Genomic DNA, 55,449 nt, shown 5'->3' with positions numbered 1-55,449 from the left:
TTTGGAGATCGGGGACTGGCCAGCTTCAGCTACGAGCCCATCGTCTCCGAACTGAGTGCAGGTGAAGCCTATCGGCTCCTGTCACTCTTCGGGGCACAGCGCGCAATTGTGCACATCCCGGGATTGCGGCAGGAGTCGGAAGCGGATCATGTGGTCGTGCAGTCGGCCAATCCAAACCCGGTATTCGAAGATTATCCGGGCTACGCCTGTTCAGGGCGTGCGACCTGTTCAACCTCCATGAGCAGCATCTGCATGTCGAGTTGCTGATCGCATGATTGGTCGCATGCTGCTTTGGTGTTTGCTGCTGCCCACAAGTACGTGGGCAGCAACTCCAGTAGACGCTCAACTGCGTGAAATGGACCGGGAGATGTTGGCCGCTGGCGCTTCAGACCGAGTCGAGAAGCTGGTGGATGGCTATTCGTCATGGGAGTCTTCCAGACCATCAGGGGATGGTTGCGGCAGTTTTAGCGATCTGGACCTTGAGGCCGCGTTCCGCGCCAGCTTCTACATCTCAATGTACGTTGGAGACGAGAAATGGCTTGGCAAGGTCCGATGCATTCATGCGGAACTGGGGCGGAGAGGTATTGCCACAGAGACAACGCACCGGAAAATGCACGCGGTTCTGGTGCAGGTTCGACATTTTGCTGAGGCCAATGAGCTGCGTGAGATGGCGTCATTGCGTGTAGATGAACTTCCCGAGATAGAGCGGAACGCGCCTGGCCAGCAGGGCGTTCTCCACCCTCTTGCGAGTGGAAAGCTGGAATGGCGGGGGTGGACGTACAGGGAGGGATTGGAGGTGGTCGCCTATGTCAGTCCGGCATGCGCTCCCTCGCGACGCGCGATGCACGTGATCATGAACGAACCAGAATGGACATGGATTCGATCCAGCGTGCGCTTTGTCGTGCGTCGATCTCCTGCATGGCCGCAGCCGGGTGTCAGCGAGTGGAACAGAAGCAATCCCTCTCATCCCATGTTGCTCCAAGCGGGGCCCGCGGGCTGGAAAGAACTGGATGTCCATGAAACTCCGGTATTCCATGTTTTCAGGAATGGGCTGCGCCTGCGCACCCTGACAGGATGGGCAGAGGCCAGTGCTCACCTGATGAGCCTGAAGGAGAGTTTCTGACCGCGAAGGCCCTCCGCTCTTCCCCGTCACACCCGCCAGGCCGGCGCGATGCCAGCCTGCAGGTGCTCGAACAGCGCGCGGATCTTGGCGGTGAAGTCGCGACGGTCGCTGACGCAGAAATAGACTTCCATCGGCTCCGGTCGCCACGCGGTATCGGCGCCGAACACCGCCTGCAGGCGGCCATCGCGCAGGTACGGCTCGGCCACGAACGCAGCCAGCCGGGTGATGCCGGCACCGGCCGCCGCCAGCGTCGCCAACGCGTCGATGTCATCGCAGACCATGCTCGGCGGCAGCGCGGTGCCCACGCGCTGGCCATCCTTCAGCAGGCCCCAGCGCAGCGGCCGGCCGTCGGTGGGAAAGCGGTGCAGCAGACCGCGATGGCCGCTCAGGTCGGAGGGTAGCTGCGGCGTGCCATGTGCCTTCAGATAGGCCGGTGAGGCACAGAACACGAAGGGCACGCGCGCCAGTTGCCGCGCGACCACGCCGTCCTCCAGCTGCGCACCGATGCGGATGCTGGCATCCACCGCCTCCGGACCATGCTGCACGGCGCGGTCGGTCAGCCGCAGCTCCAGCTGCAGTTGCGGGTAGCGCTGCTGCAGCGAAGGCAGCAACGGCGCAAGCACGTGGCGACCGAACGCGCTGCTGCTGGCGATGCGCAGCGGTCCGGCCGGTTCGATGTCACCGGAGGTGACCATCGCCTGCGCGCGTGCCAGGTCGGCTTCGATGTGGCGCACCTGCGCCAGGTACAGCGCGCCGGCCTCGCTGAGGGCCAGCTGGCGCGTACTTCGGTTCAGCAACCGTACGCCCAGATGCGCCTCCAGCCGGTTGATGTTCTGGCCGACTGCGGTGGCGCTGATGCCAAGGATGCGGGCCGCAGCGGCAATGCTGCCGGTCTCTGCGGTGCGGGTGAAGCTGCGGATCAGTTGCAACAGGTTCATGACCGACCAGCTTGCCATGGAGAAACCTAAGTATCGCTTGGGACTGAACCAAGCAGGTCGGTTGCATCGGTGACCATCGATCCGGCAGGCATGTCGCTGCCCTACACTCGGAAGATGCGCCCCGATTCCATCCTCACCCTGTCCTGCCCCGACCGTACCGGCATCGTCTACCGCGTGTCCGGCCTGTTGTTCGACCACGGCTGCAACATCCTCGACGCCCAGCAGTTCGGCGACGAGGAAAGCGGCCGCTTCTTCCTGCGCGTGCACTTCGACCGCGATGCCAGCCTGCCGTTGGAGACCGTACACGCCGCCATGGCTACGCTCGCCGCCGGCTTCGGCATGGACTGGCAACTGCACGATGGCCGACGCCGCGCACGATTGCTGGTGCTGGTCAGCAAGCAGGGGCACTGCCTCAACGACCTGCTGTTCCGCGCCCACAGCGGCCAGCTGAAGGTCGACATCGCGGCGGTGGCGTCCAACCATGCCGACTTCGCAGCGCTGGCCGCGTCCTACCAGGTGCCGTTCCATCACCTGCCGGTGACCGCCGATACGCGTGCGGTGCAGGAGCAGCAGATCATCGACCTGGTCGAACGCGAGCGCATCGACCTGGTAGTGCTGGCGCGCTACATGCAGATCCTGTCACCCACGCTGTGCCGCGCCCTGGCCGGTCGTGCGATCAACATCCACCACAGCTTCCTGCCCAGCTTCAAGGGTGCGCAGCCGTACCACCAGGCGCACGCGCGCGGCGTCAAGATCATCGGCGCCACCGCGCACTACGTCACCGAGGATCTGGACGAAGGCCCGATCATCGAACAGGACGTGGCCCGCGTGGACCACGCGATGGCACCGCGCGAACTGGTGCGGCTGGGCAGCGATACCGAATCGCTGGTGCTGGCACGCGCCGTGCGCCGGCATGTGGAGCACCGCATCCTGCTCAACGGGCACCGCACGGTGGTGTTCAGGTAGATCCGACAAGAATGCCTGCACATGCGGGCTCCGGTAGTGCCGGCCGCTGGCCGGCAGCCACGGAACCTGTGCAGATGCCGGCCAGCGGCCGGCACTACCGTCGGTCCCTTCCGGGTCGAAACTACAGAATCGCGATCCCCGCCTTGCCCAGCGCCTCGCGCACCATCGCGTCGTTGGCTTCGGTCACCGGCTTGGTCAGCTCCCACAGGAATTTCACCCGGAAGCCGGACTTCACCGCGTCCTGCGCGCTCCACAGCACGCAGTAGTCGCGGGCCAGGCCGCACACGTGCACCTCGCGGATGCCACGCTCGTGCAGCCAACCGGCCAGGCCGGTGGCGGGACGAGTACCGTCGGGCCCGTGGTTCTCGCGGAAGGCACTGTACGAATCCACTTGCTGGCGGGTGCCCTTGCGCAGGATAAGGTCGGCCACGGTCCAGTCCACATCCGGGTGCAAGGCGGCACCCGCGCTGCCCTGCACGCAGTGGTCCGGCCACAGGGTCTGCGGCTGCGCGTGCAGCAGGATGGTTTCGAACGGGCGCTGGCCGGGATGCTGGCTGGCAAACGAGGCATGGTCGGCCGGGTGCCAGTCCTGTGTCGCCACCACGGTGCCGTAGCGGCGCTGCGCCAGCAGATCAGCAATCGGTGCCACCAGCGCATCGCCCTGATCGCAGGCCAGCGCACCGCCGGGCATGAAGTCCGGCTGCAGGTCGATCACCAGCAGGGCGACATCGGCGGGCAGGGCGGTCATGGCAGTTCCGGTACAACAGAAGGGGCGACCAGCGTGGCCGCCCCATGCCCACACGTCAATCGCCCTGCGGCGTCTCAGCGTCCTGCCCGTAGTACAGCAGGCCGATCTTGATCCGTTCGCGGCCGTTCTCGCGGCGGTGGCGGTTGGCATCGCGCAGCGAGTACACGCAGCCGCAGTATTCCTGCTGGTAGAACTGCTCGCGCTTGCTGATCTCTACCATGCGGCTGGCGCCGCCGCCCTTGCGCCAGTTGTAATCCCAGTACTGCAGGCCTTCATAGCGGGATGCAGCGCGGATGCCACAGTCGTTGATCTGCGTCATGTTCTTCCAGCGCGAAATGCCCAGCGACGAACTGATGGTGTCGTAGCCGTGCTCGTGCGCATACAGCGCGGTGCGCTCGAAACGCATGTCGAAGCACATCGTGCAGCGGATACCACGCTCGGGCTCGTTCTCCATGCCGCGTGCACGACTGAACCAGTTGTCCGTGTCGTAGTCGCAGTCGATGAATGGAATGTTGTGCTGTTCGGCGAAGCGGATGTTTTCCTGCTTTCGCAGTTCGTATTCCTTCACCGGATGGATGTTGGGGTTGTAGAAGAAGATCGCGTAGTCGATCCCGGAGGCGGTGATCGCCTCCATTACTTCGCCCGAACAGGGCGCGCAGCACGAATGCAGCAGCAGGCGCTTGCCGTCGGCGGGCAGGGTCAGGGTGGGGCGTTGGAGCTCGGTCATCGTCAGGTACCGCATGGACCGCCGGCAACGGCGGTGGCCCATGCATCAGCGCGTGGGTGAACAGGTCTGGCCGGATACCGTGAAAAGGACGCGCGCGGCGGCATCGCCTGCACGCGCAGGACGACGACGGCCCCGGCAACCTCCCCGCGGAGATTCCAGGTCGAGTCAGGGGACGGTCGTGTCCCCTGGCCGGGGCCGGTATTCGGGCTGATGGACACGGGCCGCAGCCCACCTACTACCTGCCGCTTCCCAGGCGCGAGCCCAGTGCTGTTGGCAGGATTCGTTTCCATTCACCGCTGCGGGGCAGCTCCGGAATGGGCGCGCAAGGCGCCTTCACCGGATTCCCGTTTAAATCCCTGCCGCCATCAACGCCACGGCAGGGATACCTTCGGCATGCCCACGGTGGACGCGTTGGCGGCAATGGTCAAGGCCCAATGAAAGTGCAGGGCTGTGGCTCGTTTCTCAGGCTGTGAGAGCGCCTCTTGCCATACTGGGCACCGACAGACGGGAGGTGGCTCGTGGCGGCGAAGTACTGCGATCTGGTCATGAAAGGTGGCATCACCAGCGGCATCGTGTACCCCAATGCGGTACTGGCGCTGGCCCGCGAATATCGCTTCAAGAGCATCGGCGGCACCTCGGCCGGCGCCATCGCCGCGGCGGTGGCAGCGGCAGCGGCGTGCGGTGATCGTCGGCAGCAGGCGGGTGAACACCTGTCCGGCGACGCAGGCTACAGCGGGTTATCGGCGGTGTCGGCGCAGCTGTCGCGGCGCGGCTTCATCTACAGCCTGTTCCAGCCAGCGCGAGGCGCTCGTGCGGCGTATCGGCTGCTGGTGGTGCTGACCGGTAATGCCCGCCTGCCGCACAAGCTGCTGTGCCTGGCCGTTGCCGTGTTCGAGATCGCGCCACTGGAGGTGTTGGTGTCGCTGGCGCTGCTGTTGGGCCTGGGCTGGTGGGGCGGTGGCTGGAGCGGCGTGGCCGCCACGCTGCTGCCGTCGCTGCTGTGCGCTTATGGTGCCGGCGTGGCCGGCGCCGCGCTGCGGGTGGCGCGGGTGGCGCGGCGCAATCTGCTGGGCCTGTGCAGCGGCCTCGGCCGCGACGCGCGCAATCCGGCATTGACCGAGTGGCTGCACGAGTGCCTGCAGCAGTTGTCAGGCAAGCCGCTGGATGCACCGCTCACCTTCGCCGACCTGCACGATGCGCCGCGCTATGCCGGTGAGCCGGACAGCCCGCATGCGATCAGCCTGCAGATGATCACCACCTGCGTGTCGCATAACGAACCGCGCACGCTGCCGTTGGGTGGGGCGCAGTTCTGGTTCCTGCGCGAGGAGTTCGAACAGCTGTTTCCGGCCAGTGTGGTGCAGTGGATGGTCGACCGTGCCGGCCCACCGCGCGAGGTTGAAGGCCGCAACTACTACCATCTGCCGCAGGGCGCGTCGCTGCCGGTACTGGTGGCCACGCGCATGAGCCTCAGCTTCCCGCTGCTGATCAGCGCGGTGCCGCTGCATGAGCCCTCGCGTCGCGAACGTCGCTGCGAGCCGACGTCGACGGCTGCAGATGAGGGCGGGCAGAACGTGGCCGACAGCATGGAAGGGCTGACCAGTGCCGGGCAGACCTGCGGCCCGGTGATCACCGCGTTCCGGATCTGCTGGTTCTCCGATGGTGGCATCAGCAGCAACTTCCCGATCCACCTGTTCGATGCCGCGTTGCCGCGCTGGCCGACCTTCGCCATCAATCTGGTCTACCCGCAGCATGCCGAAGAGATGAGCCACGGCAGCAGTGGCCGCCAGGCGCTGGAACACGCCGTGTTCCTGCCCACCGAGAACCGCCACGGTTGGCAGCGGACCTACCAGTCGATCGCCACACCGCTGGCCGCTGCGGAGCTGGGCCGTTTCCTGTTCGCGGTGGTGGCGACCATGCAGAACTGGCGCGACCTGCTGCAGGCGCGTGCACCGGGCTACCGCGACCGCATCGTGCACGTCAGCCTGCAGGGCGACGAGGGCGGCATGAACCTGGACATGCCGCAGGAGGTGCTGACCCGCATCGCCGACAAGGGCAGCCTGGCCGGTGCACGGTTCTGTTCGTTCTCGTTCGAGAACCACTACTGGATCCGCTGGCGCAACCTGGCCTCGGCCTACCAGCGCTACACGCTGGAAGTGGCGCGTACCGATGACCCGGCGCAGCAGGTACTGGCCTACCGTGCAGCGTACGCGATGGTTGCCAGCGGCCAGCCGACGCCGCCGTCGTACAAGCTGGGCTCGGAAGACAAGCGGCTGGCCTCGCAGCAGCTGTGGGGATTGATGGTCGAGCAGGGACGCAGCTGGTACGACCTGGGCCCGGACCTCACCGATGGCGCGCCGCGCCCGCTGCCGCAGATGAAAGTGACGCCGATCTATTGATCAACGCCGCAGCCGATTGAACTGCTCTGGTGGGTGCCGACCTTGGTCGGCACGATCTGACCCCGCGGTGCGTCACCGCCACGGCGCCACCACCGCATCACCCTGCAACGGCGCATACAACGGCAACGTCAGTTCCTGCTTCACCCAGCCCGGATTGAGCGCACGCAGTCCTGCCAGATATTCGCGCGCCAGCGCGGTATCGCCCTGCCGCATCGCCAGGCGTGCTGCGCGCGCCCAGGTGCGGTCCCAACCGTGCGCCAGCGACAACGACGTTGCCAGCGCCGCGCGCGCACCTGCCACATCACCCTTCTCCCACCGCTCCTCGGCGCGGATGATCGCCTCGTTGGACAGGCGCATGTCGTACAGCTCGCGCAGCCTCGCTACCGCACGCGGGTCGGCGTCCACGCGCAGATCGGTGTCCTGCCAGTCGCCGCCGGGCGTGCGCACCAGCAGCGCCGCCGACCACTGCCCGCTGCGCTGCCCCCCCGCTGCCTGACCGGCTTCCAGCGCCGCCAACAAGCGTGCGGCCAGCGGCCCACGTGAGGCGGCGAAGACGCGTTGCATCGATGCCAGCACCTCTGGCCCGGCCAGGCCATTGCCCTGCACGCTCAGCATGCCCTCACCCTGCGCACCGGCCCAACCCGCCTGCTGCGCGGTGGCGCCGGTGTACTGCGCATTGCCGCCGCGCGCGCTGACCAGTCCCACCTGGCGCTCGGCAAGCGTGGTGCCATCGAAGTTGCCGTCTTCATCCAACAGCTGCTTCAGCACCTGCGCAGGCGTGCGGCCTTCGGCCAACAGCTCAAGGCCTTTGGAGCCATAGGTCGGGTTGGTCTCGAACTGGCTGGCGACCGCGCCCACCTTCGCCTGTGCCCACGGCACACCCACACCCCCGACCGCCAGGTTGTGCGTAGCCACCGCCACACCGCAGTCGCCGGCCTCATTGCAGGCCGCAATGGAAAAGGTCGCCCACGCCGGCGCAGCGACGGCGGCGAGCAGCAGGACCAGGCAAGAGCGCAGCAAGGACATTGGGTGTCTCCAGGATGGGCATTGCAATGGGATGCAGCCTACGCACGAAAGGTTTAGTAGATCCACGCCATGCGTGGATCTACCGTGTCGACCAAGGTCGACACCCACCAGGGCAATACGTCGTTCCGACAGGTAGCAGGAAACTGTCGAAGGCGGGGTGGTGTCGGATTGCGGGGTGTCCGCGGCATGGATGCCGCGGCCAAGCCCGCAGGGACGGGTTCACGGCGTCCCCGCAATCCGACACCGCCCCGCCTTCGCACGGAATGCCAGCTTTTGCTGTTGCCGTTGCTTCGGCCTCTGCAGGTGCAGGGCGCAGCCCTGCCGAACCAACCCTACCGCCCAGGCAACTGCGCGAACGCGCGCTGCATGCAGTCCTCGCGCGGGCACACCCGGCACCCCGGGCCAATCGACACCGAATTACCCGGGCTCTGCACGTCCAGCCCCAGTGAATACACCAGCCGATCCGCATGCTGCAGGTCACACCCCAGTGCCACCGCGAAGGTCTTGCGTGGCTGGCCGTGTCCCACCGGGCCGCTGCTCACCTGCCGTGCCAGCCAGAAATGGCGGCGGCCATCGGGCATGCGCGCGGTCTGGGTGAGGATGCGTCCGGGCTGGTTGAAGGCCTCGTAGACGATCCACAACGGGCACGAACCACCCACCTGCGAGAAGTGGAAATCGGTGGCCGAGTGGCGCTTGGACACGTTGCCGGCGCGGTCCACGCGGATGAAGAAGAACGGCAGCCCCGGCGCACTGCGGCGTGCCAGCGTACTCAACCGATGGCAGACCGCCTCGAATCCCACGCCGAACTGATGCGCCAGCAGCTCGATGTCATAGCTGCTGGCCTCGGCCGCACGCAGGAAGCGCATGTACGGCATCACCAGCGCGCCGGCGAAATAGTTGGAAAGACCGATCCGTGCCTGCGCGATGCGCGCGTCGTCGGTGAAGCCGGCCCGCGCCACCACCGCATCGATCTGCGGCAGGTAACCGTGCAGCGCCAGCTCGGCGGCCATCTGGAATGCCTGCTGGCCAGGCTCCAGATAATCGGGCAGCCACAGCCGCCGCGCACCGGCATCGTACTGGCGCTTCTCGCGCCCGGCCTGCAGCGCGGCCACTTCCACCAGCACCCCGTGGCGGTCGGCCAGCAGCTGGCGCAGCCGTGGCGCCACGTGTCCCGGCGCCAGCCCCCATTCGGCGAACAGCTGCTCGGCCAGTTCGTCCAGCTCGGGAATGTGGTTGTGCATGCGGTTGAAGAACTCGCGCACCTGGTCACCCGCCGGCAACGTGCTGCCCGCACCCGGCTCGCCCAATTGGAACTCCAGCGCGGCGGCATGCTCGCGCAATGCCAGGTGGCGGCGATGCAGGTCCAGCAGGGCGCGGCTGACCTGCGGCAGGTTGCCTGCCAGCGCGCGCAGCTCGGTAGCACTGACGTCGGCCAGGCCCAGATCCCGCAGGGTTTCGCCCAGCGCTTCCTGCAGCGCGGCGGGCTCATCGTCGTCGAACAGGGAGGAAACATCGCCCAACACCTCGCCCAGCTTCTTCTGCACGGCCGGGGTCAGTGGGCGCTTGTTGCGCTCGATCTGGTTCAGGTAGCTGGCCGACAGCCCCAGCGCCTGCGCCAGGGCTGCCTGGCTGTAGCCCCGCTGTTCGCGCAGCCGCAGCAGGCGAAGGCCGAGTTGCCGCTGGATGGCTGAATAATTCACAGAATTAACATGAATCGTCTGGCGTGTTGGCCAGATTAAGCGGATTCAGCCCGGAAATCGAGGTGGGTGCTGTGAATAATGCCAAGCATCTTTCGCACCCCGTGGGATTGTCGTCATGACTGTTGCAGCGCCCCGTATCCGCATGCTGATCGATGGCCAGTTCGTTGAATCGGCTACTTCCCACTGGCAGGACGTGATCAATCCGGCCACCCAGGACGTGCTGGCCAAGGTGCCGTTCGCCACCACCGGCGAAGTGGACGCCGCCGTCGCCGCCGCCAAGGAAGCCTTCAAGACCTGGCGCAAGACCCCGATCGGCACCCGCGCGCGCATCTTCCTGAAGTACCAGCAGTTGATCCGCGAGAACATGAGCGAGCTGGCGCACATCCTTACCGCCGAGCAGGGCAAGACCCTGCCCGACGCCGAAGGCGATGTGTTCCGCGGCCTGGAAGTGGTCGAGCACGCTGCCGCCATCGGCAACCTGCAGCTGGGCGAGCTGGCCAACAACGTGGCCACCGGCGTCGACACCTACTCGATCATGCAGCCGCTGGGCGTGTGCGCCGGCATCACCCCGTTCAACTTCCCGGCGATGATCCCGCTGTGGATGTTCCCGATGGCGATCGCCACCGGCAACACCTTCATCCTCAAGCCGTCCGAGCAGGACCCGATGGTCACCATGCGCCTGGTCGAGCTGGCGCTGGAAGCCGGCATTCCGAAGGGCGTGCTGAACGTCGTCCACGGCGGCGAGGAAGTGGTCAACGCGATCTGCGACCACCCGGACATCAAGGCGGTGTCGTTCGTCGGTTCCACCCGCGTCGGCACCCACGTCTACAACCGTGCCTCGCTGGCCGGCAAGCGCGTGCAGTGCATGATGGGCGCCAAGAACCACGCCGTGGTGCTGCCGGATGCCAACAAGGAACAGACCCTCAACGCGATGGTCGGCGCGGCCTTCGGTGCGGCAGGCCAGCGCTGCATGGCCGCCTCCACCCTGGTGCTGGTCGGTGAAGCGCGCGGTTGGGTGCAGGATCTGGTCGAAAAGGCCAAGACCCTGAAGGTCAGCGGTGGCACGGTCGCCGGCACCGACGTCGGCCCGGTCATTTCCTGCAGCGCCCGTGATCGCGTCGAAGGCCTGATCGCTTCGGGCGTGGAGCAGGGTGCCAAGCTGGTGCTCGATGGCCGCAAGCCGCAGGTCGATGGTTTCGAGAAGGGCAACTTCGTCGGCCCGACCATCTTTGCCGGTGTTACCACCGACATGCGCATCTACCAGGAAGAAATCTTCGGGCCGGTGCTGGTCATCCTCGAAGCGGAAACGCTGGAAGAGGCCATCGCGATGGTCAACAGCAACCCGAACGGCAACGGCACCGCACTGTTTACCCAGTCCGGCGCGGCTGCGCGCAAGTTCCAGGAAGACATCGACGTTGGCCAGGTCGGCATCAACGTGCCGATCCCGGTGCCGGTGCCGCTGTTCTCCTTCACCGGTTCGCGTGCTTCCAAGCTGGGCGATCTGGGCCCGTACGGCAAGCAGGTGGTGCTGTTCTACACCCAGACCAAGACGGTCACCGCGCGCTGGTTCGATGACGAGACGCTCAGCCATGGCGTCAACACCACGATCAGCCTGAAGTAACGGCAGGAGCAGCCATGAGCCACTCGATGACGACGGAACTGGAAGAAGCGCAGCAGGCGTACCGCGAGGCGGCGCGCGACTTCGCACAGGCCGAACTGGCACCGCACGCCGCGCGATGGGATGCGGAGGGCATCTTCCCGCGCGAGGCGATCGCCAAGGCCGGTGAACTGGGCTTCTGCGGTCTGTACATGGACCCGGAAGTGGGCGGTAGCGGCCTGAGCCGACTGGACGCCGCCGTCGTCATCGAGGAGCTCGCCAACGTCGATCCGTCGACCGCGGCGTACATCAGCATCCACAACATGGCGTCGTGGATGGTGTCCAAGTGGGGCCAGCCGGCGCTGCGCGATGCGTGGGGAACCGATCTGTCCTCGGGCAGCAAGCTGGCCTCGTACTGCCTGACCGAACCGGGCGCAGGTTCGGATGCAGCCTCGCTGAAGACCACCGCCGTACGCGACGGTGACTTCTATGTGCTGAACGGATCCAAGGCCTTCATTTCCGGCGCCGGTGCCACCGAACTGCTGGTGGTGATGGCGCGTACCGGTGGTGCCGGTGCTGGCGGTGTCAGCGCCATTGCGGTGCCGGCGGACCTGCCGGGCATCAGCTTCGGCCGCAAGGAAGAGAAGATGGGCTGGAACAGCCAGCCCACCCGCGGCATCACCTTCGAAAACGTCCGCGTACCGGTCAGCCACCTTCTGGGAGAGGAAGGCGGGGGCTTCAAGCTGGCGATGAAGGGGCTGGACGGCGGCCGCATCAACATCGCCGCCTGCTCGCTGGGTGCCGCGCAGGGCGCGCTGGATGCCGCGCGCCGCTACATGGGCGAGCGCCGCCAGTTCGGCAAGGCGCTGGCTGATTTCCAGGCGCTGCAGTTCAAGCTGGCCGACATGGCCATCGAACTGGTGGCCGCCCGGCAGATGGTGCATTCGGCTGCGCGCAAGCTCGACGCCGGTGCCAGCGATGCCAATGTGTGGTGTGCGATGGCCAAGCGCTTCGCCACCGATGCCGGTTTCAACGTCTGCAATGAAGCGCTGCAGATCCACGGCGGCTACGGCTACATCCGCGAATACCCGATCGAACGCCTGCTGCGCGATTCGCGTGTGCACCAGATCCTGGAAGGCACCAACGAGATCATGCGGGTGATCGTTGCCCGTCACCTGCTCAACACCGAAGAGGAACTGCGATGAAGGATTGGCGTACCCAGGAACACGTGGGCCTGAAGGTCGAGGCCGATGGCCACACCGCCGTCGTCACCCTGCACAACCCGCCGGCGCATACCTGGACCGTGCACAGCCTTTCGGCGCTGCGCGACCTGGTGGGCGCGCTCAACGCAGACCGCGACATCTACGCGCTGGTGATCACCGGTGATGGCGAGAAGTTCTTCTCCGCGGGTGCCGACCTCAACCAGTTCGCTTCCGGCGACAAGGCTGCCGCACGCGAAGCGGCACGCCGCTTCGGCGAAGCCTTCGAGGCGCTGTCCGGTTTCCGTGGCGTGTCGATCGCCGCGATCAACGGCTATGCCATGGGCGGCGGCCTGGAATGCGCGCTGGCCTGTGACCTGCGGATCATCGAAGACCATGCCCAGGTCGCGCTGCCGGAGGCCACCGTCGGCCTGCTGCCGTGCGCCGGTGGCACCCAGAACCTGCCGCGCCTGGTCGGCGAGGGCTGGGCCAAGCGCATGATCCTGCTGGGCGAGCGCATCAACGCCGAGACCGCACTGCGCATTGGCCTGGCCGAAGAAAAGGTCGGCAAGGGCGAAGCCAAGGCGCTGGCACTGGAATGGGCGAAGAAGGCCGGCAAGCAGAGCCCGACCAGCATTGCCGCCTGCAAGACGTTGGTGCAGTCCACGCGCACCGGCACCCATGCGTCGGCGCTGGTGGCCGAGCGCGAGGCCTTCGTCGATCTGTTCGACACCGCCGACCAGGTCGAGGGCGTGAGTGCCTTCCTTGAAAAGCGCGCCGCGCAGTGGAAAAACGCATGACAACCGACACCGTTGCCGAACAAGCACCGGTCCTGTTCGAAGAGCGCGTGGCCAGCAATGGCACGCGCATCGGCATCGCCACGCTCAACGCACCGCGCACGCTCAATGGCTTCTCGCTGCCGATGGCACACCTGCTGCTGAAGCAGTTGAATGCCTGGGCCGACGACGATGCCATCGCCATGGTGGTGCTGCAGGGCGCCGGTGAGAAGGCGTTCTGCGCCGGCGGTGACCTGCACAGCCTGTACCAGAGCATGCGTGCCTACCGCGACGCCGGCCAAAGCGATATCCGCGGGAACGACTACGCCGCCGAGTTCTTCGACGTCGAGTACCGCGTCGACTACCTGATCCATACCTACGCCAAGCCGATCCTGTGCTGGGGCCACGGCATCGTGATGGGCGGCGGCATCGGCCTGATGTCCGGCGCCAGCCACCGCGTGGTCAGCGAACGCTCCAAGCTGGCCTTCCCGGAAATCACCGTCGGCCTGTTCCCCGATGTCGGTGGCAGCTGGCTGCTGCCGCGCGTACCAGGCAAGGGCGGCCTGTTCCTGGCGCTGACCGGCGCGCTGTTGAACTCGGGCGATGCGATCTACGCCGGCCTGGCCGATGTGCATGTGGCCGAAGAACGCCGCAGCGCGGTGTTCGATGCGCTGCTGCAGGTCGCGTGGTCCCGCGATGCCGCACACAACCACGAACGGCTCAGCCATCTGCTGCAGTCGCATGCCAGTGACGCCGCCACCGGCCCGCTGCTGGCCAATGCGGCGCAGGTTGATGCGTTGTGCGAAGGTGATGACCTGCAGGCCATCATTGCGCGCATTGCCGGCCTGCAGACCGACGATGCCTGGTTGCAGGCCGCACAGAAGACCCTCGCCGCCGGTGCACCCGGCTCGGCACGGCTGTCGTACGAGCTGCAGCGACGCAGTGCCGGCCAGGACCTGGCCGCGATCTACCGCCTGGAGTACATCGTCGCCCTGCATTGCGCCGCCCACGGTGATTTCGCCGAAGGCATCCGCGCGCTGCTGATCGACAAGGACCGCAATCCGCAGTGGAACCCGGCCACCCTGGCCGAGGCCACCGGCGCGTGGGCCGACACCTTCTTCGCTTCCCCCTGGGCCGATGCCGCGCATCCGCTGGCCGACCTGGGCACTCCCCTTGTTGAAAGGAGCCTTGCATGAGCCGCATTGCATTCATCGGGTTGGGCAACATGGGTGGCCCGATGGCCGCCAACCTGGTCAAGAACGGCCACACCGTGCGCGTGTTCGATCTGGTCCCGGCCGCGGTGCAGGCCGCCGTCGATGCCGGTGCCAGCGCGGTCGCGTCGGCGCGCGAAACCCTGGCCGATGCCGAGGTGGTGATTTCGATGCTGCCGGCCAGTCGCCACGTCGAAGGCGTGTACCTGGGCGACGACGGCATCCTCGCCGCGATCCCGGCCGGTGCGCTGGTCATCGACTGCAGCACGATCGCCCCGGCCAGCGCCCGCAAGGTATCCGAAGCCGCCGCCGCACGTGGCCTGCAGATGATCGACGCGCCGGTGTCCGGCGGTACCGCCGGTGCGCAGGCCGGCACCCTGACCTTCATCGTCGGTGGCGAAGAGGACGCGCTGGAGCGCGCCCGTCCGGTGCTGCAGGCGATGGGCAAGAACATCTTCCACGTGGGCGCCAGTGGTGCCGGCCAGGTCGCCAAGCTGTGCAACAACATGGCGCTGGGCGTGATCATGGCGGTGACCGGTGAAGCCATCGCACTGGGCGTGGCACACGGGCTGGACCCGAAGGTGCTGTCGCAGATGATGGCCGTCAGCACCGGCCGCAGCTGGGCCACTGAAGTGTGCAACCCGTGGCCGGGTGTGCTGGAAAACGCCCCGGCGTCGCGTGGTTACAGCGGTGGTTTCGGCAGCGACCTGATGCTCAAGGACATGGGCCTGGCGGTGGAGGCGGCGATGAGTGTCGGCGCCTCGATCCCGCTGGGAGAAGTGGCCCGCAACCTGTACTCGATGAACCACCAGGCCGGCCGCGGCAAACTGGATTTCTCCAGCGTCGTGCAGCTCATTACGAGCGAGAAGTAAGCGAATGCGTCCCCGGCCGCGCGCCGGGGCCCACCCGAGGTGGGATGGGCGGATGCTCGGTTTCGACCGGCATCCGCCCATTTTTTTGGGGTCGGATCCCTTTCGCAACGCGAAAGGGCTCTGACCCCCGAATACTCCGCGATGGGGTCAGAGCCCTTTGCCGGTGGCAAAGGGCTCTGACCCTGGCCGCATCAGGCAACGATCAGCGTCACGTCGATGTTGCCGCGGGTGGCGTTGGAGTACGGGCACACGATGTGTGCCTTCTGCACCAGCTCTTCCACCTGCTCGCGCGGCACGCCCGGCACATTGATGGTCAGCTCGGCTTCGATGCCGAAGCCGGTCGGGATCTGGCCGATGCCGACCTTGCCGGTCACGGTGGTGTCGGCCGGCAGCGCGACCTTGGCCTGGCCGGCGACGAACTTCAGCGCGCCCAGGAAGCAGGCCGAATAGCCAGCGGCGAACAGCTGCTCCGGGTTGGTGCCCGGGCCACCGGCGCCGCCCAGCTCGCGCGGGGTCGACAGCTGGATGTCCAGCACGTTGTCGGAGGAGACGGAACGGCCTTCACGGCCGCCGGTGGAGGTGGCCTGGGCGGTGTACAGAACCTTTTCGATGGACATCGGGATGCTCCTGGTCGGTGGGTGGGTGTTGCGTTGGAGCCTACTTTGCCCGGTTTCCGCGTACGTTGGGTTGCAATGCGTCCGGAAAACTTGATTCATCGTCCTGCCGGCCTAGATCGTCCACTCGCGGTCGGTGGTGAACATGATGGTCAGCCAGCGGTCCGGCGAGGCCTCGCCCAGTGCATCGCCGATCTCGTCGCGCAGCTGGTCCCATTCCACCAGCGGCCGCGGCGGGTCGTTTTCCGGCACCACGAAGAACAGCTCGATCTGCTCGCCACGCCCCACCTGGGCCACGTAACTGCGGTGCTCGACGAAGCCGTGCTTGGCCACGATCGCGCGTGCCACTGCATCCACATGGGCCTGCAGTTCCGGCGGGGTGACCAGCAGGATGCCGGCCAGCGCCCGGCGCACGGTGCCGAGCGGAGCGATCATCACCAGCACGCAGACGAAGGCGAGGATGGCCGGATCGATGTAGGGCCCGATCCAAACCCACGAGGTGCCCTGTACCAGTACACCACCGAGGAAGGCCAGCAGGTAGCAGGCCGACATGCTGGCCGCGATCACCCAGTTCTTCGCGTCCAATGCGATGAACTCCGAGCCGATGCGGCGGTTGGCGCGCAGGATGAACCAGGCCAGCGCGCCTTCGCCCACGATCGACAGCCCGGCGAAGGCAATGGCCGGGCCGAGCGCGATATGGCGTCCACCGGACATCAACGCATCGACCGCATTGACCAGGGCATACAGCGCGGCGCCGATCATCAACGTGCCGCTCACCCCCAGCACGATCGGCTCCAGGTGCCAGAAGCCCATGGTGAAGCGCTGGTTGAGCCGCGATTGCAGTGCGTCGGTCTGGGTGGACAGCGCGATCAGCCGCGCCACCAGCAGCGACAGCCAGGTCATCACCACGTCGATCAGGCCGTAGATGCCGTCGAAGATGATCAGCGAGGAATTGGCCAGCAGGCCGAACACCACCGCCGCCGCGGCCAGCAGCAGCGAGGCGGCGATCGACAGGCGCAGCACGCCCTGTTCGGTGGCGGGGTCGAAGAAGTGCGGGCGGTTGGCGGCCATGCTGTGATTGTAGAGCGGAGCCATGCTCTGCTGCGTTTCGCTGCCTTCGCCGGCCATCCGCGCTACCCCCGTGGGGCCGCTTCCCGTAGACTGCGCCCCTCCCACGCACCCACACCTCCCAGCAGTGATCACGCCACCCTGACCCCTGCCGCCCTCGGTTGACCGTCGCCTCTTCTGGCGCGCGCAACGTCGATGGTCCGGCCGTGCCCCCGGCACCGGCTCAGGAACCCGTGTATCCCACTGCAGCGCCTTGCGGCCACGCCCGCATACGCGCGGAGTTTTCCCATGCAAACGTCCTACCCCCTGCGCCAGCAATGGCTCGGCAACATCCGTGGCGATCTGCTGTCCGGTATCGTCGTCGCCCTGGCCCTGATTCCCGAGGCGATCGCCTTTTCGCTCATCGCCGGCGTCGACCCCAAGGTCGGCCTGTATGCGGCGTTCTCCATTGCCGTCATCACTGCCATTGCTGGCGGCCGACCCGGCATGATCTCCGCCGCCACCGGTGCGATGGCGCTGGTGATGGTCGACCTGGTCAAGGACCATGGCCTGCAGTACCTGTTCGCCGCCAGCATCCTGGCCGGCCTGCTGCAGGTGTTGGCCGGTGTGTTCAAGCTCGGCTCGCTGATGCGCTTCGTCTCGCGCTCGGTCATCACCGGATTCGTCAACGCGCTGGCGATCCTGATCTTCCTGGCACAGATGCCCGAGCTGATCGGACGCGGCCCTACGGTCTACGTGCTGTGCGCCGCCGCGCTGGCGATCATCTACCTGCTGCCACGCGTTACCCGCGCGGTGCCGTCGCCGCTGGTGGCCATTGTGGTGCTGACCGCCGTGGTGATCGGCTTCGGCGTGGACGTACGCAGCGTCGGCGACATGGGCCAGCTGCCCGACAGCCTGCCGCATTTCCTCATCCCCGATGTGCCGCTCACCTGGGAGACGCTGCGCATTCTGCTGCCGGTGTCGGCCACGCTGGCGGTGGTCGGACTGCTCGAATCGATGATGACCCTGCAGATCGTCGAGGACATCACCGAAACGCCCAGCGAGCGCAACCGCGAATGCGTCGGCCAGGGCGTGGCGAATACGGTCACCGGCTTCCTCGGTGGCATGGCCGGCTGCGCGATGATCGGCCAGTCGGTGATCAACGTGACCTCCGGTGGACGTGGCCGCCTGTCCTGCCTGGTGGCAGGCGTGTTCCTGCTGGTGCTGGTGGTGTACGGCAGCGACCTGGTGCGGCAGATCCCGATGGCCGCGCTGGTGGCGGTAATGATCATGGTCAGCATCGGCACCTTCAGCTGGCGCTCGCTGCGCGACCTGCGCACGCATCCGCGTAGTTCGTCAGCAGTGATGCTGCTGACCGTGGTGGTCACCGTTGCCACCCACGACCTGGCCAAGGGCGTGCTCAGCGGTGTGCTGCTGTCGGCAGTGCTCTTCGCGCGCAAGGTTGGCCGCATGCTGGATGTGCAGCGCAACGATGCCGGTGACATGCAGGTCTACCGCGTGCGTGGGCAGGTGTTCTTTGCCTCAGCGGGGCAGCTGGGTGCGGCGTTCGATTACCAGCACGTGGCGCCGCAGGTGCAGATTGATCTGCGCGATGCCCACCTGTGGGATCTGACTGCCGTGGCCGCGCTGGAGCGGGCGCAGGAAAAGCTGGCCGCGCACGGTGCGGAGGTGACAGTGGTGGGGCTCAATGCGGCCAGCCAGACCCTCGTCGAACAGGTGGGTGGCAAAGGCACTGCTGGCAGCGCGCATTGACGCTATCGGCTCTCGTGGAGCAACTGCAACGCCATGGCTGCTGTTGGGGTTGCTGCATCTTCAGCCTGTGAACCCCACATCGGGTGGAAGAATCGCCGTGATCGTGATTCGTTGTGATCCTCACGACGGAATACTTCTGCCGGAATGGATTCGCTCTTCAACAACGCCACCACGCTGCTGACCTTTCTGCTGCCGGGCTTTCTGGCAGCCTGGGTGTTCTACGGGCTGACTTCACACCCCAAGCCACCGCAGTTCGAAAGGACCGTGGAAGCGCTGGTGTTCACCTTCGTAGTACAGGCGCTGGTCAAGTTCACCGAACTGATGCTCCTGCTGGCTGGTCGCTGCTTTGTGCTGGGCACCTGGACCGAGTCCAGCAGCCTGCTCTGGGGTTTTGTCCTCGCTGGACTGCTGGGGGCAGGATTGGCCCTCGCTGCGAACAAGGACTTTTTCCACGCGGGGCTCCGCCGCGCAGGCTTCACCACGCGTACGTCCCACCCGAGCGAGTGATACTGCGTGCTGGGTACGCGTCCTGCCTTCGTGGTGCTGCAACTGAAGGATGGCCGTCGATTGACCGGCTACCCCAAGGAGTGGCCGATCAGCCCCGCTGCGGGACAGTTCTACATGCAGATGCCGGCCTGGCTGGTGGATGCGGATCCACCCGATGAAGGTGCCGATCCAGCAGCGCATCTCGTGGGCAGCCCCGCCGTGGTCGAGCTTCCGCAGCTCGATGGCATACTGATTCACGCAGTGGATGTGCAGTGGGTCGAGATTCTCCAGGAGACAGACAATGGCTAAGTTGAGGAAGGGTTCCAACCCACCACTGGACCAGCTGGTCGTATCCATGGAGAACGCGAACCCCAAGCTCCCCGAGGGCAGGAAGCGTCCGCCGCCGCCGCCCGGCCCGCCCCGGCCGCCAGCCGGAACCGCGCCCAACCGGCGCTCGCAACGCGGCTGACCGCGCGCATTCAGCCACGCGGTGTAAACTATTGATCTCACTGGCAATGCCAGTCTCCACGATCAACGCTCCGATGACGTCCGCCACCGCCCGTTACGCCGATTCCCTGCGCCTGTCCGTCGCCCCGATGATGGACTGGACGGATCGCCATTGCCGCGTGTTCCACCGCGTGCTGGCTCCGGGCGTACGCCTGTACACGGAAATGGTGCACGCCAACGCGGTCATCCACGGCGATCGCGAGCGCCTGCTCGGCTTCGACCGCAGCGAACAGCCGCTGGCGCTGCAGCTGGGCGGCAGTGATCCGGCGCTGCTGGCGCAGGCCGCGCGTATCGCCGCCGAGTCGGGCTACGACGAGGTCAACCTCAACTGCGGCTGCCCGTCTGATCGCGTGCAGGCCGGCCGTTTCGGTGCCTGCCTGATGCGCGAGCCGGTACTGGTGGCCGAATGCGTGGCGGCCATGGTCGATGCGGTTGATATCCCGGTGACGGTGAAGTGCCGCCTGGGCGTGGACGAGGACAACGACTACGACGTGTTCGCCGCCTTCGTCGACCGCCAGGTTGCCGCCGGTGCGGCGATGGTGGTGGTGCATGCGCGCAACGCGTGGCTGAAGGGCCTGTCGCCGAAGGAGAACCGCGAGGTTCCGCCGCTGAAGTACGACTGGGCCTACCGCCTGAAGCAGGAGCGCCCGGCACTGCCGGTGGTGATCAACGGCGGCCTGGCCAGCCTCGAGGCGGTGCAGGCGCAGGCCGCGCACGTCGATGGCGTGATGCTGGGCCGCGCGGCCTATCACGATCCCTATCTGCTGCATCAGCTGGAGGCGCTGCATACCGGCGCCCCGCTGCAGGCCCGTGCCGACCTGCTGCGCGCGCTGCGGCCCTACGTGGAAGCGCGACTGGGCGAAGGCCTGGCGCTGAAGCACATCACCCGCCACGTACTTGGCCTGTTCCATGGCCAGCCCGGTGGCCGCGCGTTCCGCCAGGTGCTGAGTGAGGGCGCACACCGCCCGGGCGCCGATTGGCGGCTGATCGAGCAGGCGCTGGCGGTCACCGAACGTGCATCTGATCGCGCCGTAGCGTGACCGCAATCACATTCCTGACTTGACAAGGGGCGGCGATTCGTTCCGAATGTTCACTTAGCTGAACGACTTGGAGTTGAAGCCGGAAAAGTTCAGACCGGATTCACTGCGCCAAACCAAGAATTTGCAAAAGATTTGTAAAGCGCCGGGTCCCGAACCGGCACCCGGATTTACGACTTTTGAACGAATCGCCGTGCTCGGCTAGGATCGCACTGATGTCTTCCGCTCCCTTCCATCGCCGCATTGCCCTGGCCACCTGCGTGGTGCTGGCGGCTGCGCCGCTGTCTTCGGCGCTGGCGCAACAGCCGCCGCGCGGCGACCAGGGGCGGGCGGAGATGATGGAGCGGGGCGAGCGCGGTGGCCGTGGCGACGAGCGTTCGTTGTCCGATGCCGTGCGCCGCGTGCAGCGCACCACCGGCGGGCACATCCTCGGCGCCGAGCGCGTGCCGTTCGATGGTCGTGATATCAACCGGGTGAAGTACATGGACGATCGGGGCCGGGTCCGCTACATGGACGACCCCGCGCCGTCGCGTTCACAGCCGCGCACGCCGCGGTCGGATATGTCATCACTACGCGGCGATAACCCCTGAACAGGGATAGTCGTCGCTATCAACCCGTACCCCACAGGCCTCCGGGCCACACCCAGGACACTAGGGAGAGTTCATGCGTATCCTTCTGGTCGAAGACGAAGCCCCGCTGCGTGAGACCCTGGCAGCCCGGCTCAAGCGCGAAGGCTTTGCCGTCGATGCTGCGCAGGACGGCGAGGAAGGCCTCTACATGGGGCGCGAAGTCCCGTTCGATGTCGGCATCATCGACCTCGGCCTGCCCAAGATGTCGGGCATGGAGCTGATCAAGGCCCTGCGTGACGAAGGCAAGAAGTTCCCAGTGCTGATCCTGACCGCGCGTTCGAGCTGGCAGGACAAGGTCGAGGGCCTGAAGCAGGGCGCTGATGATTACCTGGTCAAGCCGTTCCACGTCGAAGAACTGCTGGCACGCGTCAACGCGCTGCTGCGCCGCGCCGCCGGCTGGAGCAAGCCGACCCTGGAATGCGGCCCGGTTGCCCTGGACCTGGCTGCCCAGACCGTCAGCGTGGCTGGCAGCAATGTCGACCTCACCAGCTACGAGTACAAGGTGCTGGAGTACCTGATGATGCACGCCGGTGAACTGGTCTCCAAGGCCGACCTCACCGAGCACATCTACCAGCAGGACTTCGACCGCGACTCGAACGTGCTGGAGGTCTTCATCGGCCGCCTGCGCAAGAAGCTGGACCCGGATGGCGAACTGAAGCCGATCGAGACCGTGCGCGGTCGCGGCTACCGTTTCGCGATTCCGCGCAACGAGGGCTGAGCCGGCTCACCCTGGCGATAACACGATGTCCGGCCGTCTGTGGTTCTTCCGACGCTGGCGGCCGCGCTCACTGCAGGCGCGCCAGATGCTCGCCGCGTCCGTGGGCCTGGTCGCGTTCCTGGCACTGGCCGGTTACGCGCTCGATGCCGCCTTCGCCGATACGGCGAAGGCGAACCTGCGTGAGCGCCTGAAGAACTACGCCACCGCGTACGCGGCCGGCATCGACTTCACCCGCGACCGCTCGCTGTACATCCGCGAGCAGCCGCCGGATTCGCGCTTCGATGTGCCGGGCAGCGGCCTGTACCTGCAGGTGGTGATGCCGCACGGCAAGGGCAATTCGATGTCTGCCGAAGGCCCGATGCTGCCCACCGTCGGCGGCGGCCTGCTGGCGCCGCGCCAGGAAGTGTTCGAAGGCCCGTTGCCGATGATCCAGATCGACGGCAGCCAGGGCTCGGTATACCGCTACGGCCTGGGCCTGGTGTGGGACGCCGACGCCGACCCCGCTACCGAGTTCCCGTACACCATCTATGTGATGGAAGACTCGCGCGCGCTGGGTGCGCAGCTGCGTGTGTTCCGTGGCCGGGTCTGGTTCTACCTGGGCGGCATCGGCCTGATCCTGCTGTTGCTGCAGACCGTCATTCTGCAGTGGAGCCTGCGCCCGCTGCGCCGCGTGATCACCGAGCTGACCAAGGTGCAGCGTGGCGAGACCGCGCGCATGAGCGAGCGCCACCCGCGCGAGCTGGAGCCGCTGACCGACAGCATCAACGCCTTCATTGAAAGCGAGCGCGAGAACCTGGAGCGCCAGCGCAACACCCTGGCCGATCTGGCGCACAGCCTGAAGACGCCGATCGCGGTGCTGCGCACGCAGATGGACAGCGGCGCGGGCGACGGCGCGCTGCGCGAGGAACTGGACGTGCAGCTGCAGCGCATGAACAACCTGGTCTCCTACCAGCTGGCACGTGCGGCGTCGTCGGGTCACAAGCTGTTCTCCGCGCCGCTGCCGATTGAATCCAACGCCGAGGAAATCGTGCGTGGCCTGGAGAAGGTCTACGCCTCGAAGGGCGTGCTGTGCGAATTCGATATCGACCCGGCCGCACGCTTCCACGGCGAACCGGGTGACCTGCAGGAACTGCTGGGCAACCTGCTGGAGAATGCCTTCAAGTGGGCCAACCGCCGCGTGCTGCTGACCGCGCAGCCGCTGCCGGCACCGAACGCGCGCCGCGCCGGCCTGCTGCTGGCGGTGGACGACGATGGCCCGGGCATCGCCCCGGACGACATCGGCAAGGTGCTGCAGCGTGGCGTGCGTGGCGACGAGCGCGTGCAGGGCCACGGCATCGGCCTGTCGATCGTGCAGGACCTGATCAAGGACTACCGCGGCGAGCTGACCGTGGGCCGTTCCAGTGAACTCGGCGGCGCCCGCTTTGAGGTGCAACTGCCGCCGGGGCCGTAAGCCGCGCGCTCCCGCCCGCCGGGCATCGCCTGGCGCAACAACGCATGGTGTTCCGGCAGTGCCGGCCGCTGGCCGGCAACCTCATGATCTTCGATGGCAGTCCCAGGTTGCCGGCCAGCGGCCGGCACTACCGTTCTTCGAACGCCGGCGGCTCGCCATAGAACCGCCGCAGCTGCGCGGCCACCTCCGGCAACGCCTTATGCAGCAGATCCGGCGCGGAGAAGTGGTATTCGCTGGCCACCGCGAAGAACTCTTCCGGCGCCTCGGCCGCATACGGATCGATCAACGTTTCCTCGCCTGCATCCACCTGCGCACAGAAGGCGTCGAAGGCACGCTGGAAAACGCCCGCCCACTCGCGCTGCCATTCGCGTGGCAGCGGTGGCGTACCGTCCATCGCGCCATCCAGCGCATCCAGCTTGTGCACCATTTCGTGCACGGCCACGCAGTAACCCTCGTGCGGTGCGGCCAGGTCGGCCTGCACGTCGGCCCAGGACAGGATCAACGGACCGCTGTCCCACGATTCGCCAATCAGTTCGTCATCCCACTCGTGCAGCACGCCGGCCGCATCCATGTGGCTGCGGTGCACGCGGAACGCATCGGGGTAGACGATCAGCTGCGACCAGCCTTCCAGGCCCACTTCGCCGAACTCCAGCAGCGGCAGGCAGCACAGCGCCGCCAGCAGCACACCATCGCCGGCCTGCAATTGCAGGTCACCAATCGGCGTGATGGTCTTCTCGTGCAGGAAGCGCGTGGTCAGCACGCGCAGGCGCGCACGGCGTTCGTCGTCCAGGCCGTGCAGCCAGGCCGCGCGGCGGCAGGCGTCATCCCAAAGCGCATCGTCAATCGGCCGCGGCGCAGGCCGCAGCCACTGCAGCAACGACTTGATCAGCGGAACATTCCCGGCAGGTAGCTGTGCCACTTCGGTGCGCGGATGCGCTGCAGCACGTCGTCGTCACTGCCACCGCCACCGGTGCTGGTGGCGCTGCTGGCGGCCGGGCGTACCGGTGCCGGCTTGGTGGTGGCTGCCGAGGCGGTTGCGGTCGGTGCGCGCTGCGAGGCGGCATCACCATTGGAGGACACGCAAGCGCCGCGGCTGTCGTCCAGCGCTGCTGTCGCAGACGCCGCGAAGGGCATCATCAGCAGGATCAGGCAATGGGCATAACGGCGCATTGACGACATCCACGTTAAGGGAGGGTGAGTTCCCGATTCTAGCCCGAACCCGACGCCCAGTTGGAAGCCCCCGCGGAACCCAGCGTGGCGGGCGTCGCTGGCGGCTTTCCCGCATAATTCCTTCCTGACTTCGTGGAAGCTGCCGTGGACGATCGCCAATTGCTGGCCAAACTCGCTGCCGGTCGCCTGTCCGGCGACGCCCTGGCCCGTGAGCTGGGTCAGACCCGGGCGGCCATTTGGAAGCGTATTCAAGGACTTAGGGCCGCCGGTGTGGACATCGAGGGCCGTGCTGGCGAAGGCTATGGCCTGACCCGCCCGGTCGATCTGCTGGACCCGGACGCGATCCGCGCCGGCCTGCCTGCTGACGTCCAGGCCCTGCTGCACGACCTGCGGGTGGCTTGGACGGTGGACTCGACCAACGCCGAATTGCTGCGTTGCAGCGCGCCCCAGCGCGGGGTCAGCGTCCTGCTGGCCGAACGCCAGACCGGTGGCCGTGGCCGTCGTGGGCGTGCCTGGGCCTCGCCGCTGGCCGCGCACATCTACCTGTCGGTGCTGCGCCTGTACTCCGGTGGCCTCGGCCGCCTCGCCGGGCTGAGCCTGGTGGCGGGCATCGCCGTGGCCGAAGCGCTGCACGATCTGGGCTACACCCAGGCCCAGCTGAAGTGGCCGAACGACCTGATCGTCGATGGCAAGCGCAAGCTGGTCGGCCTGCTGGCTGAGGGCGGTGGCGAATACGCCGGCCCGGCGCGCGCGGTGATCGGCATCGGCATCAACACGCATATGCCACCGTCGTTCGCCGAGCAGATCACCCAGCCGTGGGTGGACCTGGACACGCTGGCCGGCAAGCCGGTGGATCGCAACGTGGTTGTCGCCGCCGTGCTGACACGCCTGCTGCCGGCGCTGGAAGAATTCGATCGCGAAGGTCTGGCGCCGTTCCTGCCGCGCTACGCCGCGTTCGATATGCTGGCCGGCCGCGAAGTGCGCGTGGAACTGGACGGGCAGTGGCAGCACGGCACCGCACTCGGCCTGGCCGATGACGGCGCATTGCGCGTGCGCATCGATGGCCAGGAACGCCTGCTGCACGCCGGCGAAGTCAGCGTGAGGGCGGCATGAGCGATTGGTTGTTCGACCTGGGCAACTCGCGCTTCAAGTTCGCGCCGTTGCAGGGTGACCGTGCCGGCGACGTACAGGCCTGGGCGCACGGCGCCGAAGGCATGGCCGGGCAGCCGCCGCACAGCCTGCCCAGCGGCACCACCGCGTTCGTGGCCAGCGTGGCCGCACCCTCGCTGACCAGCGCCATGCTGGACCAGCTGCAGCGCCGCTTCGAACACGTGCATGTGGTGCGCACCAGCGCCGAATGTGCCGGCGTGCGCATCGCCTATGCCAAGCCGGAAAAGTTCGGCGTCGACCGCTTCCTGGCCCTGTTGGCCGCCGCCAAGGCGCAGCGCCCGGTGCTGGTGGTCGGCGTTGGCACCGCCTTGACGATTGATCTGCTCGACGCCAATGGCCAGCACCACGGTGGCCGCATTTCCGCATCGCCCACCACCATGCGCGAAGCACTGCACGCGCGTGCAGTGCAGCTGCCTGCAACCGGCGGCGACTACAGCGAATTCGCCAACGACACTGCCGACGCGCTGGCCTCCGGCTGCGATGGTGCGGCTGTGGCGCTGATCGAACGCAGCGCACAGCAGGCGAACGCGCTGCTGGGCGTGGCACCGTCATTGCTGGTACACGGTGGCGGCGCACCAGCGCTGATGCCGTTGCTGCCCGGCGCCGACTATCACCCGTCGCTGGTGCTGGATGGCCTCGCCCGCTGGGCGGTGCACCAGCCCGCAGGCTAGTATCCGCGCATGCTGACCCGTGCCCTGATCGTCGTACTGGCCATCCTCAATCTTGGCGTCGCCTGCTGGTGGCTGCTGCGCGATGCACCGCAGGCGCTTGCGCCGCCGCCGCAACCCGCTGGCGTAGCCGAGCTGCGCTGGGTGCCCGGTGGCGTGGATGCCGCTGCGGCCGCCGAGGCCACTGCCGCCGCCCCGACCGCGCCGTTGATGGAGCGCGAACCTGCGGAGAGGACGGCTGTGGCTGCGACGCCTGCGCCCGTTGCGCCGGCCAAGCAGGAGATCGCCAACCCGCAGGTGGCCGAGGCTACGCCGGTTGCTGCCGCTGCCAAGCCGGTGACACCGGCCGCGCCGACCGCGGCGCCGGAAAAGCCCGCAACCCCGTCCGCAGCCGCCGAGCCGCCGCGCTGCATCGCGCTGGGTCCGTTCGCCGACCGCGCCGCCGCGACCAGTGCGCAGGGCAAGGCCGGCAATGTCATCAGTCAGGTGCGCCTGCGCGAACAGCCTGCTGCCAGCGGCAGCGCCCGTTTCCGGGTGATGCTGCCGGCCGCCGCCAATCGCGACGAAGCCCAGGCCACGGTGAAGCGCATCGTCGCCGCCGGCCTGAGCGACTACTACATCATCAGCCAGGGCGAGGACATCAACGCCGTGGCGCTGGGCCAGTACCGCAACCGCGAAGGCGCCGAGCGCCGCATGGCGGCGGTGCAGGCTGCCGGCTTCCAGCCGCGCCTGGTGGCCAGCGGCGACGCCGGCCAATGGTGGCTGGAAGGACAGCTGGCAGCGGGCGCACAGCCGGCCCAGGCCCAGCAGCGCAGCGGGGCGGCACAGAGCCGGTCGCTGGAATGCACACGGTTGCGCTAGAATCCCCGGACCGCGGCGCTGCCGCCGGTGCACCACCCATGCCGCTTTAGCTCAGTTGGTAGAGCAACTGTCTTGTAAACAGTAGGTCATCCGTTCGATTCGGATAAGCGGCACCATTCTTCTTAATCAGCAGCCCTTCGCGCTGCCCTTTTTGATCTTCGGCTGGAGTCTGGCCGCGCGTTTCTCGGCGTCCTCGACTAGCAGTGCGAGCGGCGGCATGCCGAGCGCCACGGCGAACTCGACCAACTCCCCGGCTTCGATCCGATGCTCCCACGCTCGCACTTACGCACGAAGGTCTGTGTGTGTCTAGCCGCTCGGTCGGGTCGACCTGCGACACGCTCGCCGTCTTGCCCGCCGTCGTCAGGACGGGCAGTAGTAGCTGGTGATCGGGATTGGGCCAAAGCTGCTCCCACGTAGCGTGGCCCGCAGTTGCGGTCAAACTTGCAGCAGTGGTCGAGGTGTCGCATAGGCAGGTGCAATGGCCAGAGGCGCCAATGCCGAGCCGAAGCGCAGCATGGTGAACGCGGAAAAAAGGTGCAGTAAGAGAAGTGGTTCAACGAGTTCGGCGGCTACACGGGACTCCGGCGCGTCGTATTTGGTGATGGACGAGTGATCTTGTGAGGGCGGGGCAACGTCGCCGATGCATGATGTAGAGCGTCCCAATGGGTGTCTGAAAACGACAGCCCGCTTGCTTTGTGCAAAACGGAAAGCATCATTAAACGAGGGGACTCTACGAAGGGGTAAGTATGTCGCTTGAACAGTGCTTCGCAGGAGTATGTTTCACTCCGTTGGATTCCAGTGCTCCGAAGATATTCGGGTTCTCGGAGTTCCTTGCGGGTCTCGCGCTCATGATTTTGGCGTGGACTATCGCTGACGTTCGCTACCGTTTCCGCATTAGAACTGCACCGATTCCTCTTCAAGGGCTGACCTTTGGTGTCGTGGTCACGGTTGGGGTGTTCACGCTCTTGACTGACCTATGGCGGGCAGAAGAATGGCTGGTTCCGCAAGGTAACTTACTTTCGCCGGGGTCTTGGCAAGCGCTATTGGCAAGCTTGTTTCTGCTGACGTTCCTGACTTGGGCATGGTTCGCCTTTATCAATCCGCCTACTTATGGCAAGCGAAACGCAGAGCGGTTCGCTCGAACGCTGTACCGGTTCGTTATCAAAGGATCGCCAATTGATCTCGCGGTGGTAGCGGATGAGCTTGCACACTCTGCTAGGGCGCTCGTCAGCTACGCGACGAACAGAGATCGGTTTGAACAACTCCGAAGGGGAGAAAATTATGATGAGCAGCGCCCTGAGCCTCCGAAGGTAGAGGCGTACGCCAACGACATTCTCCTTTTGATTGCAGATAAGAGACTCTGCAGGGCAATTGTCGGTTCCTCGCCCGCTACCGCCCTGGCCGTCTTTCAGGAAATTGGTCGGACGAAGAAGTATGGGGTTCAGATAGGAACATTTGCCAAAAACATAGTAAACGAGGCGTTAGCGAACAAGGAATCCTTCCTGTATCACGAGGCTGAAGGCTATGAATCGGGCTTGATTGGATATATCAAGCCACTTAGCCAAGCCATGTTCGCGAATCATGAGATGGTCGAAGAAGTGCAGACTATGCTCTCCCCCGACATTCGGAGGAAGTCGGAATGGGATTCGGATCAATGGGAAGCCTACTGTCGAGTGGTTCTGATGACCTTCCACGACTACGTAGAAAGAGGATTCTGGAACCACTCAACTGTCCTGTATCGGGCCAAAGGTTACATCGAGAACGCGGCATCCGACCTATACAAGCTGAACGGGCTCCCTGGCACATGGGATAACGATTCAGTTCGGCGCCTTGGTGTCGTCGTTGAATTCATTGGCGATGCAGTGAAAGTCCTGGATAAGAAGAGGGTCCCTGAATATCTTCGCCTGCGAGTAAAGGAACAGCATGGTCATCCTAGAGAATCATTCTATGATCACATTGCCAGCATGATTTTCGAAGTAGTGCTTGATGCATCTGCCGTAACTTCACCTCAATGGGAGTGTTGGGATATTCAATACAACGCGGTGTGGGGTGAGCTTTTCAGATTCCACCACTTGGATAATCCGGCTGGCAGAATAATCAAGTTCAAGGTGCGGCGACTCTTGTACAACGAAGTTGCAGAAATGAGAAGGTTTCCAAACTTCAAGGGCGCGAAGATCCTAGCCTTCTGCTTGAACGTAATGGGGCTGAGATTGAACCAAGGCAATCATGATAAGGATAGTCGCGCTCTGCATAAGGCTATCCTTGCGTGGACAAAGCGGAACTACGCTTGGCTGCATGAGTACAATCCGAGAATCGCGGAGCACTGCCTTGTTGATGGCCTTACGTTCGAGGTTGACAATCTCAGGATCGTAAAAACCTATCCAGCAGAAGGGCTAAGGCGAGAGCCCGCTTACGTCTACTTTGATGTCGATGCTGCGCAGCCTGGAGACGGGGCGGATGCTGAATGAGCATATCGAATCGTTGGCCCGTATCGCGTCTGGTGCATTGCAGCTTGATACCAAGCAACTCGGACCGAAACGTACAGCACGGGCTCACCGGCGAGCCCTGACACAGCTTTGGTGTCAATGCGCGAGACATCTGGATACAGTGTAGTTAATCGGGCTACTGACCAGACCAGCCCGAGGATCGTCAACCACGAACTACTGGAGTCGCACACGTATGGCCGCCAAGGAGAGGATCAAACTCAAAGCATTTCATGTGATCGAGCATCTTCGGACACTCGGAGAAATGGCCGCCTATCTCGACGCCTGCATCGCTGAAAGCGATGGCGATTCTACATTCATTGCCAAAGTACTTGGCGATATCGCGCGCTCAGGGGATGAGCAAGGTCGCGCGTGCGGCGGGCCTGTCGCGTGAGAGGCTGTATCGCGCACTGTCGGGCGAGCGTAGCCCTGATTTTGCGACCATCCTCAAAGTGACCCGTGCCTTGGGTGTGCGCCTGCATGCCAGCGCAGCATAAGCACTCGCGCCGATCTTGATGCGTCGGCACAACGCCGGTGGCGAAGGTGATGGAATGGACATGAAAAACCGCCTTTCGGCGGTTTTCTCGTCCCAACCCGGTGAGTCAGCTCATTGTATGGCGTGGGTAGATCCTTCGATCAACGCAGCTGACACCGCCAACAACGCAGCTTCAGCTGCGCACCTGCAACGCGACATACTCCGCCAGCCCCCGGCAGGCCAGCATCAGCCCTTCGCGCGTGCCATCGCCGATATCGTCCTTCTCTTCCCCGTCCACGCGCACACGCTCGGCGGCGTGATACAGCTCCAACAGCGACACCAGGCCAACGGCGGCGCGGTCCCGGCGTGCGGCGGCCACGGCGTCGCCAGGTGTACCTGCCGACCCCTGCCACGGCCGTCCATCGGCGGCGTCACCCGCCTGGATGCGCTGCAGGCAACCGTGAAGATTGATCGGCGCGGGCGCCTCGTTCGCAGCGGCGAAGGCCGCTTCCAACGGCTGCGCCAGTTCCGGCGGCAGGCGCAGGGCGGCCTCGCCCAGGGTGGCGGTCAGGTACGGATGGTGGGTCTTGGGCATGCGGGCGTCCTCGTCGGGAACAGAGGTGCCACCCGAAGAGGGTGGCGGGCGATGCGTGGCTTCCAAGACCGGGTCAACGAATCGGCGGGCACGAGGCCCCCACGCACCGCCCGCCGTCGATCGGCGAAGGGATTGCCAGCCGGCGCCGCCCCTGAAAGGACGACGCCGGCTGGCAAGCGTATACATCGTTGACAACACGGGCTTGGAAGTCCCGACCACCTTTGCAGGTGGCGATTCATCATGCGCATGTGAAATCACCGCCTGCCAGTCGTTTGTTTCGATGGCATCGGGTGATCTGAAAGGAAAAATGAATTATCTAGTTTGGCGCGTTTCGAACATCGCAATGCCAGAAGCGACATATCGCGCGGGGCTGAAACCAACGATGAATCCTGGCGCGTCATTGCTGTCGCACGGCCCTTTAAGGCCAAGGAAGTAAAGCTGGCTTAGCTTCCCCGGCAAGACTTCTATAACACCCTACCAGACCTGAATCCCCACGCGCTCCACCCGGATCTTGATATTCCTCACGGACAGTGAGCAGCGCCCCACCGCATACTGCCGCCACACGCCCACTCTGGGCCCCTTCGGGATCCGCACATGCGTCGCCATGCCCTGTCGCTCACCGCCGCACTGTTGTCCACCGCTTTCGTTACCCCGGCCATGGCCGCAGTGCCGTTCTTCAACGCCAGCTGCCCGGGCGGCATCGATGTGCACGCCGACGAAGGCGGGCCGGTCTACGTGCAGGGCCGCGAGGCCTCGCTGAAGCGCTTCAACGACCGCTATTTCGAGGCACGCGATACCAACAGTGGCATCACCCTTTCGATCAGCAGCAACGAGGACGGCACGCCGCAGATCAGCTACACCGGCCGTGGCGGCGCCAACGGCATCTGCCAGGTCAGTGCCGGCGGAGAGCCCGCACCGTCTGAACATCGCGACCACCGTCGCCACGATGACGACAACGACGCGGCGCTACCGCGCGAAGTCACCTGCGAGTCCACCGGCCAGCAGCAGGTGTCGTGCGACATGGATACCCGTGGCAACGTGGAAATCGTGCGCCAGCTCAGTCATACCCGCTGCGAACAAGGCCAGAACTGGGGTCTGTCGCGGCATTCGGTGTGGGTGAACGGCGGCTGCCGCGCGGTGTTCCGCAATGTGTCCAAGGCGGCCAACAGCGCGCCGGCAGGCGATACCGCGCTGGGTTCCTGCAACATGCGCAAGGGTGCGCAGGGCACGCTGGTGACCCAGATGCCGGTGGGCAGCGATTACCAGGAACTCATCATCGATTATCCCGATGGGCGCTTCCTGTGCATGATGCGCAACAACGGCCAGGTGCAGAGCGTGACGCCGGTTCGCCGCCGCGGAAGCTGAGCTTGCAGCGGGCTGGGGCCGGCCTCAGCCGCGGGACCTATACAACAACACCCACGCCAGCATCAGGGCGAGCGTCCCGACTGACGTCAGGCCGAACCACAGCGCGGCCACCTTCACGTTGCCAATCAATGCCGTCAGCATCCGCTGCGGCTCGCTCTTCAGGATCGGGTATTCAGCGTGTGCCTTGCGCAGGCGCTGCCAACCCAAACCTAGGAACAGCAGAAACGAGAATGGCGTCAGCAGGAGCGTCGCCTGCATCAGCCAGCCGTTCGGCGACGCATCGATCGAACTGCTCAGAAAAACCGCAAGCAGGGCGATGGGCAGCGCCACGGTGAAAAAGCGGGGCCAGGCGGTATTGATGAAGGGCGACATCGCAATCTTCCATGAGGGGGAGTCGGGTCCGCGCGGCATCATGCCATGCCAATGTCCTGCTGCACCGCCGCGAGTGGTGTCACACTGCTCTGGCTAGACTGTGCTTCTTTTTCCGCGCAGGAGGCACCCATGGCCCATCCCATCTCCGTATCCCTGATTGGCGTTCCCACCGATGTGGGCGCAGGCCATCGCGGTGCACGGCTGGGGCCGGAAGCGCTGCGCGTGGCGGGCCTGCCGGAGGCGCTGGAGGCGCGCGGCGTGGACGTGCGCGACCTGGGCAACCTGGACGGCCCGCGCAACCCGTGGACCGCCCCGGTGGAGGGCTACCGCCACCTGGATGAAGTGGTGGCGTGGAACCACGCACTGATGGAAGCCAGCTATGCCGAACTGCAGGCCGGCCGCATGCCGATCATGCTCGGTGGCGACCACTGCCTGGGCATCGGTTCGATCACTGCCGTGGCGCGCTGGTGCCGAGAGCAGGGCAAGACCCTGCGCGTGCTGTGGCTGGATGCGCATTCGGATTTCAACACCAGCGATGTCACCCCGTCGGGCAACATCCACGGCATGCCGGTGGCCTGTCTGTGTGGCCTCGGCCCGGATGCGCTGACCCGCCTCGGTGGCACCGTGCCGGCGATCACCCCGGCGCAGATGCACCAGATCGGCATCCGCTCGGTGGACCCTGAAGAGAAGCGCCTGATCAAGACCCACAAGGTGGATGTCTATGACATGCGCTACATCGACGAGAACGGCATGAAGCGCACCGTGGAAGCCGCCTTGGCCGGCATCGACGAGAACACCCATCTGCATGTCAGCTTCGATGTCGACTTCCTCGACCCCAGCATCGCGCCGGGCGTGGGCACCACGGTGCCGGGCGGGGTGAACTACCGTGAGGCGCAGCTGGTGATGGAAATGATCGCCGACACCGGGTGCATGGGTTCGCTGGACATCGTTGAGCTCAACCCCTTGTTGGACAAGCAGAATGCCACTGCCGAACTGGCCGTGGACCTGGTCGAAAGCCTGTTCGGCAAGTCCACCCTGATGCGCGATTGACGGTTCCGCCTGAACGGATCTGTGATCCGTTCACACGCGCTCCACGCCACTGCCGCCAGATTGCACTTCACGCGGCGGTGGTGGGCATTGGCCTTCTCCCGCCGAGCGAAACAATCCCATCCGCGAATGAAGCGGTGTAGCGGCAAACCCAAGGAGAAGCCCATGAAGCGCGTAGTTGCCCTGATGCTGTTGTCGATGTTCTCGGTGGCCCTGCTGGCCGGTTGCAACACCATTGCCGGCGCCGGCAAGGACGTGCAGAAGGCGGGCGAGAAGGTCGAGGACACCGCCAAGGGCCGTTGAGCCCTGCACGGAACGGAAAGAGAAAAGGGCCGGGGATATCCCCGGCCCTTTTTTTGTGCGCGCGTTCGCTGCAGGGGTTGTGGAAGCGGAGTGAACCATTCAAGCAGGTGAGCATGCATTTCATTGCGGGTTGACCGGCATTCAACAGCCGCTGCGCGAAGCTGGAGCCACGGTAAGAACGCCGTTGCAACCAAGGACTCCCAGCAATGAACAAAGACATCATTTCCGGCAAGTGGTCGCAGCTGAAGGGCAAGGCCCAGGCCAAGTGGGGCGATCTGACCAACGACGACTTCGATGTGGCCGAAGGCAATGCCGAGTATCTGGCCGGCCGCCTGCAGGAACGTTATGGCTGGGCCAAGGATCGCGCGGAGAAGGAAGTGCGTGAGTTCCAGGACGCCGTGAGCAAGGACTACCCGGACTACAAGTAAGCACCTCGGTTTCCCCCACGACACGACGCCCGCACCGTGAGGTTGCGGGCGTTGTGTTGTCTGTTCGGGAGGATCAGCGCGCCGGCGGGTCCGGCACGTAGCGGTTGGGAAACGCCTGCGGTTCGCGCGGCAGGCGCGACGGCGAATCCACCAGGATGCCGCGTGCGCGCAGGTTGCGGGCGCTGTCGTAGCGCAGCTGCAGGACCTGCGCCGGGCTGCGGCTGGCGCGTTCGAAGTCGGTGTCGCGTACCGAGGACTGTTCGCGTGCGCCGTGGCCGGTGCCCAACGCTGGCGCCTGCGACTTGCTGGCGTAGCCCTCGATTCGGCTGTTGCTGGCGCTGGCATCGGCCGCTGCTTCGGCCGCCGGGGCCGGTGCTGGCAGGCCACGGCGCAGGATCGGCTGCGGGTACCAGCGTCGTGCTTCCTCAAACACCGCAACGCCCACCACGCCGATGTTGTCCGGACGGCCGGTGCGGCTGGCATAGCTGCCACCGGGGCTGCTGAACACGAACTGCGCCACTTCGTCCTGGCTCTTGCGCCAGCCGGTGATGTCGGCGCGCTGGCCGGGGTTGAGCACGTAGCCGGTCTGCGAGGGATCGGCATCTTCGCCGGAGATGGCGTTGACGCCGTCCACCGACAGCACCACCAGCACCCGGCGCGGGCTGTCGTTGTACAGGCGCACGGCGTAGCGGTGGCCGCGCTCGCCGGCCACCCAACGCTGGCCCTCGGCGGGGTAGCTGCGCAGTTCGGTGCCGCGGTCGCGGTCGACCAGGGACATGCGCACGGGGCCACCTTCGTACACCGGCGGCGGCATCGGGGCCGGGCGGAAGCCGGCCAGGGGCAGGATCAGCAGCAGGGGCAGCAGGCGTTTCATCGGGCGTCTCCAGCGGGGTTGCGTGAATGAACGCGCCGCGGGCCCTGACGGGGTTGGTGGCGTGCAAGGTAAACTGGCCCCGTTCATCGAAGGTTACCCCACGCAGTCATGACGACCCGAGTCCTTACCGGCATCACCCCCTCCGGCACGCCCCACCTGGGCAACTACGTTGGCGCCATCCGTCCGGCCATCGCGGCCAGCCGCGCCCCGGGGATCGAGAGCTTCTTCTTCCTGGCCGACCTGCACAGCCTGATCAAGTCCCAGGATCCGCAGCGCACCCAGCGCGCGACCCTGGAGATCGCGGCCAGCTGGCTGGCCTGCGGCCTGGACCCGGAACATGTGTGGTTCTACCGACAGAGCGACATCCGCGAGACCACCGAGCTGATGTGGTTCCTGACCGCCATCGCCAGCAAGGGCATCCTCAACCGCGCGCACGCCTACAAGGCGGCGGTGGACAAGAACCGCGAGGAAGGCGTGGACGAGGACGCGGGCGTCAGCGCCGGCCTGTTCATGTACCCGGTGCTGATGGCCGCCGACATCCTCATCTTCAAGGCCAACCAGGTGCCGGTGGGCCGCGACCAGATCCAGCACATCGAGATGGCGCGCGATTTCGCCCAGCGCTTCAACCACGTGTACGGCAAGGAGTACTTCCCGCTGCCGGACGTGGTGATCGACGAGCAGGTGGCGACGCTGGCCGGCCTCGACGGCCGCAAGATGAGCAAGAGCTACCACAACACCATTCCGCTGTTCGTGCCGCGCGAGGAGCTGAAGAAGCTGGTGTTCTCGATCCTGACCGACTCGCGCGCACCGGGTGAGCCGAAGGACACCGAGGGCTCGGCGCTGTTCCAGATGTACCAGGCGTTCGCCACCCCGGAACAGACCGCGGAATTCGCCAAGGCGTTCGCCGCCGGCATCAGCTGGGGCGATGCCAAGCAGCAGCTGTTCGAGCGCATCGACAGCGAGCTTTCTCCGCTGCGCGAGCGCTACAACGCGCTGATGGCCGAGCCGGAGAAGATCGAGGCGCTGCTCAAGCGCCGTGGCCAGCAGCTGCGCGAGCAGCTGGCGGCACCGCTGCTGGACGAGCTGCGCCATGCGGTGGGCCTGCGTGACCTGTCCACCGCGGGCGACATCGCCAGCGAGGACGCTGGCGTGGCCCGCGTGGCACCGCCGCTGTTCAAGCAGTACCGCGAGAAGGACGGCCGTTTCTACTTCAAGCTGTCCGCCGGTGACGGCACGTTGCTGATCCAGAGCGAAGGTTTCGATTCGCCGCGCGATGCCGGCCAGCTGATTGCGGTGATCAAGCAGGCCGAGCAGGGCGACCAGCTGCAGAGCGAGCTGTTCAAGCTGGAAGCCGAGGTGGATGCGGTGCTGGCGGCATTGGCTGTGTTGCGCGCCGACTGATCGGTAGATGCCGACCTTGGTCGGCGCTGTTGAGGGCGGAATGCCGGCCAGCGGCCGGCACTACCCGCAATCGGCGGCCATGGCATGATGTCCGCGCGCCTCAGGCGCGATGACATGGAGTCTGCAATGGCCTGGTTGTCGCTGCTGCTGTTCCTGCCCTGGTTTCTGTTGCTGGGCAGCCTGTACTGGCTGTTCCCGCGCCAGCCGCGTAGCGCGCGGCGGCGCCTGTTCGATGGTGCTGCCCTGGCATTGGCATTGCTGCTGAGCATCCTGGCGATGCTGTGGGGCCACCATATCGGCCTGGTGCAGCCCGGCGCCGGCCCGATCTGGCCGCAGGTGCTGGCGGTGCTGTATGCCTATGGAGCTTTCCTGGCAGTGCTGGTGCTGGCGTTGCTGCTGCGGCCGCGGTTCGCATTGCGCTCCGGCTGATCGGTAGTGCCGGCCGCTGGCCGGCAACTGCATTCAACTGGCTACACCGAGGTTGCCGGCCAGCGGCCGGCACTACCCGACCAAAGCCGCATCGAACCCGGGCCGCCTGCGCGCCTACCATGGGTATCTGTTCCCGATCCTGCCAGGTGCGTGCCAATGACCGCCGACCCCAGCATCCACACCATCGATACCGGTTTCCAGCGCCCGGATTTCGACGCGGCGTATCTGATCGTTGAAAACGGCCGTGCCGCGTTCGTCGACTGCGGCACCGGCCTGTCGGTACCGGCGATGCTGCAGGCGCTGGCGGAGGCCGGTCTGGGCGTGGAAGCAGTGGACTGGCTGCTGCTCACGCACGTACATCTGGACCACGCCGGTGGTGCAGGCCTGCTGATGCAGCAGCTGCCGAATGCGAAGGCGGTGCTGCATCCGCGCGGTGCGCCGCACATGATCGATCCGACCCGGCTGATTGCCGGCGCCACCGCGGTGTACGGCGCCGAAGAGATCGCGCGCAGCTATGGTCGCATCGAGGCGATTCCGGAGCACCGTGTGGTGGTGGCCGAAGACGGCCACCGCATCGACCTGGCCGGCCGCGAACTGGTGCTGTTGCATACGCCGGGCCACGCGCTGCACCACTACTGCGTGTGGGATGCGCGCAGCCGCAGCTGGTTCACCGGCGATACGTTCGGTATCTCCTACCGTGAGCTGGACAGTGCGCAGGGTGCTTTCATCTTCCCCACCTCATCGCCGGTGCAGTTCGATCCGGAGGCGATGAAGGCCTCGATCCGGCGCATGCTCGATTACGCGCCGCAAGCGATGTACCTGACCCACTACGGTCGTGTGGAACAGGTGGAGAAACTGGCCGACGACCTGTTCGAACAGATCGATGCGATGGCCGCCATCGGCCGCCAGTGCGATGGTCGACCGGATCGCCACCGCTGCCTGCTGGCCGCACTGCAGGCGCTGTACCTGGAACGTGCACAACTGCATGGCTGTGCGCTGGACGATGCCGCGGTGACCGCTGTTCTGGCGATGGACATCGAACTCAACGCCCAAGGCCTGGCCTGCTGGCTGGATCGCATCAGCAAGTAGATCCACGCCATGCGTGGATGACGTTGGCCCAGGCTGCGCCGCGGTGTCACGACCACGTTACACTCTGGTGACTTCCAAGCTAGCCGTGGTATTGCCGTGAATCCGATGCGCGTGTTGCTGCTGTCGTCCTGCCTGTTCGTCGGTGGCCTGGCCCATGCGGCCAACGACCTGCCGGGTGGCGGCATCGATCCGCAGGCACTGTCGCGCCATGTGCGCGTGCTGGCGTCGGATGAATTCGAGGGCCGTGCACCGGCCACCGAGGGTGAAGAGCGCACGGTGCAGTACCTGATCGAGCAGTTCCGCAGCTACGGCCTGCAGCCGGGCGGCGTGGACGGCAGCTGGGTGCAGCCGGTGCCGCTGGTGCGCGCACAGCTGGATGGCGCGGCCAAGGCCAGCCTGTCGCTGAAGCAGGGCAAGCGCGCGCTGGCCAACGGCGTGGACGTGACCCTGCAGAGCCTGCAGCCGCGCAAGCGCGTGCAGATCAAGGACGCGCCGCTGGTATTCGTCGGCTACGGCATCGACGCGCCGGAACGGCAGTGGAACGACTACAAGGACGTGGACCTGCACGGCAAGATCGCGGTGGTGCTGATCAACGACGCCGATTTCGAAGCCGATGCGCCGGGTGCATTTGATGGCAAGGCGGTGACCTACTACGGCCGTTGGACCTACAAGTTCGAGGAAGCCGCACGCCGTGGTGCCGAGGGCGTGCTGATCGTGCACGAGACTGCACCGGCTGCATATGGCTGGGCCACGGTGAAGAGCTCGGGCACCTCGCCGCTGTTCGACATCGAACGCGGCCAGGCCGAGGCGATGGCCCAGCACACGCCGCTGCGCGGCTGGATGCAGCGCGAGCTGGCCGAGGCGATCTTCGCCGACGCCGGCCTCGACTTCGATGCCGAGAAGCGCAAGGCGATGCGTGCCGATTTCCGACCCGTGGCACTGGACAACGCGAAGCTGAGCGTGGATTTCGCGCTCAAGCGCGAGCAGGTGGTGACCCGCAACGTGGTGGCCAAGCTGCCTGGTGGCGAGCATGCCGACGAGGCGGTGATCTTCTCTGCGCACTGGGATGCCTTCGGTATCGGCCAAGCCGATGCCAAGGGCGACCGCATCCGCCGCGGCGCGATCGACAACGCCACCGGCGTGGCCACGGTGCTGGAACTGGGTCGCGTGTTCGCCGCCGGCCCGCAGCCGCAGCGCACGCTGTACTTCGTGGCCCTCACCGCCGAAGAGAAGGGGCTGCTGGGCGCCAGCTACTACGCCGCGCACCCGCTGGCGCCGTTGGACAAGACCGCTGCAGTGCTGAACATCGAGATGTTCAGCCCGGATGGTGCGACCCGTGACATCGCCTCGTGGGGCAAGGGCCGGGTCTCGCTGGAAGGCGACCTGGAACGCGTGGCCAAGGCCCGTGGCCGCGGCTACAGCCCGGACCCGAACCTGGAAGCCGGCTTCTTCTACCGTGCCGACCACTTCGCCTTCGCCCGGCTGGGTGTGCCGGCGATCACCATCGGCCCGGGCCTGGACAAGCTGGACGGTGGCGTTGAAGCCGGCCGCGCGCTGCGCGAGAAGTACTTCGCCGACTGCTACCACCAGGCCTGCGATGCGTGGACGCCGAGCTGGGATCCGAGCGGCCACGCCGCCGATACACTGCTGGTCTACGACCTGGGCGCCGAGCTGGCCAACAGCCGTCGCTGGCCGACGTGGGAGAAGGAATCGGAGTTCCACGGCGCGCGCGACAAGAGCGAAGCGGCCCGCCGCTGAGGGGGTAGTGCCGGCCGCTGGCCGGCAACCTCATGAACCTTCGGAAAGACGGCGTGGTTGCCGGCCAGCGGCCGGCACTACCGACGCCGGCGCAGCATGCGCCCCAGCTGGCGGCTGCGAGTGCTGCCAGATAGCAGGCCACCATCGTGCGCAGGCCAATGCCGTGGCTGCGGCCAGCGTCGCCGCGATTCACATCAGTGGCGTGGCGGAAGACGCAGCGGCCACCGGCATTGCACCGGTGGCCGCGATCATGACGACGCGCTTACTTGCGGGTGCCGTCGAGCCAGTTCGGGCCCTTGTTGGTGAGGAAGAACACATAGACCACCAACGATACCGCGATCGTCGCGGTGACGTAGATGGCGAACCAGTCCACGTGGCCGGTCTTCAGCGCGCCCTGGTACAGCAGCGGGGCGGTGCCGCCGAACAGCGAGTTGGCCAGTGCATAGCCCAGGCCCACACCCAGTGCACGCACGTGGGTGGGGAACAGTTCGGCCTTCACCACCGCGTTGATGGAGGTGTAGCCGGTGAGGATGACGAAGCCCAGCGCGAGGGTCAGGAATGCCAGGGTGGCGTCATGCTGGTGCGGCAGCTGGGTGATCAGGTACCAGCTGTACAGCACGCCGCCGACGCCGAAGAACACCAGCAGGGTCTTGCGGCCGATGATGTCCGACAGCCAGCCACCGACCGGCTGCAGCACCATCAGGAAGGCCAGCACGCCCAGGTTGATCAGGGTGCCGGTCATCGGATCATTGGCGGCGAAGGCACTCTGGATCATCTTCGGGCCGTTCACCGAATAGGTGTAGAAGGCCACGGTGCCACCGGCGGTAATCAGGAAGCACAGCAGCAGCGGCCGCCACTGGTGCACGAACAGCTCGTACATCGAGCCGGACTTCTGTGCCTTGCCCTCGCGTGCCGCCTCGATGGACGACTCCGACAGCGACTCGTCCATGCCACGGCGCAGCCAGAACACCACCACCGCCGCGATGCCACCGATGCCGAAGGCGATGCGCCAGCCCCATTCGGAGATTTCCGGCTTGCCCCAGAAGGTCAGCATCAGCAGCAGGGTCAGCTGGGCCAGCACATGGCCACCGACCAGGGTGACGTAGTGGAAGGAGGACAGGAAGCCACGGCGGCCGGGGATGGCGGCTTCGGACATGTAGGTGGCACTGGCACCGTACTCGCCGCCGGTGGCGAAGCCCTGCAGCAACCGCGCGAACAGCAGGATCACTGCCGCCCAGATACCGATGCTGGCGGCGGTGGGGGTGATGGCGATGAGGAACGAGCAGGCCGCCATCAGCGTGACCGACACGGTCAGGGCCTGGCGACGGCCATGGCGGTCGGCGAAGCGGCCGAAGAACCAGGCGCCGATCGGGCGCATCAGGAAGGTTGCCGCGAAGATCGCCCACACGTACATGGTGGAGTTCTTGTCATCCGGCGAGAAGAACTGCGATTCGAAGTACACGGCGAATACCGAGTACACGTAGACGTCGTACCACTCCACCAGGTTGCCGGCGGAGCCTTTGAGGGTATTGGAGATGGAGCGCCGCAGCGCGGCGCCGTCGGTGCTGGGGACAGCGGAATGGGACGTGGTGCTCATCCGGGTGGGAATCCTCGATGCGGCGCTTCCGTGCGGGAAAGATCGGTGCCAGCCGCGCGCGGGGCGCTTGCGGCCAGCCTCCTAGGTAATGCATCCCACGTCAACGCCGGGTGCCGAACGAGCGGGCGGGGAATGGGACCGGACAGGGTGACAGCGGGCGCCAGACGGGCCTATAGCTAAATCGTCGTACGCCCTTTCGCGTCCGGCACCCGGGAAGATCGCCCATCCGAGTTGCAGTGTGTTGAAAACCGGGGTTATTTCAGCCGGCCGAACGTCCTAGAATCCGCGTTCCCCCGGCCCCTCTGGTGCGTCATGTCGGCTCCCCCTGTTCCGTCTGCGGCTGCCCCCCGGGGTGGCCTTGTCGCGTTGGCGCTGCTGCTGGTCTACGTGGTCTGGGGGTCGACCTACCTGGGTATCGCCAAGGCCCTGCACGGCGGCGCGCTGCCGCTGACGATGGTCTCCGGCAGCCGCTTCATCATTGCCGGTGGCCTGATGTTCCTGGCCCTGCGCCTGTTCTGGAAGATGCCGAACCCGACTCTGCGGCAGTGGCGCAACCTGGTCATCATGGGCATGACCATGCTGGTGCTGGGTAACGGCATGGTGGTACTGGCCGAACGCGAGGTGTCTTCGGGCCTGGCCGCCACGGCGGTGGCCTCGGTGCCATTGTGGATGGCGCTGTTCTCGGCGCTGCGCGGCCAGCACGCCAGCAAGGGTGAATGGCTGGGTATCGCCGTCGGCTTCGTCGGCGTGGTCTGGCTCAATGCCGGCAGCAGCCTGACCGCTTCGCCCACCGGGCTGGTGCTGCTGCTGATTGCGCCGATCGGCTGGGCGTTCGGCTCGGTGTGGGCGCGCGGGCTGGACCTGCCGGGCCCGTTCATGACCGCCGCCGGTCAGATGCTCTGCGGCGGCGTGCTGCTGGTGCTGATCGGCCTGGCGGTTGGCGAGCGCCCGACCACGCTGCCCGACACCGGCGGCCTGCTGGCGATGGCCTACCTGTGCGTGTTCGGGTCCATCGTCGCCTTCACTGCCTACGTGTGGCTGCTGCAGAACGTGCGCCCGGCACTGGCGGGCAGCTATGCATACGTCAATCCCGTGATCGCGGTGCTGCTGGGCGCCGCATTGAATGGTGAACGCTTTGGATGGCGGGACTTCCTCGCCATGGCGGTGATTCTTCTGGGTGTGGTGGTGTTGACGATGGCGAGGACGCGAAAGAAATGAGCATGGACGAGAAAGAACAACGCCGTGGCCTGCTGGTCACTGCCTCCACCTTCGTGATCTGGGGGCTGGTGCCGGTGTACTGGCACCTGCTCAACGAGGTGCCCTCGTTCCAGATCATCGCCCACCGCATCATCTGGAGCACCGTGATGGTGCTGGGCTGGCTGCTGCTCAGCTCGCGCCTGGGCTGGTGGAAGAAGATCGCTGCGCAGCCGCGCGCGTTGCCGATCCTGCTGGTGTCGAGCCTGACCATTGCCTTCAACTGGGGCCTGTACATCTGGGCGATCAATGCCGGCCACGTCATCGAGACCAGCCTGGGCTACTTCATCAATCCGCTGGTGAACGTGCTGCTGGGCGTACTGGTGCTGAAGGAGCGGCTGCGCCGACTGCAGTGGGTGGCGGTGGCAATGGCGGCGGTGGGTGTGGCCTGGCTGACCATCGATGCCGGCACGCCGCCGTGGATCGCGCTGGGCCTGGCCTGTTCGTTCGGCCTGTATGGCCTGTTGCGCAAGCTGGTCTCGGTCGATCCGGTGGCCGGCCTGGGCGTGGAAAGCCTGTACCTGTTCCTGCCGGCGCTGGCCTTTGCGATCTGGGCCGAGAACGGCCATGGTGGCGCGTTCTTCCACGGCTGGGGCTGGCGCAACGACCTGCTGCTGATCTTCGGCGGCGCGATCACTGCGGTACCGCTGATCGGTTTCGCCTACGGCGTGAAGCGCATTCCGCTGTCGCTGGTCGGCATCCTGCAGTACATCGCGCCGAGCCTGCAGCTGCTGCTGGGCGTGTTCTTCTTCCACGAAGCGTTCGATACCGCCAAGGCGATCGGCTTTGCCGCGATCTGGGCTGGCCTGATCCTGTTTGTCGGCGACAACATCCGCACGATGCGCGCCAAGCGGTAGCGCCGGGCCATGCCCGGCGAAGCCATGGGGTCAGAGCCCTTCGCGGGCGAAGGGATCCGACCCCGCTCCCCAAAAAAGAGCGGCGCCCCGAAGGGCGCCGCTCTGCTTCCATCCACAGCCAGGAGAGAGATGGCTGTGGCGGGAACGCGGTTGCAGGCTTAGAAGCGCTGCTGGTACTTCATGTACATGAAGCGGCCGATGTCGAAGCCACCGTAGTAGGTGAAGCTGCTGTTCGGCTGGCTGTACATGATCGGACCCTGGTGGTTGAACACGTTGTTCACGCCCAGCGACACGGTGCCGTCCCACGGCAGGTTGTAACGTACCTGCAGGTCGTGGAAGGTGTTGGAGCCCACCTTGTTGGTCGGCGATGCGCTGGTGTACGACGAGCTGAAGCCCGGCAGGTTGCACTCGTCCATGTACGAGCACTTCTCCTTCATGCTGGAGTAGTAGCGCGCGGTCCAGCCGATGCCGAAGTCGCCGTACTGCCAATCCAGGTTGAAGGTCGAGCGGACACGGAACTCGCCGCCCCAGCTGGTGCGCTGTTCCACCGGCGTGGTCGCGGCGTTGTCGTTGCGCTGCTTCAGGTAGTCGGTGTAGGTGGTGTTCCAGTTGACGGCGAATTGGCCGAACGTGGTTTCCGGCAGGCGGTAACGCACATTGATGTCATAGCCGGCGGTTTCGCGGAAACCCGCATTGACCAGCGAGCGGTCCAGGCTGTTGACCTGGCCGTTGCTGCCGCGGGTGAAGCGGCCGCACGCGGCATCCGAACCCTGCACGTAGCACTGTTCGAGAATGCTGTTGGCGGTCTCGGAGACAATGGCGTTGTTGATGCGGATCTTCCACCAGTCGAGGCTGACATCCAGACCGGCGACGAAGTCCGGGCTGTACACCAGGCCCACGGTCCAGGTCTTGGCGGTTTCCGGCTTCAGCTCTGCGTTGGAACCGGAGTTGAAGTCGACGGTCGACTGCTGGCCCGGCTTGGTGGCAACAGTGCCATCGCTGTTGAGCTGGCGGAAGTTGGCCGGCACCTTCAGCGCCTGGCAGCGGGCGGCAACGGTCGGGCTGGTCGCAGCGGTACCGAACGAGGTATCGCACGGATCGGTGAACGAATCGCGGGTACTGACGGTGCCACCGTACAGGTCATCCACGGTCGGCGCACGGAAGCCGGTGCCGTAGGTGGCGCGCACCAGCAGGCTATCGATCGGCTTCCACTTCAGGCCGAACTTGCTGTTGGTGGTCGAACCGAAGTTGTTGTAATCCGAGTAGCGACCGGCCACGTCCAGCGACAGTTCGCGCGCGAACGGCAGATCGGTCAGCAGCGGCACCTGCAGCTCCAGGTAGACCTCGTTGAGCGAGTAGTCGCCACGGGTCGGCTGGCCGGTGGTGCCGACGATCTCGCCCTTCTGCACCCGCATGTCCGGGGTGTAGCTGGCCTCTTCGCTGCGGTGCTCGAAGCCCATCGCGCCCATGATGTCGCCGGCCGGCAGGGTGAACAGCGAACCGGAGATGTTGGCGCTGGCCACCTTGGTGGTGCTCTTCATCTTGTCGACGAAGCGCGCGAACAGGTAGTCCTGCACGTCCTGGTTGCTCAGCGAGCCGGGGCCGGTGTAACCCATCGGCGCAGCCGGGTTCCACGGCACGCAGCCGGCGATCACCGCACCCGGTGCGCCGCAGCGGGCCACGTTGCCATCCATGAAGGACGGACCGACCGCCTGGTTGACGTGCGGCTGGTACATGCTGCCGGTACCGATGCGCTCGCCTTCATTGCGGTTGTACATGTAGCTGACGTTCCAGTCCCAGTACCGCGAACCGGTTTCGAAGCTGCCTTCCAGGCCGATGCTGGCGCGCTTGGTCTCCAGATTGTTCTCGGTGCCGCGCGGCAGCTCCTCGGAGCGGTGCGCGAACAGCACATCCTGGCCCCACAGGTTGAACGTACTGTCCTTGGACAGGGCGGCACGGCTGCCGTTACGCGCCTGGGCGGCGCTGACCGAGTACGGGTAGCCGGCCAGCTGCTTGGTCGATTCGCGCTTGCTGTACAGCGCGTCGGCGACGATGCGCAGGTCGTCGGTGATCGAGAAGCCACCGTTGGCGAACACCGAGGTGCGCTCCAGGCCGGTCAGCAGGCTCATGTTGGTCTTGCTGTTGGCACCATCGGCCGGATCCGGCGCGTGGAAGTTGCCCTTCTGGCTCGGATCGCCGCCCGGGCCCACGGTCAGGTTCTTGCCACCGACGGTGACGTAGCCCCACGGGGTATTGCCGTTCAGGTTGTCGGTCGGGTGGCGCGGGCCGTTGGGATAGCGGCTGAACTCGCGATCCTTGCCCAGCACTTCGTCTTCCTTGGTGCGCTCGGCACCCACGGTGAACCAGCCGCGGTCGAAGGTCTTGCCGAAGGTGGCGCTATAGGAACGCTTCTGGCCGTCACCCTGGCCGTACTGTCCGACGTAGACGCTGGCTTCACCACCATCGAAGTTCTTGCGGGTGATGATGTTGACCACGCCGGCGACCGCGTCCGAGCCATACAGAGCGGATGCACCGTCGGTCAGCACTTCCACGCGCTCGACGATGGCCGACGGGATCGAGGCCAGGTCGGAGTAACCGCCGGCGCTGACGCCCATGCGGCGGCCGTCGATCAGCACCAGGCTGCGTTCCGGGCCGAGGTTGCGCAGGCTGACGTACATGCCGCCGAAGTCGCGCGAGGAGGTCAGCGAAGACGCGCGGCCCATGCTCGGCGAACCTGCGGCGGGAATGTCCTGCAGGATGTCGGCGACGTTGACGTAGCCCTTCTTCTCGATCTCGGCGCGGTTGAGCGCGATCACCGGCTGTGCGGTCTCGACACTGGCCTGGCGGATGCGCGAGCCGGTGATTTCGATGCGGTCGAGAGTGGTGGTGGCGTCGCCGGTGCTCTGTGCGAAGGCGGGGGTGGTGCAGCTGGCGGCCAGCGCGATGACGATCGCGTTGCGCAGCGGATTGGTTCTCAGGGACATCCGTGAAATCTCGTGTTTCAGAAAAAACATGCGCCCGTTCTGTGGGCGCGTGGGGTGCTGCAAACCAACGTGGGGGCGCGATTCTAGATTGTTTCCATTCGTAACTGTTTGTCGCTGCGCCGCGAATGTGCGCGAAAATGAATCGCAACCAACAATCCACAGATGCACTGTGCGCAGCGTCACGCGCGTTGCGTTTGCGACGGGCAGAGGCATCGGTAGCGGCGGTATCTACGCAATCTGTAGCGACCCACCCAGATCGTGGTCAGATCCCTTCGCGTAGCGAAGGGATCTGACCCCACCAAAGAAAAAGGGACGGAGCCTTCGCTCCGTCCCTCTGCACGATGCGCAGTCTGTCGCTGCGTGATGCTCAGGTTTCGCGCAGCGCCGTGGTGATCGGCAATCGTGCCGCACGCAGCGCCGGGAACAGGCCGCCGACCAGGCCGATGCCCAGCGCCCATTTCAGGCCCGTCCACAGCAGTTCCGGCGACACATGGAACTTGAACACCACCGCGCTGAAGTTGCTGCCGATGGTGGACACGCTGTAGCCATTGAACAGCAGCCACGCCACCGCACAGCCCAGCAGGCCACCCAGCAGTGCAAGCAGCATTGTCTCCAGCATCACCGCCGTCACCACCGGCAGGCCACGGAAGCCGATCGCACGCATGGTGGCGATCTCGCGCGCACGCGTGGCCACCGCTGCGTACATGGTATTGAGCGCGCCGAACACCGCACCCACCGCCATGATGGTGCCGATCACCTTGCCGAGGATGTCGATCAACTTGGTCAACCCACCACCCTGCTTGCTGTAGTAGACGCGGGTGGTTTCCACGTCCAGCTTCAGGCGGGGGTCGGCGGCGACGGCGGCCTTGAACTGCTCGAAGCCGGCCTTGCCGTCGGTACGCACGCTGATCGACTGCCAGGCACTGCGCTGGTAGGTGGTGGCCAGCGTGTCGGCATCGGTCCACAGTTCCGAGTCATGCGCATCGCCGGTAGCGAAGACACCGACCACGGTCCAGGTCTGGTTGCCCAGGGTCAGCGTCTTGCCAACGTCCAGATCGCGGAACTGGCCCTTGGCGCCCTGGCCGACCACGATCTCGCGCAGGCCTGTGGCGAACGTGCGGCCTTCGACGATCTTTACCTTGTCATGCACCGCCCACGCCTGCGGACCAACGCCGCGGAACTGCGCGTTGACGTCGGTGCCGTCGGACTTCGATACCAGGTTGACCACCTGCGACAGCTCCGGTGACAGCAGCGGCCGACCTTCGGCATCGCGGCTGATGCCGGGCAGGGTGGACAACGTCGGCACCTGTTCGCGGGTGATGACTGAGTTGGTTTCGGCCTGCGAGCCGCCCCGCAGCACGATGGCGGTGGTGTCATCGCCGGTGTTGTTGAGCGTGGCCTGGAAGCCTTCGCCCATCGCCAGCATCGCCACCAGCACGCCGACCACACCGGCGATGCCGACCACGATCACCGAGGACGCGCCCCAGCGCTGCGGCAGGCTGGCTACGCCGATGCGGGTAGCCGCCAATGCCAGCCGCCCGCCACGGGTCAGCAGCAGCCACAGTGCCACCAGCACGGCGACCGCCAACACGCCGATCCACGGCAGGCCGATCCACAGCACCAGGCCGATCACCAGCAACAGCGCGGTCAGCGCATTGCCCAGCCACTTCTTGAGTTTGCTCTTGAACATGTCGGTGTCCTCCTCAGCGGCCGGCCAGTGCGTCGACGATCTTCAGGCGCTTGGCACGCAGCGCCGGCAGCAGGCCGACGATGATGCCGATCACCACGATCAGGCCCAGCCCCATCAGCCAGGTCGGTGTCGGTACATGCGGCGGCAGCATGCCCATGCTCTTCGGCCCGATCGCCGGCAGGATCAGTGCAGCCAGGCCCATGCCGATCAGGCCACCGAGGCCGATCAGCAGCACCGACTCCACCATCACCAGCATCAGCACGGTACTGTCCTTGAAGCCCAGCGTCTTCAGCGTGGCGAGTTCGGGCACGCGCTCGCGCACCGCCTGCGCCATGGTGTTGCCGGTCAACAGCAGCAGGGTGAAGAACACCGCGCCCATGATCGAGGTGACGATCATGCCGATGTCGGCGAACTGCTTGACGAACGCCTGCTGGAACGCCGATTCGGTCTGGCTCTTGGTTTCGTGGTCGGAGTTGGCCGAGATCGCATCGATGGCCTGCGCCACCCTTGACGACTGCTCCGGGTTGTCCAGCGTCACCGTGTACCAGCTCACCTGGTTCTTGATGTAGTCGTTGGACTCATCGAAGTACTTCCAGTTCATCATCAACTGGCGTTCTTCATTGGCTGCCAGTGCGCGATCCTTCGAGCGGTAGATGCCCTTCAGTTCCAGCGGCCAGTCGTTGCTGCCGCCACGCGGGAAGATGGTGGCCTGCAGCGGGATGGTGTCGCCGATCTTCCAGCCGAACTGCTTGGCCAGCGTCTCGCCGACGATCGCGCCGGTACGGGTCTGCTGCCAGTCCTGCAGCTGCGCCGGGTCGATCTGCAGCTCGCGGTAGACATCGAAGTAGTTGGGCGCCACCGAGAAGTTGGGGAAGAAGTTCTTCGGGTCCTGGTAGATGCCGCCGAACCACATGCCGTAGGTGACATCGCGCACGCCGCTGACCTGGCGGATCTGCGTTTCCAGGCGGATCGGCAGCGACTGGGTGATCGACAGGCGCGAAGCCACCACCAACCGGTTGGCACCTTCCACGCTGCCACCGGACGAGAACGCCACGCGCACCGAGTCGAGCATGCCGAACAGCAGGAACGCGGCCACCACCGACAGCAGGGTCAACAGGGTACGGGTGCGGCTGCGGAACAGCTGTGCCCAGACCAACGAGAAGTATTTCATCGCTGTGGCCTCCGTCAGTGGGCCAGCGGCGCGTCGGCCAGCTCGCCCTTGTCCAGGTGCACCGTGTGGGTGGCGTACTCGGCAGCCTTCGGGTCATGGGTGACCATGATGATGGTCTTGCCGTGTTCGCGGTTGAGCTGCTGCAGCAGGCCCAGGATCTCTTCGGCGGACTGGCGGTCAAGATCGCCGGTAGGTTCGTCGCAGATCAGGAAGGTCGGGTCGGAGACGATCGCGCGGGCGATCGCCACGCGCTGCTGCTGGCCGCCGGACAGTTCGTTGGGGCGATGGCTGCGGCGGTCGGCCAGGCCGACCAGGGTCAGCGCGATCTCGGCATTGCGCTTGCGCTGCGCCGCGCTGAGGTGGGTCAGCAGCAACGGCAGCTCCACGTTCTTCTGCGCGGTCAGCATCGGCATCAGGTTGTAGAACTGGAACACGAAGCCGACATGGTGGCTGCGCCAGGTCGACAGCTGGCCGCCGCTCATCTGGTCGATGCGCTCGCCTTCGATGCTGATCTCGCCGCCGCTGGGGTTGTCCAGGCCACCGATCAGGTTGAGCAGGGTGGTCTTGCCCGAGCCGGACGGGCCCATCAGCGCGACGAAGTCGCCGCTGGCGATGTCCAGGTCGATGCCGTGCAGCACCTGCACCTTTTCGGGGCCACGCTGGTAGGTCTTGGTGATGTTGCGCAATGAAACCAGGGTCGACATGGGTGGTTCTCCACTGAAGGCGGGAAACAGGAAGCGCACCTGCGGTGGCCGCAGGCGTGCGTCGAGCGGTGTTGCCGGCGGCGCCTACGGGCGCCAGGCCGTTACTGCGCTTGTTTCTGTTGCACCTTGGCGCCGTCGCGCAGGGTGTCCGGCGGGTTCACCACGACCGATTCACCCGCGCTCACGCCCTTGAGGATCTGGCGATCCTTGCCCATCGCCTGACCAGCCTCGACCGTGCGCTGCTGCACGCGGCTCTCGTCACCCAGCACGAAGGCCACCGAGGCACCCTCGCGCTGGACCACGGCGCCACCTGGCACGCGCACGCCTTGCGGCTTGGCGGCCGCCTGCGGCTGTGCCTGTTCCAGGAAGCTGACCCGCACGCCCATCTCCGGCACGATGCGCGGGTCCTTCACCTTCAGCGCCACGCGTACCTTCACCGTGGCCTTGCCGCGGTCGGCGGTGGGGATGATGGCGATCACCTCACCCGGAATCTTCCATTCCGGATAGGCGTTGAGCGTGGCTTCCACCGGCATCTTCGGCTGCACGCGGCCGATGAAGGCTTCGCCGACCTCCACTTCGATCTCCAGCGATTCCATGTCGACGATGGTGCCGATGCCGGTACGGGTGAAGCCACCACCGGCCGACAGCGGCGAGACGATTTCGCCGGGCTGCGCGGCCTTGGCGGTGACCACGCCGGAGAACGGCGCGCGCACGATGTTGTTGTCCACGCCAAGGTCGGCGATGGACAGCTGGTCGTTGGCAACCTTGACGTTGCGTCGTGCGGTTTCCAGCTGCGCACGCAGGCTGTCACGCTGGGCCACGGCCTGGTCGTACTGCGAACGCGAGACCAGCTGCTGGCCGACCAGCGCCTGCAGGCGGCTGGCTTCAGCGGCGGCCTGCTTCTGCTGGGCTTCCAGGCCGACCACCTGGCTGCGTGCGGCCTGCAGCTGCGAGGCGTACAGGTTGCGCTGCGCGTCGGCATCGATCGGGTCCAGGGTGGCCATGATCTGCCCCTGTTCTACCCGCATGCCTTCTTCGATCATCACCTCGCGCACCTTGCCGGTGATCTTGGCCGACACCGTGGCCATGCGCCGGGCGACCACGTAGCCGCTGGCGTCGAGCACCGAGCTGCTGGCGCTGCCCTGCTGGATGGCCACCGCCGGCGCGGTGTCCACTTCCACGGTGGGCGCGCGGCCGAACAGTGCGAATGCACCACCGGCCAGCAGCACGATGATCACGGCCACGGCGATCCACAGCCAGCGGCGGCCACCACTGCCGCCACTGGAGGCGGGCGGCGGCGACTTGCGGTCGATACGGAGTTCCTTCAACAGCTCGGCAGAAGCGTTCATTCGTTCCATCACAGGCGTTCGGGCGGGTGTGACCGGAAGGGCAGGCAGCGGCGGTTCCGGCGGTGGAGCGTGCGGCACAGCATGAAGGCAGGTGCATCGGCGATGGCAGTGACAGCTGTCATCCGATGTCATTGACGGCGGCAACTGCGAAATGTGACCACGGCGGCACAGGATGGCAACGTCCCCGCTACCGGTACCGCACATGGATACGATCGCCCCGTCGCTGGCCCGCCTGCAGCAGGTGCAGCTGCGTTACCGCGACCATACCGCCCTGCATGGCATCGACCTGCAGGTACGCGCTGGCCAGGTGCTGGCGCTGCTGGGCCGCAACGGTGCCGGCAAGAGTACCGCGATCAGCGTGTTGTTGGGCCTGCGCCGCGCCGATGGCGGGCAGGTCGAACTGCTTGGTGGCGACCCGCAGCAGCGGACCAGCCGTCTCGGCCTGGGCGTGATGCTGCAGAGCACCAGCCTGCCGCCGATGCTGCAGGTGGACGAACTGGTGGCACAGGCCAGTGCCTGCTACCCCGACCCGATGCCGCTGCAGGAGGTACTGCAGCGCGCCGGCCTGCAGGCGCTCGCGCGCCGCCGCTACGGCCAGCTGTCCGGCGGCCAGCAGCGCTGCGTGCAGTTCGCCATCGCGCTGTGTGGGCGGCCACGCGTACTGTTCCTGGACGAGCCCACCACCGGCCTGGACATCCAGGCGCGGCAGGCGATGTGGCAGGCGATCCGGCAGCTGGTGGCCGAAGGCTGTGGTGTGCTGCTGACCACCCATTACCTGGAGGAAGCCGAAGCGCTGGCGCAGCAGGTGGTGGTGCTGGAGCAGGGCCGGGTACTGGCCGACGCACCGTTGAGCGAGCTGCGCCTGGCCGACCGCCCGCGCCGCATCCGTTGCCGCAGTGGGTTGCCCATTGAAGACGTACGGCAATGGCCGGGCGTGCAGCAGGTGCAGCGCGACGGTGAGCATCTGCAGATGCTGGCGAGCCCGGCCGAGCCGGTGGTGGCGCGTCTGCTGGCCGCCGACGCGCAGCTGCGCGAGCTGGAAGTACAGGGCGCGGCGCTGGCCGACGCCTTCCTCGACATGACCCGGGAGGCCGCATGAACACCCTTGTCCGCACCGCCAGGTTGCCGCTGCCTGCATGGCGCCAGGCCCTGCGCCCGTACCGCGCCGAACTGCTGGCCGAACTGCGCCGGGCCTGGCGCACGCCGGCGTTCGCGGTGCCCTCGCTGCTGTTTCCGGTGCTGTTCTATCTACTGTTCGGCGTGCTGCTCGGGCGCGGGCATGCGCCGCTGTACCTGCTGGCGACCTACTGCGTGTTCGGTGCGATGGCTCCAGCGCTGTTCGGCTTCGGCGTGCAGCTGGCGCTGGATCGCGAAGGCGGCCTGCTGACCCTCAAGCGCGCGCTGCCGATGCCGGCGGCGGCACCGCTGCTGGCACGGCTGGCGATGGCGGTGATGTTCGCGCTGCTGGTGGCGTTGCTGCTGATAGGCGTGGCGCGTGTGCTCGGTGGCGTGCAGCTGCAGGCGTTGCAGATGGTGCAGCTGCTGGCGGTGGCGGGTCTGGCAGCACTGCCGCTCGGAGCGATCGGTCTGCTGATCGGCAGCCATGTCAGTGCCAGTGCGGCGCCGGCGATGGTCAATCTGGTTTATCTGCCGCTGGCCTTGCTGTCGGGCCTGTGGTTGCCGCTGTCGGCACTGCCTCAGCTGTTCTCGACGATGGCACCGCTGTGGCCGACCTGGCACCTGGCGCAGCTGGCGTTGCCGGTGGTCGGGCTGCCGGCGGTGGGCAGCCTCGCCGGCCACCTGCTGGTGCTGCTGGTGGTGACCGTGGTCGCGTTGCTGCTGGCGCGCCGGCGCCTGCGCCGGATCGGCTGAACTGGCATGATCGGCAGCGATCGTCCCCGCCTGGATCCTCCCGTGTCGTCGAGCTGGCTTGCGTCCCTGCTGCGCCCTGCACCGGATTCGGCGGTGGCCGAACTGCTGCGGCGTGGCAAGTCGCCCTGGAGCGGCGCAATCCACCTGCTGTGGTCGGTCTGGATCTTCCTCACCCCGGTGCTCGGGAACGGCTTCACGCTGCGCTGGCTGCTGCTGACCCTGGCCAGCTATCCGTTGTTCCTGCTGCTCTATGCCAAGGTGATGCTGGCGCCACGGCACCACGCGTGGCGCTACGCGCTGGGCATGATCGTGATGGCCCTGGTACTGCTGCCATGGTATCCGTCGGGGTTGAGCTACTTCGTGTTCGGCTGCGTGATGATCCGCATGAGCAGCCGCGGCGGCTGGTGGGTATACCTGCTGCAGTTGACCGGACTGAATCTTCTGTTCTGCAGCACCGCGCTGTACTTCGGCTATCCGTGGCAGGCCATGGTGTGGATGCCGGCGGTGTCGTTCATTGTCGGCCTGGTGGTGAACGTGGAGGCCTTGAGCCATCAGCGCGACGTGGCCCTGCAGCTGTCCCAGGACGAGGTGCGACGGTTGGCGACCACCGCCGAGCGCGAGCGTATCGGCCGCGACCTGCACGATCTGCTGGGCCACACCCTGTCGCTGATCACGCTGAAGCTGGAACTGGCGCGCAAGCTGTACGACCGCGATGACGCGCGTGCACGGCAGGAGATCGGTGAAGCCGAGGCCATCGCCCGCGAAGCGCTGGCACAGGTACGCAGTGCGGTGACCGGCATCCGTGCCAGCGATCTGGCCGGCGAACTGGCATCGGCGCGGCTGCTGTTGGAATGCCAGCAGGTGCACCTGCAGTACACGGCACCGCCAGCGATGCCGGTGGAGGTGGAGCGCGGGCTGGCGCTGGTGTTGCGCGAGGCCGCCACCAACATCGTGCGCCATGCACAGGCGACCCGGGTGCAGGTGGATTTCATGCTTGAGGACCGACAGTTGGCGATGCAGATACGCGATGACGGCCGCGGCGGCGTGCAGGCCGAGGGCAATGGATTGAGTGGCATGCGTGAACGGGCGGCGGCGCTCGGGGGACAGCTGACCCTGCAGTCGCCGCGCGGCGAAGGTACGCTGCTGACCGTGCGCGTGCCCCTGGTGGCCGCCACCATGCCGCTGTCGTCGGCATCGTTGGCACAGGGGGGCGCGGCATGATCCGCATCCTGCTGGCCGAAGACCAGGCGATGGTGCGCGGCGCACTGTCGGCGCTGCTCGGCCTGGAACCGGACATTGAAGTGCTGGGCAGTGCCGCCGATGGCGAGGCCGCCTGGCGCATGCTGCAGCAGCTGCAGCCGGACATCCTGGTCACCGACATCGAGATGCCGGGCCTGAGCGGGCTGGAGCTGGCGCAACGCATCGCCCGCCACGAACTGCCGATCAAGGTGGTGATCGTGACCACCTTCGCCCGTGCCGGTTTCCTGCGCCGCGCGCTGGAAGCTGGCGTGCTGGGCTACCTGCTGAAGGACGCACCGGCCGAAAACCTGGCCGATGCACTGCGCAAGGTGAAGCAGGGCATCCGCGCGATCGACCCGCAGCTGGCGCTGGACGCCTGGTCGCAGGCCGATCCACTGACCGACCGCGAACGCCGTGTACTGCGGTTGGCGGGCGAGGGCCGTACCGCCAGCGAGATCGCCGAGCAGCTGGGGCTGTCGCACGGCACGGTACGCAATTACCTGTCCGAGTGCATCGGCAAACTGGGCGTGGCCAATCGGATCGAGGCGTACAGGCTGGCGCGGCAGAAGGGGTGGTTGTAGGGGGCGTCACTTTCTTTGCTCGCGCACCGCGCTGCAGGAGCAGCGCGGAACGGCGTAGCCGGCCCGTAGGGTGGCGCACATGGATGTGCGCCATCAAGAAAGTAACCAAAGAAACGCTCCGCC

Annotated in this window: 52 protein-coding genes, 1 tRNA gene, 1 pseudogene and 1 riboswitch (1 of these 55 only partly in view); of the genes and pseudogenes, 36 read left to right on the top strand and 18 right to left on the bottom strand. The window is 66.1% G+C overall.

Going from position 1 to position 55,449, the window contains the following annotated elements:
- Both V9K93_RS17340 and V9K93_RS17335 read left to right on the top strand, forming a co-directional pair.
- Positions 1 to 267 carry the 3' portion of a hypothetical protein gene (locus V9K93_RS17340; protein WP_101764733.1) on the top strand. 234 nt of this gene lie to the left of the window's left edge, so 267 of the gene's 501 nt are visible here — the last part of the coding sequence; its start codon lies off the left edge, out of view; it ends in the stop codon at positions 265 to 267.
- 100 nt (positions 268 to 367) lie between these two features.
- Positions 368 to 1,123 carry a hypothetical protein gene (locus V9K93_RS17335; protein ID WP_337302931.1) on the top strand — a complete coding sequence of 252 codons (756 nt, stop codon included), beginning with the start codon at positions 368 to 370 and terminating at the stop codon, positions 1,121 to 1,123.
- Between the two features lie 26 nt (positions 1,124 to 1,149).
- Here V9K93_RS17335 and V9K93_RS17330 read toward each other — a convergent pair whose 3' ends face one another.
- Positions 1,150 to 2,061, bottom strand: a complete 912-nt coding sequence (locus V9K93_RS17330) for a LysR family transcriptional regulator (protein WP_136639099.1) — start codon at positions 2,059 to 2,061, stop codon at positions 1,150 to 1,152.
- Between the two features lie 114 nt (positions 2,062 to 2,175).
- On the opposite strand from V9K93_RS17330, the gene purU reads away from it, so the two are divergent.
- Positions 2,176 to 3,027: a formyltetrahydrofolate deformylase gene (gene purU, locus V9K93_RS17325; protein ID WP_136639137.1), complete on the top strand. Its 852-nt coding sequence runs from the start codon at positions 2,176 to 2,178 to the stop codon at positions 3,025 to 3,027.
- 121 nt (positions 3,028 to 3,148) lie between these two features.
- Here purU and pncA read toward each other — a convergent pair whose 3' ends face one another.
- Positions 3,149 to 3,775: a bifunctional nicotinamidase/pyrazinamidase gene (gene pncA, locus V9K93_RS17320; RefSeq protein WP_136639100.1), complete on the bottom strand. Its 627-nt coding sequence runs from the start codon at positions 3,773 to 3,775 to the stop codon at positions 3,149 to 3,151.
- Between the two features lie 55 nt (positions 3,776 to 3,830).
- Entirely contained in the window at positions 3,831 to 4,517 is a 687-nt protein-coding gene (locus V9K93_RS17315) for an epoxyqueuosine reductase QueH (protein WP_428709771.1), read from the bottom strand.
- A gap of 161 nt (positions 4,518 to 4,678) precedes the next feature.
- Positions 4,679 to 4,893, bottom strand: a riboswitch (cobalamin riboswitch).
- Positions 4,894 to 5,047: 154 nt separating this feature from the next.
- Between V9K93_RS17315 and V9K93_RS17310 the strand changes: the two genes are divergently transcribed.
- Positions 5,048 to 6,898, top strand: coding sequence for a patatin-like phospholipase family protein (locus V9K93_RS17310; RefSeq protein WP_169050350.1), 1,851 nt, complete (start codon positions 5,048 to 5,050; stop codon positions 6,896 to 6,898).
- A 72-nt stretch (positions 6,899 to 6,970) separates the two neighbouring features.
- Here V9K93_RS17310 and V9K93_RS17305 read toward each other — a convergent pair whose 3' ends face one another.
- Positions 6,971 to 7,924: a DUF1028 domain-containing protein gene (locus V9K93_RS17305; RefSeq protein ID WP_253079597.1), complete on the bottom strand. Its 954-nt coding sequence runs from the start codon at positions 7,922 to 7,924 to the stop codon at positions 6,971 to 6,973.
- A gap of 332 nt (positions 7,925 to 8,256) precedes the next feature.
- A complete protein-coding gene (locus tag V9K93_RS17300; RefSeq protein WP_337302930.1) occupies positions 8,257 to 9,624 on the bottom strand; it encodes a helix-turn-helix domain-containing protein in 1,368 nt (455 codons plus the stop codon).
- A gap of 115 nt (positions 9,625 to 9,739) precedes the next feature.
- Here V9K93_RS17300 and V9K93_RS17295 point away from each other — a divergent pair, with 115 nt between their 5' ends.
- From V9K93_RS17295 to mmsB, 5 genes are read left to right on the top strand one after another with little or no spacing between them, the layout of a single operon-like run.
- Complete coding sequence (locus tag V9K93_RS17295) at positions 9,740 to 11,245, top strand: CoA-acylating methylmalonate-semialdehyde dehydrogenase (RefSeq protein ID WP_046984531.1); 1,506 nt, start codon at positions 9,740 to 9,742, stop codon at positions 11,243 to 11,245.
- A 14-nt stretch (positions 11,246 to 11,259) separates the two neighbouring features.
- Positions 11,260 to 12,426: an acyl-CoA dehydrogenase family protein gene (locus V9K93_RS17290; RefSeq protein WP_046984532.1), complete on the top strand. Its 1,167-nt coding sequence runs from the start codon at positions 11,260 to 11,262 to the stop codon at positions 12,424 to 12,426.
- Entirely contained in the window at positions 12,423 to 13,220 is a 798-nt protein-coding gene (locus V9K93_RS17285) for an enoyl-CoA hydratase (protein ID WP_136639106.1), read from the top strand. Before V9K93_RS17290 ends, V9K93_RS17285 begins: the two co-directional genes overlap by 4 nt.
- A complete protein-coding gene (locus V9K93_RS17280) occupies positions 13,217 to 14,392 on the top strand; it encodes an enoyl-CoA hydratase/isomerase family protein (protein WP_136639107.1) in 1,176 nt (391 codons plus the stop codon). The genes V9K93_RS17285 and V9K93_RS17280 overlap by 4 nt, the downstream gene beginning before the upstream one ends.
- Positions 14,389 to 15,279, top strand: a complete 891-nt coding sequence (mmsB, locus tag V9K93_RS17275; protein WP_337302929.1) for a 3-hydroxyisobutyrate dehydrogenase — start codon at positions 14,389 to 14,391, stop codon at positions 15,277 to 15,279. Before V9K93_RS17280 ends, mmsB begins: the two co-directional genes overlap by 4 nt.
- A gap of 191 nt (positions 15,280 to 15,470) precedes the next feature.
- Here mmsB and V9K93_RS17270 read toward each other — a convergent pair whose 3' ends face one another.
- Both V9K93_RS17270 and V9K93_RS17265 read right to left on the bottom strand, forming a co-directional pair.
- Positions 15,471 to 15,896, bottom strand: coding sequence for an organic hydroperoxide resistance protein (locus V9K93_RS17270; RefSeq protein ID WP_004153735.1), 426 nt, complete (start codon positions 15,894 to 15,896; stop codon positions 15,471 to 15,473).
- 111 nt (positions 15,897 to 16,007) lie between these two features.
- Positions 16,008 to 16,988, bottom strand: coding sequence for a cation diffusion facilitator family transporter (locus tag V9K93_RS17265; RefSeq protein ID WP_337302928.1), 981 nt, complete (start codon positions 16,986 to 16,988; stop codon positions 16,008 to 16,010).
- A gap of 261 nt (positions 16,989 to 17,249) precedes the next feature.
- On the opposite strand from V9K93_RS17265, the gene V9K93_RS17260 reads away from it, so the two are divergent.
- The 7 genes from V9K93_RS17260 (at position 17,250) to V9K93_RS17230 (ending at position 23,540) form a co-directional block, all read left to right on the top strand.
- Positions 17,250 to 18,713, top strand: coding sequence for a SulP family inorganic anion transporter (locus tag V9K93_RS17260; protein ID WP_136639109.1), 1,464 nt, complete (start codon positions 17,250 to 17,252; stop codon positions 18,711 to 18,713).
- Positions 18,714 to 18,857: 144 nt separating this feature from the next.
- A complete protein-coding gene (locus tag V9K93_RS17255) occupies positions 18,858 to 19,220 on the top strand; it encodes a hypothetical protein (protein WP_337302927.1) in 363 nt (120 codons plus the stop codon).
- Positions 19,221 to 19,226: 6 nt separating this feature from the next.
- Positions 19,227 to 19,508 (top strand): hypothetical protein, encoded by a 282-nt coding sequence (locus V9K93_RS17250; RefSeq protein ID WP_337302926.1) that lies wholly within the window; start codon positions 19,227 to 19,229, stop codon positions 19,506 to 19,508.
- A 206-nt stretch (positions 19,509 to 19,714) separates the two neighbouring features.
- The gene (gene dusA, locus V9K93_RS17245) at positions 19,715 to 20,746 is read left to right on the top strand and encodes a tRNA dihydrouridine(20/20a) synthase DusA (RefSeq protein WP_136639110.1); all 1,032 of its coding nucleotides are present in this window, start codon (positions 19,715 to 19,717) and stop codon (positions 20,744 to 20,746) included.
- A 212-nt stretch (positions 20,747 to 20,958) separates the two neighbouring features.
- Positions 20,959 to 21,333, top strand: coding sequence for a hypothetical protein (locus tag V9K93_RS17240; protein ID WP_005407693.1), 375 nt, complete (start codon positions 20,959 to 20,961; stop codon positions 21,331 to 21,333).
- Between the two features lie 73 nt (positions 21,334 to 21,406).
- Entirely contained in the window at positions 21,407 to 22,090 is a 684-nt protein-coding gene (locus V9K93_RS17235) for a response regulator transcription factor (protein ID WP_004136763.1), read from the top strand.
- Positions 22,091 to 22,115: 25 nt separating this feature from the next.
- Complete coding sequence (locus V9K93_RS17230; RefSeq protein WP_041864616.1) at positions 22,116 to 23,540, top strand: ATP-binding protein; 1,425 nt, start codon at positions 22,116 to 22,118, stop codon at positions 23,538 to 23,540.
- 127 nt (positions 23,541 to 23,667) lie between these two features.
- On the opposite strand, the gene V9K93_RS17225 is transcribed toward V9K93_RS17230, so the two are convergent.
- Both V9K93_RS17225 and V9K93_RS17220 read right to left on the bottom strand, forming a co-directional pair.
- The gene (locus V9K93_RS17225) at positions 23,668 to 24,459 is read right to left on the bottom strand and encodes a M90 family metallopeptidase (RefSeq protein WP_337302925.1); all 792 of its coding nucleotides are present in this window, start codon (positions 24,457 to 24,459) and stop codon (positions 23,668 to 23,670) included.
- Positions 24,426 to 24,710: a hypothetical protein gene (locus V9K93_RS17220; RefSeq protein ID WP_014645622.1), complete on the bottom strand. Its 285-nt coding sequence runs from the start codon at positions 24,708 to 24,710 to the stop codon at positions 24,426 to 24,428. Before V9K93_RS17220 ends, V9K93_RS17225 begins: the two co-directional genes overlap by 34 nt.
- A gap of 144 nt (positions 24,711 to 24,854) precedes the next feature.
- Here V9K93_RS17220 and birA point away from each other — a divergent pair, with 144 nt between their 5' ends.
- The 6 genes and pseudogenes from birA to V9K93_RS17190 all read left to right on the top strand — a co-directional run bounded on the left by birA (position 24,855) and on the right by V9K93_RS17190 (position 30,389).
- Positions 24,855 to 25,823, top strand: coding sequence for a bifunctional biotin--[acetyl-CoA-carboxylase] ligase/biotin operon repressor BirA (gene birA / locus V9K93_RS17215; RefSeq protein WP_337302924.1), 969 nt, complete (start codon positions 24,855 to 24,857; stop codon positions 25,821 to 25,823).
- A complete protein-coding gene (locus V9K93_RS17210; protein WP_046984540.1) occupies positions 25,820 to 26,551 on the top strand; it encodes a type III pantothenate kinase in 732 nt (243 codons plus the stop codon). The genes birA and V9K93_RS17210 overlap by 4 nt, the downstream gene beginning before the upstream one ends.
- Positions 26,552 to 26,560: 9 nt before the next feature.
- Positions 26,561 to 27,409: an SPOR domain-containing protein gene (locus tag V9K93_RS17205; RefSeq protein ID WP_337302923.1), complete on the top strand. Its 849-nt coding sequence runs from the start codon at positions 26,561 to 26,563 to the stop codon at positions 27,407 to 27,409.
- Positions 27,410 to 27,449: 40 nt separating this feature from the next.
- A tRNA-Thr gene (locus V9K93_RS17200) sits at positions 27,450 to 27,525 on the top strand.
- 630 nt (positions 27,526 to 28,155) lie between these two features.
- Positions 28,156 to 29,877, top strand: a complete 1,722-nt coding sequence (locus V9K93_RS17195) for a hypothetical protein (RefSeq protein ID WP_337302922.1) — start codon at positions 28,156 to 28,158, stop codon at positions 29,875 to 29,877.
- Between the two features lie 211 nt (positions 29,878 to 30,088).
- Positions 30,089 to 30,389, top strand: a pseudogene (locus V9K93_RS17190) (addiction module antidote protein).
- A gap of 171 nt (positions 30,390 to 30,560) precedes the next feature.
- Here the strand turns inward: V9K93_RS17190 and V9K93_RS17185 are convergent.
- On the bottom strand, positions 30,561 to 30,962 hold the full coding sequence (locus V9K93_RS17185) for a hypothetical protein (protein WP_337302921.1): 402 nt from the start codon (positions 30,960 to 30,962) through the stop codon (positions 30,561 to 30,563).
- A 594-nt stretch (positions 30,963 to 31,556) separates the two neighbouring features.
- Here V9K93_RS17185 and V9K93_RS17180 point away from each other — a divergent pair.
- Positions 31,557 to 32,327, top strand: coding sequence for a DUF3011 domain-containing protein (locus tag V9K93_RS17180; RefSeq protein WP_253079025.1), 771 nt, complete (start codon positions 31,557 to 31,559; stop codon positions 32,325 to 32,327).
- 24 nt (positions 32,328 to 32,351) lie between these two features.
- On the opposite strand, the gene V9K93_RS17175 is transcribed toward V9K93_RS17180, so the two are convergent.
- Positions 32,352 to 32,699, bottom strand: coding sequence for a hypothetical protein (locus tag V9K93_RS17175; protein WP_136639118.1), 348 nt, complete (start codon positions 32,697 to 32,699; stop codon positions 32,352 to 32,354).
- 129 nt (positions 32,700 to 32,828) lie between these two features.
- On the opposite strand from V9K93_RS17175, the gene rocF reads away from it, so the two are divergent.
- The 3 genes from rocF (at position 32,829) to V9K93_RS17160 (ending at position 34,477) form a co-directional block, all read left to right on the top strand.
- Positions 32,829 to 33,749, top strand: coding sequence for an arginase (rocF, locus tag V9K93_RS17170; protein ID WP_046984554.1), 921 nt, complete (start codon positions 32,829 to 32,831; stop codon positions 33,747 to 33,749).
- 162 nt (positions 33,750 to 33,911) lie between these two features.
- The gene (locus V9K93_RS17165; protein WP_008266021.1) at positions 33,912 to 34,049 is read left to right on the top strand and encodes an entericidin A/B family lipoprotein; all 138 of its coding nucleotides are present in this window, start codon (positions 33,912 to 33,914) and stop codon (positions 34,047 to 34,049) included.
- Between the two features lie 206 nt (positions 34,050 to 34,255).
- Entirely contained in the window at positions 34,256 to 34,477 is a 222-nt protein-coding gene (locus tag V9K93_RS17160) for a CsbD family protein (RefSeq protein WP_004153772.1), read from the top strand.
- A gap of 73 nt (positions 34,478 to 34,550) precedes the next feature.
- Here the strand turns inward: V9K93_RS17160 and V9K93_RS17155 are convergent, their stop codons facing one another.
- Positions 34,551 to 35,351, bottom strand: a complete 801-nt coding sequence (locus V9K93_RS17155) for a hypothetical protein (protein ID WP_136639120.1) — start codon at positions 35,349 to 35,351, stop codon at positions 34,551 to 34,553.
- A gap of 108 nt (positions 35,352 to 35,459) precedes the next feature.
- Here V9K93_RS17155 and V9K93_RS17150 point away from each other — a divergent pair, with 108 nt between their 5' ends.
- The 4 genes from V9K93_RS17150 (at position 35,460) to V9K93_RS17135 (ending at position 40,028) form a co-directional block, all read left to right on the top strand.
- On the top strand, positions 35,460 to 36,752 hold the full coding sequence (locus tag V9K93_RS17150) for a tryptophan--tRNA ligase (RefSeq protein ID WP_049435519.1): 1,293 nt from the start codon (positions 35,460 to 35,462) through the stop codon (positions 36,750 to 36,752).
- Between the two features lie 126 nt (positions 36,753 to 36,878).
- Entirely contained in the window at positions 36,879 to 37,181 is a 303-nt protein-coding gene (locus V9K93_RS17145) for a hypothetical protein (protein WP_046984557.1), read from the top strand.
- Between the two features lie 156 nt (positions 37,182 to 37,337).
- Entirely contained in the window at positions 37,338 to 38,270 is a 933-nt protein-coding gene (locus V9K93_RS17140) for an MBL fold metallo-hydrolase (RefSeq protein WP_049462315.1), read from the top strand.
- A 105-nt stretch (positions 38,271 to 38,375) separates the two neighbouring features.
- A complete protein-coding gene (locus tag V9K93_RS17135) occupies positions 38,376 to 40,028 on the top strand; it encodes a M28 family metallopeptidase (RefSeq protein WP_136639139.1) in 1,653 nt (550 codons plus the stop codon).
- A 262-nt stretch (positions 40,029 to 40,290) separates the two neighbouring features.
- Here the strand turns inward: V9K93_RS17135 and V9K93_RS17130 are convergent, their stop codons facing one another.
- On the bottom strand, positions 40,291 to 41,625 hold the full coding sequence (locus tag V9K93_RS17130; RefSeq protein WP_004137399.1) for an MFS transporter: 1,335 nt from the start codon (positions 41,623 to 41,625) through the stop codon (positions 40,291 to 40,293).
- Between the two features lie 312 nt (positions 41,626 to 41,937).
- Here V9K93_RS17130 and yedA point away from each other — a divergent pair, with 312 nt between their 5' ends.
- Together yedA and rarD are read left to right on the top strand one after the other, a co-directional pair.
- Entirely contained in the window at positions 41,938 to 42,843 is a 906-nt protein-coding gene (yedA, locus tag V9K93_RS17125; RefSeq protein WP_337302920.1) for a drug/metabolite exporter YedA, read from the top strand.
- A complete protein-coding gene (rarD, locus tag V9K93_RS17120; RefSeq protein ID WP_337302919.1) occupies positions 42,840 to 43,736 on the top strand; it encodes an EamA family transporter RarD in 897 nt (298 codons plus the stop codon). Before yedA ends, rarD begins: the two co-directional genes overlap by 4 nt.
- Positions 43,737 to 43,894: 158 nt before the next feature.
- Here rarD and V9K93_RS17115 read toward each other — a convergent pair whose 3' ends face one another.
- From V9K93_RS17115 to V9K93_RS17095, 5 genes are all read right to left on the bottom strand, one after another.
- Positions 43,895 to 46,720: a TonB-dependent receptor gene (locus tag V9K93_RS17115; protein WP_337302918.1), complete on the bottom strand. Its 2,826-nt coding sequence runs from the start codon at positions 46,718 to 46,720 to the stop codon at positions 43,895 to 43,897.
- Between the two features lie 367 nt (positions 46,721 to 47,087).
- Positions 47,088 to 48,410, bottom strand: coding sequence for an ABC transporter permease (locus tag V9K93_RS17110; RefSeq protein WP_046984561.1), 1,323 nt, complete (start codon positions 48,408 to 48,410; stop codon positions 47,088 to 47,090).
- Between the two features lie 13 nt (positions 48,411 to 48,423).
- On the bottom strand, positions 48,424 to 49,581 hold the full coding sequence (locus V9K93_RS17105) for an ABC transporter permease (protein WP_337302917.1): 1,158 nt from the start codon (positions 49,579 to 49,581) through the stop codon (positions 48,424 to 48,426).
- 14 nt (positions 49,582 to 49,595) lie between these two features.
- Positions 49,596 to 50,285, bottom strand: coding sequence for an ABC transporter ATP-binding protein (locus tag V9K93_RS17100; RefSeq protein WP_049435531.1), 690 nt, complete (start codon positions 50,283 to 50,285; stop codon positions 49,596 to 49,598).
- 101 nt (positions 50,286 to 50,386) lie between these two features.
- Complete coding sequence (locus tag V9K93_RS17095; protein WP_337302916.1) at positions 50,387 to 51,634, bottom strand: efflux RND transporter periplasmic adaptor subunit; 1,248 nt, start codon at positions 51,632 to 51,634, stop codon at positions 50,387 to 50,389.
- A gap of 202 nt (positions 51,635 to 51,836) precedes the next feature.
- On the opposite strand from V9K93_RS17095, the gene V9K93_RS17090 reads away from it, so the two are divergent.
- Genes V9K93_RS17090 through V9K93_RS17075 form a run of 4 tightly spaced genes read left to right on the top strand, consistent with a single transcriptional unit; the run spans position 51,837 to position 55,326 of the window.
- Positions 51,837 to 52,733: an ABC transporter ATP-binding protein gene (locus tag V9K93_RS17090; protein WP_295379321.1), complete on the top strand. Its 897-nt coding sequence runs from the start codon at positions 51,837 to 51,839 to the stop codon at positions 52,731 to 52,733.
- A complete protein-coding gene (locus tag V9K93_RS17085; protein WP_253079038.1) occupies positions 52,730 to 53,506 on the top strand; it encodes an ABC transporter permease in 777 nt (258 codons plus the stop codon). Before V9K93_RS17090 ends, V9K93_RS17085 begins: the two co-directional genes overlap by 4 nt.
- Positions 53,507 to 53,512: 6 nt before the next feature.
- Positions 53,513 to 54,727 (top strand): sensor histidine kinase, encoded by a 1,215-nt coding sequence (locus tag V9K93_RS17080; protein WP_136639128.1) that lies wholly within the window; start codon positions 53,513 to 53,515, stop codon positions 54,725 to 54,727.
- Positions 54,724 to 55,326 carry a response regulator transcription factor gene (locus V9K93_RS17075; protein ID WP_005407733.1) on the top strand — a complete coding sequence of 201 codons (603 nt, stop codon included), beginning with the start codon at positions 54,724 to 54,726 and terminating at the stop codon, positions 55,324 to 55,326. Before V9K93_RS17080 ends, V9K93_RS17075 begins: the two co-directional genes overlap by 4 nt.
- The last annotated feature ends 123 nt before the right edge of the window (positions 55,327 to 55,449 follow it).

Source organism: Stenotrophomonas sp. CCNWLW162 (assembly GCF_037203745.1).
Classification (GTDB): domain Bacteria; phylum Pseudomonadota; class Gammaproteobacteria; order Xanthomonadales; family Xanthomonadaceae; genus Stenotrophomonas; species Stenotrophomonas maltophilia_AQ.
Note: the sequence above shows the minus strand (reverse complement) of the source record. Positions and strands in the feature narration are given on the sequence as shown.

Bases quoted from the DNA above. Each gene is read 5' to 3' on its own strand.
- V9K93_RS17335 (WP_337302931.1), top strand. From the start codon at position 368: ATGTTGGCCGCTGGCGCTTCAGACCGAGTCGAGAAGCTGGTGGATGGC.
- V9K93_RS17330 (WP_136639099.1), bottom strand. From the start codon at position 2,061: ATGAACCTGTTGCAACTGATCCGCAGCTTCACCCGCACCGCAGAGACC.
- purU (WP_136639137.1), top strand. From the start codon at position 2,176: ATGCGCCCCGATTCCATCCTCACCCTGTCCTGCCCCGACCGTACCGGC.
- pncA (WP_136639100.1), bottom strand. From the start codon at position 3,775: ATGACCGCCCTGCCCGCCGATGTCGCCCTGCTGGTGATCGACCTGCAG.
- V9K93_RS17315 (WP_428709771.1), bottom strand. From the start codon at position 4,517: ATGCGGTACCTGACGATGACCGAGCTCCAACGCCCCACCCTGACCCTG.
- V9K93_RS17310 (WP_169050350.1), top strand. From the start codon at position 5,048: ATGAAAGGTGGCATCACCAGCGGCATCGTGTACCCCAATGCGGTACTG.
- V9K93_RS17305 (WP_253079597.1), bottom strand. From the start codon at position 7,924: ATGTCCTTGCTGCGCTCTTGCCTGGTCCTGCTGCTCGCCGCCGTCGCT.
- V9K93_RS17295 (WP_046984531.1), top strand. From the start codon at position 9,740: ATGACTGTTGCAGCGCCCCGTATCCGCATGCTGATCGATGGCCAGTTC.
- V9K93_RS17290 (WP_046984532.1), top strand. From the start codon at position 11,260: ATGAGCCACTCGATGACGACGGAACTGGAAGAAGCGCAGCAGGCGTAC.
- V9K93_RS17285 (WP_136639106.1), top strand. From the start codon at position 12,423: ATGAAGGATTGGCGTACCCAGGAACACGTGGGCCTGAAGGTCGAGGCC.
- V9K93_RS17280 (WP_136639107.1), top strand. From the start codon at position 13,217: ATGACAACCGACACCGTTGCCGAACAAGCACCGGTCCTGTTCGAAGAG.
- mmsB (WP_337302929.1), top strand. From the start codon at position 14,389: ATGAGCCGCATTGCATTCATCGGGTTGGGCAACATGGGTGGCCCGATG.
- V9K93_RS17270 (WP_004153735.1), bottom strand. From the start codon at position 15,896: ATGTCCATCGAAAAGGTTCTGTACACCGCCCAGGCCACCTCCACCGGC.
- V9K93_RS17265 (WP_337302928.1), bottom strand. From the start codon at position 16,988: ATGGCTCCGCTCTACAATCACAGCATGGCCGCCAACCGCCCGCACTTC.
- V9K93_RS17260 (WP_136639109.1), top strand. From the start codon at position 17,250: ATGCAAACGTCCTACCCCCTGCGCCAGCAATGGCTCGGCAACATCCGT.
- V9K93_RS17255 (WP_337302927.1), top strand. From the start codon at position 18,858: ATGGATTCGCTCTTCAACAACGCCACCACGCTGCTGACCTTTCTGCTG.
- dusA (WP_136639110.1), top strand. From the start codon at position 19,715: ATGCCAGTCTCCACGATCAACGCTCCGATGACGTCCGCCACCGCCCGT.
- V9K93_RS17240 (WP_005407693.1), top strand. From the start codon at position 20,959: ATGTCTTCCGCTCCCTTCCATCGCCGCATTGCCCTGGCCACCTGCGTG.
- V9K93_RS17235 (WP_004136763.1), top strand. From the start codon at position 21,407: ATGCGTATCCTTCTGGTCGAAGACGAAGCCCCGCTGCGTGAGACCCTG.
- V9K93_RS17230 (WP_041864616.1), top strand. From the start codon at position 22,116: ATGTCCGGCCGTCTGTGGTTCTTCCGACGCTGGCGGCCGCGCTCACTG.
- V9K93_RS17220 (WP_014645622.1), bottom strand. From the start codon at position 24,710: ATGCGCCGTTATGCCCATTGCCTGATCCTGCTGATGATGCCCTTCGCG.
- V9K93_RS17210 (WP_046984540.1), top strand. From the start codon at position 25,820: ATGAGCGATTGGTTGTTCGACCTGGGCAACTCGCGCTTCAAGTTCGCG.
- V9K93_RS17205 (WP_337302923.1), top strand. From the start codon at position 26,561: ATGCTGACCCGTGCCCTGATCGTCGTACTGGCCATCCTCAATCTTGGC.
- V9K93_RS17195 (WP_337302922.1), top strand. From the start codon at position 28,156: ATGTCGCTTGAACAGTGCTTCGCAGGAGTATGTTTCACTCCGTTGGAT.
- V9K93_RS17185 (WP_337302921.1), bottom strand. From the start codon at position 30,962: ATGCCCAAGACCCACCATCCGTACCTGACCGCCACCCTGGGCGAGGCC.
- V9K93_RS17180 (WP_253079025.1), top strand. From the start codon at position 31,557: ATGCGTCGCCATGCCCTGTCGCTCACCGCCGCACTGTTGTCCACCGCT.
- V9K93_RS17175 (WP_136639118.1), bottom strand. From the start codon at position 32,699: ATGTCGCCCTTCATCAATACCGCCTGGCCCCGCTTTTTCACCGTGGCG.
- rocF (WP_046984554.1), top strand. From the start codon at position 32,829: ATGGCCCATCCCATCTCCGTATCCCTGATTGGCGTTCCCACCGATGTG.
- V9K93_RS17165 (WP_008266021.1), top strand. From the start codon at position 33,912: ATGAAGCGCGTAGTTGCCCTGATGCTGTTGTCGATGTTCTCGGTGGCC.
- V9K93_RS17160 (WP_004153772.1), top strand. From the start codon at position 34,256: ATGAACAAAGACATCATTTCCGGCAAGTGGTCGCAGCTGAAGGGCAAG.
- V9K93_RS17155 (WP_136639120.1), bottom strand. From the start codon at position 35,351: ATGAAACGCCTGCTGCCCCTGCTGCTGATCCTGCCCCTGGCCGGCTTC.
- V9K93_RS17150 (WP_049435519.1), top strand. From the start codon at position 35,460: ATGACGACCCGAGTCCTTACCGGCATCACCCCCTCCGGCACGCCCCAC.
- V9K93_RS17145 (WP_046984557.1), top strand. From the start codon at position 36,879: ATGGCCTGGTTGTCGCTGCTGCTGTTCCTGCCCTGGTTTCTGTTGCTG.
- V9K93_RS17140 (WP_049462315.1), top strand. From the start codon at position 37,338: ATGACCGCCGACCCCAGCATCCACACCATCGATACCGGTTTCCAGCGC.
- V9K93_RS17135 (WP_136639139.1), top strand. From the start codon at position 38,376: ATGCGCGTGTTGCTGCTGTCGTCCTGCCTGTTCGTCGGTGGCCTGGCC.
- V9K93_RS17130 (WP_004137399.1), bottom strand. From the start codon at position 41,625: ATGAGCACCACGTCCCATTCCGCTGTCCCCAGCACCGACGGCGCCGCG.
- yedA (WP_337302920.1), top strand. From the start codon at position 41,938: ATGTCGGCTCCCCCTGTTCCGTCTGCGGCTGCCCCCCGGGGTGGCCTT.
- rarD (WP_337302919.1), top strand. From the start codon at position 42,840: ATGAGCATGGACGAGAAAGAACAACGCCGTGGCCTGCTGGTCACTGCC.
- V9K93_RS17115 (WP_337302918.1), bottom strand. From the start codon at position 46,720: ATGTCCCTGAGAACCAATCCGCTGCGCAACGCGATCGTCATCGCGCTG.
- V9K93_RS17110 (WP_046984561.1), bottom strand. From the start codon at position 48,410: ATGTTCAAGAGCAAACTCAAGAAGTGGCTGGGCAATGCGCTGACCGCG.
- V9K93_RS17105 (WP_337302917.1), bottom strand. From the start codon at position 49,581: ATGAAATACTTCTCGTTGGTCTGGGCACAGCTGTTCCGCAGCCGCACC.
- V9K93_RS17100 (WP_049435531.1), bottom strand. From the start codon at position 50,285: ATGTCGACCCTGGTTTCATTGCGCAACATCACCAAGACCTACCAGCGT.
- V9K93_RS17095 (WP_337302916.1), bottom strand. From the start codon at position 51,634: ATGAACGCTTCTGCCGAGCTGTTGAAGGAACTCCGTATCGACCGCAAG.
- V9K93_RS17090 (WP_295379321.1), top strand. From the start codon at position 51,837: ATGGATACGATCGCCCCGTCGCTGGCCCGCCTGCAGCAGGTGCAGCTG.
- V9K93_RS17085 (WP_253079038.1), top strand. From the start codon at position 52,730: ATGAACACCCTTGTCCGCACCGCCAGGTTGCCGCTGCCTGCATGGCGC.
- V9K93_RS17080 (WP_136639128.1), top strand. From the start codon at position 53,513: ATGATCGGCAGCGATCGTCCCCGCCTGGATCCTCCCGTGTCGTCGAGC.
- V9K93_RS17075 (WP_005407733.1), top strand. From the start codon at position 54,724: ATGATCCGCATCCTGCTGGCCGAAGACCAGGCGATGGTGCGCGGCGCA.